Raw genomic sequence first — 57,671 nt, 5'->3', positions numbered from 1 at the left:
TCCTAGCCCCCTTCACCGCCCGCGACGGCGAGAACCTGGCCCTCTACGAGTGGCCGCTGGACGCCTGGGCCGACGAAATGGGCCCGCACGCGCCGCCGCCGCGCGCCGTCGTGCTGCTGGTGCACGGCCTGGGTGAACACGCCCTGCGCTACGACCATGTCGCGCGCCAATTGATGGAGTGGGGTTTTGCCGTGCGCGCTTACGACCAGCGCGGCCACGGCGAGTCCGGCGGCGCGCGCGGCGTGCTGCCCCAGGACAGCACCTTGCTCGACGACCTAGCCGAGGTGGTCGACGACACGCGGCTGCGCTGCATGCGCATGCTGCGGGAATCCGCGGCGCCGGAATCCGCCCAGCTTCCGATCGTCCTGCTGGGCCACAGCCTGGGCGGCCTGGTGGTCAGCCGCTTTGTCTCGCTGGGCATACGTCCCGTCGACGGCCTGGTGATGTCCTCGCCGGCACTGGATGCCGGCCTCGGCCCGCTGCAAAAACTGCTGCTGGCTTTCATGCCGAAACTGGCGCCCAACCTGTGCGTGGGCAACGGCCTGGATCCGAACTACCTCTCGCACGACCCGGAGGTGGTCAGGAAATACGTTGCCGACCGGCAGGTGCACAACAGGATTTCGCCGCGGCTGGGCAAGTTCATCGCGACGGCAGGTCCCGCGACCATAGCCGCCGCCGCCCGCTGGCGCACGCCCACGCTGCTGATGTACGCGGGTGCTGACAGCCTTGTCGACCCGGCGGGCAGCCGCGCTTTTGCAGAAAGCGCCACGAATTCACGGGACGTCATGCCCGGCACGGTGACCACGCGCTGTTTTGAGGGCCTCTACCACGAGATTTTCAACGAAACCGATTCGGTGCCGGTGTTCGACACGCTCAAAGCCTGGCTGGACGCGCGCTTCTAGCGCGCTCGCGGCCCGGCAAAGGACTCAGGCGCCCCGGCTCTTGCGCTGGGCCAGCGCAAGCCAGGCCAGCGCCGCGCCGGTCAGGCCCAGCGGCAGCAACGAACCGAGGTTCAGCAAGGTCCATCCCTGCGTGGTGACCAGCACCCCCGAGGCCAGCGAAGAAATCGCCAGCACCGCAAAAATACAGAAATTGAGCGCGCCCTGGGCCTTGTCTTTTTCTTCGGGGCGGTAGGCCGTGAGCGCCAGCGTGGTGCTGCCGGTGAACAGGAAATTCCAGCCCAGCCCCAGCACAAACAGCGCTACCAGGAACTGCTTCAGGTCCACGCCCGAGAGCGCGATCAGCACGCACAGCACGTTCAGCGCCACGCCCACCGCCATGATGGGCAGGGCGCCGAAGCGGCGGATCAGGTGGCCGGTGAAAAAGCCGGGGGCGAACATGCCGATCACATGCCACTCCAGCACCAGCGCAACGCTGGAAAACGGCAGGCCGCAGATCTGCATGGCGATCGGTGTGGCGGCCATCAGGAGGTTCATCACGCCAAAGCCCAGCGCGCCGGCGGCCGCGGCCACGATGAAGACCGGCTGCCGCATGATTTCAGACAGCGGCCGCCCTCCCCGCGACGCGTGCGCCTCGGGCGGCGGCGGAAACTGGATGAAGGCCAGCAGCGCCATGGACAGCAGCGCCACGCCCGCCAGCGCCAGGTAGGCGCCGGCAAAAGGCACGTCGGTCAGCTCCCGCGTGCGGGCCGCGAGATTGGGCCCGGCGACGGCACCCAGCAGGCCGCCGGCCATGACCAGCGAAATGGCTTTCTCGCGAAAGGCCGGCAGGGCCAGCTCGGCCGCGGCAAAGCGGTAAAGCTGCGCGTTGGCGCTGTAGTAGCCGGCCACCACCGTGGCCGCCACCAGCAGCCAGAAGTTCTTGCCGTAGGCCGCGTAGCAGCACAGCAAAGCCGAGGCCACGGCCACCAGCAAGCCGAGCTGGAAGGAGGTCTTGCGGCCGAAGCGCGCCTGCGTGCGCGCCACCACTGCGGTCGACAGCGCCCCGCCCACCACATAGCCCATGACGGGCAGGGTCGCCATCCAGCCCAGCGGCGCCAGGTTCAGCCCGACCAGGCCGTTGATGGCGATGAAGGTGACGTTGTTGGTCAGGAACAAGCCCTGGCAAACGGCCAGCAGCCAGAGGTTGCGGTTCATGCGGCAGCCCCCAGCGTCAACAGCGACAGGCAGGCCAGCGGCGCGGTTTCGGCCCGCAGCACGCGCGGGCCCAGCGTGACGGGGCTGAAGCCGCGGGCGATGGCGGCGGCTTCTTCGGCGGGGCTGAGGCCGCCCTCGGGGCCGCTTAAAAAGGTCAGCGCGCCGTTGCCCGGAACCGCCTGGGCCAGCGGCCGGCTGCCTTCGCGCAGCGACAGCAGCAGCCGGCTTCCGTCCGGGGCCGCGTCGCCGCTGCCCTTGAGCCAGTCGGCCAAGTTGGCGACGTCGTGGATCAGCGGCACGCGGCTGCGGCCGCACTGCTCACAGGCGGCGATGGCCACGCCGCGCCAGTGCGAGATTTTTTTGTCGGCGCGTTCGCCCTTGATGCGCAACACGCTGCGCTCGCTCATCAGGGGCTGGATGCTGGCTGCGCCGAGCTCGGCGGCTTTTTCGACCAGCCAGTCCATGCGCTCGTTGGCGGGCATGGCGACCGCCAGGTGGATAGCGCGGCCGGCCTCGCGCGCCGTGGGAGTGTAGGCGCCGATGATGACCTCGACCTCGCTGCGCCCCATGCGCGCGACCGTGGCTTCGAACTCCCCTTCGCTGCCGGGCTGGCCGTCACCCCTGCCGTTGAACAGCGAAAGCGCGTCCCCGGGCTGCAGCCGCAGGACCTGGACGTGGCGGGCGGTGGCCGGTGGCAACTGGACGGTCGTGCCCGGCACCAGCGCCATGTCGGCGTAGAAACGGGCGCTCACGCCACGGCCTTGGCTGTGGGGGCGCGGTGGAGGGGATGCTTCATGCGGTCAGAACGTGTAGCCCACGCGGGTTTCATTGCCTTCGATCTCGTCGAGCAGCACCATCAGCGGGCCCAGCTGGCGGTAGCGCGCGGCGGTGTTGCGGGCGTAGCGGATAAAGCGCGGCGTGTCGGCCAGGTACTTGGGCTTGCCGTCGCGCAGCGTGAGGCGCGCAAAAATACCCAGAATCTTGAGGTGGCGCTGCAGGCCCATCCATTCGACGGCGCGGTAGAACTCGCCGAAATCGTCGCCGACCGGCAGGCCCGCCTTGCGCGCCTTCTGCCAGTAGCGCACGGTGATGTCGAGCACAAAATCCTCTTCCCAGCTCAGGAATGCGTCGCGCATCAGGCTGGCGATGTCATAGCTGATGGGGCCGTAGACCGCATCCTGGAAATCAAGAACCCCCAGTGGTGGCGCATCTGTGAGAGGCGCCGGCGAGCCGCTTGGGATCATGAGATTGCGCGGCATGAAGTCGCGGTGCACGAACACGCGTGCACCGTCGAGCGAATTCAGGTTGCTGGCCTTGATCTGTTCGAAGAGAACGTTCAGCTTCTCCTGCAGGCCGTTGTCCAGCGGCAGCTTGCGGTGTTTGGCGACATACCAGTCGGGAAACAGCGAGAGTTCGCGCGACAGCAGCGCGTCGTCATAAGGGGGCAATACACCGGGTTTCGAGGCGAGCTGCCAGCGCACCAGGGCGTCCACCGCATGGGCATACAGCTCGTAGTGCGCCGATGCGGGGCTGGAAATTGCGTCAACCGCGGCGGGAGGCGCGATCACCTCCATCATGGTTTGCGCGCCCAGGTCGCTCAGCAGCATGAAGCCCAGGGGCTCGTCCCATGCCAGCACGCGGGGCGCGTTCAGGCCCGCGTCCGCCATCAGGCCGGCGATTTTGACGAAGGGTTTGCAATCTTCCTGCGCGGGCGGCGCATCCATGATGATGCAGCTGCCCTCGCCGGATGCGGCGTCGACCCTGAAATAGCGGCGAAAACTGGCGTCGGCCGATGCCGGCCTCAGCGTGCCGGCCTGCAAATCGTGCTGGCGGGCCATGTCGGCCAGCCACTTGTCGAAGGCGGCGGCGCGTGCCGGGTCGGCCCAGGCGATGGACGGCGCGGTCATGCCTGCGCGGCCTTCGCCGGGCTTGGCTTCTTTATTCTGGGGATGGGCTGGAGGGTCATGGATAATCGGGCCTGATTTTACAAACGGGTTTATCTCACATAAACGATGCGCCGCGCATCCCCCTCGCCTTTTATTCTCTCTCCGGTGGCTCTTGCTGTCTCCAGGCTGGTCGTGTTTTGCGCCACGCTGGGGATGACTGTTGCGGGGACGGCGCACGCCCAGTCGGTGCCTGAGGCGCCAGCGCCGGCGCGTGGCGCGTCGGCCCCCACGCCGGCTGAGATGGCGGAGACCGAGAGCGTCTTGAAGCTCAGGCCCACCCCCATGCTGGCCGAGGAAGTCTCCAGCGACCCGCAGGACCGGGGCCCGACCTTTATCTTCGGCGACCGCGTGTCGGGACGCCCGGACCTGGAGACCGTGATCGACGGGAATGCGGAACTGCGCCGCGGGGCGACCTCCATACGCGCCGACCGCATCGAGTATTACCAGCCCGACGACCAGCTCAAAAGCCGCGGCAATGTCCGCATCAACCGGGCCGGCAACCGCTTTGAAGGTCCCGAGCTGGAACTCAAGCTGGACCGGTTCGAGGGTTTTTTCACCACGCCTGATTACCGCTTCCTGAGCAACGGCGGCAACGGCCGGGCGCAGCGGGTCGATTTCCTCGACGAAAACCACCTGACGGCCCAGCGCGCGACCTACACCACCTGCGAGCGCGAAGACGAGGCGAGCTGGGAGCCCTCCTGGGTGTTGCGCGCCAGCAGTTTCGAGTTCGACCTGGAGACCGAGGTCGGCGTGGCCCGCAATGCCGTCGTCCGCTTCAAAAGCGTGCCCATCCTGGCTTTTCCCAAGGTCAGCTTTCCGCTGAGCGACAAGCGCAAGTCCGGCCTGCTGCCGCCCACCATCAGCATGGGGTCGACCAACGGCTTTGAATTTCGCCAGCCTTATTACTTCGACATCGCGCCCAACCGGGACGCGACCTTCTCCCCGGCGATCCTGAGCAAGCGCGGCATAGACCTCGCCGGCGAGTTCCGTTACCTGGAGCCCAGCTACCGGGGCGAATTGCGCGCCAATTACCTGCCCAGCGACAAGCTGCGCAACCGGGACCGCTGGTCCTACGGCTACCAGCACACCGGCATCATTGACACCGGCCTGGCTTCTGTCGGCAACCTCGGCCTCAACCTGAACATGAATCGTGTCAGCGACAACGATTACTGGAAGGATTTCCCGGCGCGGTTCGGCTCCACCACCCAGCGGCTGCTGTCCCAGGACGCCACCCTGTCCTGGAGCCGGGGCTTCTTCTCCAGCACCCTACGCACCCTGAAATGGCAGACGCTGCAGGACGTGACCTCGCCCATCGTCCCTCCCTACGACCGCCTTCCGCAACTGACGGCCGCCTACACCCGGGTGGATGCCCCCCTGTGGGGGCTGGGCAACGGCTTCGACTGGTCGATCGAGGGCGATTACACCCGCTTCTCCGCCGACCGGGTCCTGACGAACCAGCCCAACAGCAACCGGGCCTACACCAAGCTGCAGATCAGCCGTCCCTGGCTGTCGTCGGCCGGCTTCATCACGCCCAAGGTGCAGCTGCACGCCACCAGCTACCAGTTCGACGCGCCGCTGGTCGGCGGGGCGAGGACGGCCTCGCGTGTGGTTCCGACCTTCAGCCTGGACAGCGGCCTGCAGTTCGAGCGCGAGGCCAGCTTCCTGGGCCGCAGTTTCACCCAGACGCTGGAGCCGCGGGCTTTTTATGTCCGCACGCCCTACCGCGACCAGAGCCTGCTGCCCAACTATGACTCCGGCCTGAACGACTTCAACTTCGCGACCGTCTTCACCGAGAACGCTTTTGTCGGCAATGACCGTATTTCCGACGCCAACCTGCTGACGCTGGGCGTGACTTCCCGCCTGCTGGATCCCGCGACCGGCGCCGAGGCCGTGCGCGTCGGCATCGCGCAGCGCCTGCGTTTTGAAGACCAGCGGGTGACGCTGCCCGGCGCGCTGCCCGTCACCGACCGCATCAGCGACATCCTGGTCGGCGCGTCCGTCAACTGGGTGCCGCAGTGGTCCTTCGACAGCACGGTGCAGTACAACCCCAAGACCAAGCAGTCCGAGCGCGCCTCTTTCGGCGTGCGCTACAACCCGGGCAATTACCGCGTCATCAGCGCCGCATTCCGGCGCCAGCGCAACGTCAGCGAGCAGATCGACGTGGGCTGGCAGTGGCCCATCAACGACCTCTGGGGCGACAAGGGCAAAGACCTGGGCGCGGGGCAGGGCCTGGGGCCGGGGCGCTATTACGCGGTCGGCCGGCTGAACTACAGCGTGCTGGACAAGCGGCTGGTCGACTCCATCATCGGCGTCGAATACGACGGCTGCTGCTGGATAGGCCGCGTCGTGTTGCAGCGTTCGCAGACCGGCACCGGCACTACCGACACCCGGATCATGTTCCAGCTGGAGCTGGTGGGTTTCTCCCGCATCGGCGGGAACCCCCTGGAAACCCTCAAGTCAAATGTCCCGCGCTACCAGTACCTGCGTGAGAAAATCGACTCTCCAAGCCGCTTTACCACTTATGACTAATACCCGTTTCTCCCCTGACCTTTTCCCGAGCCTGCCGCGCGCCACCGCCCTTGCGCTGGCGCTTTCGGCCTTGCTGGCGGTTCAGGTGCAGGCCCAGGGGCTCAAGCCGTCCAATCCCCTGCGCCTGTCCGACCCGACGGCCGCCGCGCGGGCACCGGCCCAGGGCGGCGGGCAGCGCCAGGCCGATTTCATCGTCGCGGTGGTGAATTCCGAGCCGATCACCAACAGCGAGGTTCGCCTCAAACTGATCCGCACCGAGCAGCAGATCCTCCAGCAGGGCACGGCCCTGCCGCCGCGCAGTGAGCTGGTGCCGCAGATCCTGGAGCGCATGATCAGCGACAAGGCGCAACTGCAGCTGGCACGCAGCTCGGGGATCCGGATCGACGAAAACACCATCGAAAACGCGGTCCAGACCGTGGCCAGCCAGAACCAGATCTCGGTGGACCAGCTGCGCAGCCGCCTGAAGGCGGACGGCGTCGACTACACCCAGTTCCGCTCCGAAGTGCGCGATGAGCTCCTGGTGGGCCGGCTGCGCCAGCGTGAGCTGGAATCGCGCGCCACCGTGACCGAACAGGAGATAGACCAGTTCCTGCGCGACCAGGAAGGCGGCGGCGCCGAGGCTTCCGCCGTGACCCTCAACCTGGGCGAGATCCTGGTGGCGGTGCCCGAGAACGCCACGCCCGACCAGGTCGCGGCGCTGCAGGCCAGGGCCCAGCAGGTGGTTGATCGCGCCAAGGCCGGCGGCGATTTTGCGGCGCTGGCCGCGGAGTTCTCCGCATCCGCCACACGCACCACCGGCGGCCAGATGGGCCTGCGCGCCGCTGACCGCTATCCTCCCCTCTTTGTCGAGGCCACCAAAAACCTGCAGACCGGCGGACTGGCGGGCCCGGTGCGAAGCGGTGCGGGCTTTCACATCCTCAAGGTGATCGAAAAGCGCCAGGGCGGCATGCCCGGCGCCACCGTGACGCAGACCCATGCCCGGCACATCCTGCTGCGCCTGAACCCCAAACAGACGGAAGCCGCCGCGACGGAAAAACTCGCCGAGTTCAAGAAACGTGTCCAGGCGGGGCAGGCCGATTTTGCCGCCCTCGCCCGCGAGAACAGCGACGACGGCTCGGCCAAGGAAGGCGGCGATCTGGGTTGGGCCAGCCCCGGCATGTTTGTGCCCGAGTTCGAAAAAGTCATGAACAGCCTGGCGCCCAACCAGGTCTCCGATCCGCTGGTGTCCCGCTTTGGCGTGCACATCATCCAGGTGCTGGAGCGTCGCGACACGCAGCTCTCGCAGCGCGACCAGCGCGAAATCGCCCGCAACGTGCTGCGCGAGAAGAAACAGAACGAAGCCTACGCACTCTGGGCCCAGGAGGTCCGTGGCCGCGCGTATGTGGAGTATCGTGATCCTCCTCAATAATGTGGCCCCCACGGTCGCTCACTGCGTGTAGCCTGCGGCTTCTCCCTGCCCCTTTCATCACGAAAGGGGCCGCTGCGCCTGCGGCCCGGCGAAGCCGGTTCCGCGGCCCATGCTGATTTAAATGCGTAAGGCCGCTCCATCGTGAAACACATTCCCCGCAAACGCTTCGGCCAGCACTTCCTGACTGACCAGGGCATCATCGAAGGCATCGTCCAGGCGATCGCGCCTCGGCCTGGCCAGGCTGTGGTGGAGATTGGTCCCGGGCTTGCGGCCTTGACGCAGCCCCTGGTGGAACGCCTGGGTAACCTGACTGTGATCGAGCTGGACCGCGACCTGGCCCGGCAGCTGCGTCAGCATCCCCAGCTCAGCGTGGTCGAGTCGGACATCCTCAAGGTGGACATCCATGCGCTGGCGAGCACCGCCTGCGCGCCGGGGCAAAAGCTCCGGGTCGTCGGCAACCTGCCGTACAACATCTCCACGCCCATCCTGTTTCACCTGCTGGGCGCGGTCGACGTGATTGAAGACCAGCACTTCATGCTGCAAAAGGAAGTCATAGACCGCATGGTGGCCGCGCCGGCCACCAGCGACTACGGCCGGCTCAGCGTGATGCTGCAGTGGCGCTATGCCATGGAAAATGTGCTGTTCGTGCCGCCGCACAGCTTTGACCCGCCGCCGCGCGTGGACAGCGCGGTGGTGCGCATGGTGCCGCATGCCGCGCCGGCGGCGCTGGACGTCAAGCTGCTCAGCGAGCTGGTGCAGGTGGCCTTCAGCCAGCGCCGCAAGCTGCTGCGCCACACCCTGGGACAATGGCTGGCCGCGCGGGGCTTCGGCGGGACGTTTGACGTGCAGCGCCGTGCCGAGGAAGTGCCGGTGGCCGAGTACGTCGCGCTGGTGCAGGCGCTGTAAGCCGACCGGCAGTGTTCCGGCATAAAAAAAGCCCGTCAAGGACGGGCTTTTTTGCGGGCGCTTGCGGCGCCCACGATGTCGTTTTTGCTTTAAGCAGCGGCGAGCCAGTAACCCGCGTTAAACGGGCTGCTCATGCGCAACGCCAGAGGTGACACGTCTACCAGTTTGTCGGTAGGCATGACTTCTTCACCTTCTGCAACTGCTTGCTGGGCCTCATTCGCCCGATCCCCTTGGCCGATGTCTGGGGAGCGGGCTACAGAAAAGAATAGAAACATCTGAACGGTATCTTGCGATCCGCCCAGTAGTCCGAAGCATCCCGGAAGATGTCGAGCAGCTGCTCGCGCGCTTCCTTGTCGAATTTGGCGTTGGCCGGAATCTGCTCGAGCACGACGATGAAGCCGGGCTGCGGGCCTGATTTGTGGACCAGGTCCGTCATGCAGTCGTACAGCGCGTCGAAATTCTTGCCGAAGTGCGCAGGGAAGGTGTATTGCGCCGCAATCATGTCCAGCACGTCCTGCTTGCTCTGGGCGTTGCCCAGGTTGGCGTACAGGAAATGCTGGTTCAGCTGCGTTGCGGCGTCCTGCAGATCCTGCACCCGGAAGGCACGTATGGATTGAACGATGTTCTGCCGCACGCCGCGCAAGGGCGTTTCGCCGTCCTTGCGCACCGGCGTCTCGTTGTCCCGACGAAGTGGTGTATCCATCTCCGCTACTCTTTCTCTGAAGTCAAAAACTTGAAATAACAACCACAGTTCATTTACTGAACGATTCTGCGAAAACTCGCATAGTGGTCGTCGGTGTAATAACAGGCATCCGGAGCGGTGGGTTTCAAGCCGCCACAAACAATGCGCCGGGCTCCCCGGCTGCGTTCATTGGGCGTCCTGACGGTGTATTCGCGGTAGTAACCGCGACGGTTGGCCGGAAGAAGTCGCTCCCGGTTGCCAAACACCACGCCGTCCTTGTCATGCCTGAACGGCCCACCCTGGTAAATCAGCGTCATCATGTCGCGCCCTTGCGGGGGCAATTGGGCCGTTGCGATCGTGCCGGCCGATGCCGGTGTATCCGCACCCTTGGCCTGCACCACGCTGGGGATCAGCCCGCTCAGGCTGGTTGTCAAGACCAGCAGGCCGACCATTTTGGCCACCTGCCAACGTCCCCACCCATTGCGCAACATGAAAAAGAAGCCTTTCCTGGAACCTAAGGCCAGCCCGCCGATTTCGGGTTAACCCTTAAATTTCAAGAGAGGTAGTTTGCCGCATATGGCCAAAAAACGCAAGTGGCTGCTGAAAATTTAGGCAGTAAAGACCGGGGGTACTGCCTAAATAAGTTAGTACTGGCTATCTAATTTTGGCTTATCGCGCCGCATTCGCATCCGCGACCGTCAGGGCCGTCATGTTGACGATGCGGCGTACCGTGGCGGTCGCGGTCAGGATGTGCATGGGTTTGTTCGCGCCCAGCAGCACGGGGCCAATGGCGATGTTGCCGCCGGCCGCCGTTTTGAGCAGGTTGTACGAAATATTGGCCGCATCAATATTGGGCAGTACCAGCAGGTTGGCCTCGCCGGCCAGCGTGCTGTTGGGCATGATCAGTGCGCGCGCGTCGGCGTCCAGCGCCATGTCGCCGTGCATTTCACCGTCGACTTCCAACCAGGGCGCTTTTTCGCGCAGCAGCTCCAGCGTGCGGCGCATCTTCAACGCGCTGGGCAGGTTGGAAGAGCCGAAGTTCGAATGCGACAGCAGGGCCGCCTTGGGCTTGATGCCGAAGCGCATCATTTCCTCGGCCGCCATGGTGGTGATCTCGGCGAGCTGCTCGGCCGTCGGGTCGCAGTTGACGTGCGTGTCGAGCAGGAAGACCTGGCGGTTCGGCAGCAGCAGGCCGTTCATGCAGGCGTAGGTGTTGACGCCTTCGCGCTTGCCGATCACCTGGTCCAGGTAGTCCAGGTGGTGGGCGGTGGTGCCCCAGGTGCCGCAGATCAGGCCGTCGACGTCGCCCTTGTGCAGCAGCATGCCGGCGATCAGCGTGAGGCGGCGGCGCATCTCGATCTTGGCGATCTGCACCGTGACGCCGCGGCGCTCCATCATGCGGTGGTAGGTCTGCCAGAAGTCGCGGTAGCGGTGGTCCTGCTCGACGTTGACCACGTCGTAGTCGAGCTCTTCCTTCAGGCGCAGGCCGAATTTTTCGATGCGCTGGGCAATGATGGCGGGTCGGCCGATCAAGGTCGGCCGTGCCAGGCCTTCGTCCACCACGATCTGGCAGGCGCGCAGCACGCGTTCTTCCTCGCCCTCGGCGTAGGCCACGCGCTTGCGGCTGGCGGCCTTGGCGGCCGCGAAGATCGGCTTCATGACTGTGCCCGAGGCGTAGACGAAGCTCTGCAGCTTGTCGCGGTAGGCGTTCATGTCCTGGATGGGCCGCAGGGCCACGCCGCTGTCGGCCGCCGCCTGCGCCACCGCGGGCGCGATCTTCATCATGAGGCGCGGATCAAAAGGCTTGGGGATCAGGTACTCCGGGCCGAAAGCGAGCTTCTCGCCGACATAGGCGGCCGCTACCACTTCGCTCTGCTCGGCTTGCGCCAGCTCGGCAATCGCATGCACGGCCGCGATTTCCATCTCGATGGTGATGGTGGAGGCGCCGGCATCCAGTGCGCCGCGGAAGATGTAGGGAAAGCACAGGACGTTGTTGACCTGGTTGGGGTAGTCGGTGCGGCCGGTCGCCATGATGGCGTCGTCGCGCACGGACTTGACGTCCTCGGGCGTGATCTCCGGATTCGGATTGGCCAGCGCCAGGATGATGGGCTTGGCCGCCATCTTGGCGACCATGTCCTTCTTGAGCACACCGCCGGCCGACAGGCCCAGGAAGATGTCCGCGCCCGCGATGACTTCGCTCAGGGTGCGCGCGTCGGTCTTCTGCGCGAACTGGATCTTGTCCTCGTCCATCAGCTCGGTACGGCCTTCATAGACCACGCCGGCCAGATCGGTCACGAAGACGTTTTCGCGCTGTATGCCCAGCTTGAGCAGCAGGTTCAGGCAGGCCAGCGCCGCCGCACCCGCGCCGGAAGTCACCAGCTTGACCTGGCCGGGGCCCTTGCCCACCACCTTGAGCGCGTTCAGCACCGCCGCACCCACGGTGATGGCCGTGCCGTGCTGGTCGTCGTGGAACACCGGGATCTTCATGCGCTTGCGCAGCTCGCGCTCCACATAGAAGCAATCGGGCGCCTTGATGTCTTCGAGGTTGATGGCGCCGAAGGTCGGCTCCAGCGAGGCAATGATGTCGACCAGTTTGGCCGGGTCTTTTTCGTCGATCTCGATGTCGAACACGTCGACGCCGGCGAACTTCTTGAACAGCACGCCCTTGCCTTCCATGACCGGCTTGGAAGCCAGTGGGCCGATGTCGCCCAGGCCCAGCACCGCGGTGCCGTTGGTGATCACGGCCACCAGGTTGCCGCGGCTGGTGTACTTGAAGGCGTTGTTGGGGTCCTTGACGATCTCTTCGCAGGGCGCCGCGACGCCGGGGGAATAGGCCAGGGCCAGGTCGCGCTGGTTGGTGAGCTGCTTGGTCGCTGCGATGGCGACCTTGCCGGGGGTTGGAAACTCGTGGTATTCAAGGGCGGCGCGGCGCAGTTCGGCGCGTTTTTCTTCACGGTCAGTGGGCGTCGCGGCGGGTGGTGTCGGCATCAGCAAGGTCTCCAGCGGGAACGGTCGGTCGACCGTCAATTTCTTGTAAGGTCTGCGATTGTAGGCCGCCGGACGGGAAAACCCTAGTAAGTGAATCTACGCAAAAAGGTGGATCGCTTTTGACTTTTCGCCATGGAAAGCCGCTTCGCCGCGAAGCTTGTTCACGATAGCGGCGCGTAGCTGCTTTTTGAGCGCTTTAAACGCGAAATACAGAACCGGCCGCATCGACGGCCCGGCTCTTAACGCGCCACGCCCAGCAGTTGGTCCAGACGCTCGGGCTGCTCGCGCAGGGCCTGGGCCGTTCCCGTGTGCACCACCATGCCGCGGTCCAGCACCACGGCGCTGTCGGAAATCGCCAGGATGGCCTGCGGATGCTGCTCCACGATGATGGCGCTCAGGCCTTCTTCGCGCGTGATGCGGCGTATGGCGCGCAGCAGCTCCTCCACGATGATGGGCGCCAGGCCTTCCAGCGGTTCGTCGAGCAGCAACAGCTTCGGGTTCAGCACCAGCGCCCGCCCTACGGCCAGCATCTGCTGCTCGCCGCCCGACAGCTGCGTGCCCAGGTTGCCCTTGCGCTCGGCCAGGCGCGGGAACATCGCGTAAACGCTGTCGGGATTCCATTTGCCCCGGCGCGCCACCGCGGTGAGGTTCTCGTGCACCGTCAGCGACTTGAAGATGTTGCGCTCTTGCGGCACCCAGCCTATGCCGGCCGCCGCACGTTCGTGTGAGGGCAGCTGGTGCAGCGCGACCATGGCCGCGCCCGCGCCGAAGGAAATGGCGCCGCCATGCTGCCGCGTCGCGCCCGCCAGCGTGTTGATCAGTGTGGTCTTGCCGGTGCCGTTGCGGCCCAGCAGCGCGAGCGTCTGGCCTTCGCCGAGCGTGAACGACACCTCGTGCAGCACCACGGCCTCGCCGTAGCCGGCGCGCAGTTTGTCGACCTTGAGCAGCTCAGCCATGGGCCACCTCCTCCCCATGTTCCTCGCCATGGCCCAGGTACACCGCCTTGACCTGCGGGTCGGCCGCGATCTGTTCGGGCGTGCCCTCGGTCAGCAGCGTGCCGTTGACCAGCACCGTCATGGTGGTGGCGAAGCTGAACACCAAATCCATGTCGTGCTCGATCAGCAGCACCGACACGTCGGCCGGCAGCGCGGCCACGGTTTGCAGCAACTCCTCGCGCTCGCCGGCTGGCACGCCCGCCACGGGTTCGTCCAGCAGCAGCACGCGCGGCTCGCAGGCCAGCGCCACGGCAATCTCCAGCAGGCGCCGCTTGCCATAGGCCAGCACGCGGGTCGGCTGGTCCATCACCTCGGTGAGGTGAAACTGTTCCAGCAATTGTTCGCAACGTTCGGCCACGGCCCGGTTGCGGCCCAGCGGCTGCCACCATTTCGCGCCCAGGCCGGCCTGCTGCGACACCGTCAGTGCCAGCGTCTGCAGCGGCGTGAGCGAGTCGAACAGCTGGTTGATCTGGAAGGTGCGCACCATGCCGCGCTTGACGCGCTGGTGCGGCGCCAGCCGTGTGATGTCTTCGCCCTCGAGCAGGATGCGGCCCTCGGTCGGCTGCAGCACGCCCGTCAGCAGGTTGACCAGCGTGGTCTTGCCCGCGCCGTTGGGGCCTATCAAGGCGTGGCGCGCGCCGCGCCGCAGGTTCAGGCTCACGTTGTTGGTGGCGGTGATGCCGCCGAAGCGCATCACCAGGCCTTGCGCGGACAGCACCGCGTCGCCGTTCTGCGCCGCGCTCACGGCCGGCCTCCGTGCCGACGCTGCGGCAGCCAGGTCCAGGGCCGCACCAGCCGCTCGCGGCCCACCAGCACCAGCACCACCAGGAACAGGCCTATCCAGAAAGTCCAGTACTGCGGCGTGATGGACGAGAGCGCATCCTGCATCAGCTTGAACACAATCGCCCCGGCCACGCCGCCATACAGCCAGCCGACGCCGCCCACCACCAGGATCAGCAGCACGTCGGCCGAGCGGTGAAATTCAAATAAATCCAGCGAGGCGAAGCCGGTGGTCTGTGTCAGCAGCGCGCCCGCCGCACCGGCCACGCCGGCCGCCACCGTATAGACCACCGCCAGCCGCGACCCCACCGGGATGCCGATGGCCATGGCGCGCAGGCGGTTGTCGCGTATCGCTTTGAGCGTCGCGCCCAGCGGCGAATGCACCAGGCGACGCATCAGCACGAACATCACCAGCAGCACCGCCAGCGAATAGTAGGCAGCCGTGCGGCCCGCCAGGTCGAACTCGAAGCTGCCCAGCAGCGGCCCCATGACCACCCCCTGCAGGCCGTCGGCGCCGCCGGTCAGCCAGTCGAGTTTGTTGGCGAGTTCCAGCAGGATCAGCGCCACGCCCAGCGTCACCATGAGCCGCGTCAGGTCGCTGCCGCGTTGTATGGTGAGCGAGCACAGGGCACCCAGCAGCGTGGCGGTGGTGATGCCCACGGCCAGGCCCACCAGCGGGTCGGGCATGACCAGCTTGGCGAACAGCGCCGCCGCATAGCCGCCTATGCCGAAGAAAGCCGCATGGCCCAGCGAGACGATGCCGGTGTAGCCCAGCACCAGGTCCAGCGACACCGCGAACAGCGCGACGATGGCGATCTCGTTGATGAGGGACGCATGGCTGGGCATCAGCACCGGCGCGGCGAAGGCGAGGAGCCAGAGCACCGGCTCCCAGGGCTTCCAGCGGCTGCTCTTGAGCAGCGATGTCTGGGTGTTCATTTATTTGCCTCCCTTGCGCACGAAGAGGCCCTGCGGCCGCCAGATCAGGATCGCGATCATCAGGCTGTAGACGATGAAGGCGCCCAGCTTGGGGATGTAGTACTTGCCTGCCACGTCGGCGATGCCCAGCAGCAGGGCTGCCAGCAGCGGCCCGGTGATCGACGTGGTGCCGCCCACGGCCACCACGATCAGGAAATAAATCATGAACTTGAGCGGAAAGCTTGGGTCCAGGCCCAGCACCTCGGCGCCCAGCGCGCCGCCCAGGCCGGCCAGGCCCGAGCCCACGGCGAAGGTCGAGAGGAATACCAGGTTGACGTTGATGCCCAAGCCGGCCGCCACGCGCTGGTCGTCCACCGACGCGCGCAGCCGGCTGCCGAAGCGCGTGCGCGCCAGCAGGTACTGCAGGCCCACCGTCAGCGCCGCGCACACCGCGATGATGAACAGCCGGTAGTGGCCCATGCCCAGCATCCAGGCGCCGCTGCCGATCTCGGTGCGGCCCTTGAGCCATGGGGGCAGCTGCACGATCTGCTGCGTCGAGCCCACGAAATAATCGACGCTGGCCACCGCCATGAACACCAGGCCGATGGAAAACAGCACCTGGTCCAGGTGCGGCTTGTTGTAGAGCGGCCGGTACAGCGTGCGTTCCAGCACCGCGCCCAGCAGCGCCGAGCCGATGAAGGCCAGCGGCAGGCACAGCAAGAAGGGCACGCCGAAGTGCTGCATCAGCAGCACGGTGATGTAGCCGCCCGCCATCGCGAAAGCGCCATGCGCGAGGTTGATGAAATTCATCAAGCCCATGGTCACTGCCAGACCCACCGCCAGGATGAACAGCAGCATGCCGTAGGCGATACCGTCGAAGAGGATGGTGAGCATTTATCTTTGCAAGGAACGGCGCGGAACCGGCTTTGCCGGGCCGCAGAGGTTGCCCCCAGCAGGGGGGAGGCGACGCGAAGCGGCGCTTCGGGGGGTTACTTATTTTTGCCAGGATCTTTAACGTCCTTGATCACGTCAAATTCCACGTTGTAAAGCTGGCCGTCCTTCTTCTCGACCTTGCGCAGGTAGACGTCCTGCACGATGTCGCGCGTCTGCGCGTCGATGAAGATCTTGCCGCGCGGGCTTTCAAACAGCTGGCCCTTCATGGCCGCGAGCAACGCGTCGCCGCCGCCCTGGCCCTTGCTGGTTTTGAGCGCTTCGTAAATTACCCGCATGCCGTCATAGCCGCCCACGGCCATGAAGTTGGGGCGCAGGCCCTTGTTGGCCTTGGAAAAAGCTTCCACAAACTTCTTGTTCATGGCCGAGGGGTGCGCGGCCGAGTAGTGGTGCGAAGTCACCACGCCCAGCGCGCCGTCGCCCATGTCGTTGAGCTGGTCGTCGTCCGTCACGTCGCCGGTGGCGATCAGCCGTATGCCGGCCTTGTCCAGGCCGCGCTCGAGGAACTGCTTCATCACCGCCGCGCCCGCGCCCGAGGGCACAAAGACAAACAGCGCGTCGGGCTTGTTGTCCCGCACCTTTTGCAGGAAGGGCGCGAAGTCGGGGTTGCGCAGCGGCACGCGCAGCGCGTCGGTCACCTGGCCGCCGTTAAAGGTGAGGCGGTCCTTGAAGAATTTTTCGGCGTCGATGCCGGGGCCGTAGTCGGACACCAGCGTGACCACCGTCTTGATGCCGTTCTTGGGTGCCCAGTCGGCCAGCGCGACCGAAACCTGCGGCAGCGTGAAGCTGGTGCGCACGATGTAGGGCGAGGACTGCGTGATGCTGGACGTCGCCGCCGCCATCACCACCATCGGTGTCTTGGACTGCGTCGCGATGGGCGCGGTGGCCAGGGCCGAGGGCGTGATGCCGAAACCCGCCAGCACGTTGACCTTGTCATTGACCACCAGCTCCTGCGCCAGGCGGCGTGTGGTGTCCGGCAGCGAGGTGTCGTCCTTCACGATCAGCTGGATTTTCTTGCCCGCCACGGTGTCGCCGTTCTGCGCCATGTAAAGCCGCGCGGCCGCCTCGATCTGCCGGCCGGTGGTGGCCTGCTGGCCCGTCATCGGCAGGATCAAGCCTATCTTGAAGGTGTTGTCCTGGGCCTGTGCCGGGGCGGCTGAAGCCAGTGTGGCAACGGCAAGGGCTGCAGCGGTAAAGAGGCGTCTTTTCATGGTTTGTCTCCAGTGGTCGATTTTGAATTTATAGGGCCGGGATTGTTGGCGCTAGTTTACTGAGCGTTCGTATTTAGTACCAATGTTCTTTATACGAACTTCGCGGGCACCTGGCGGTGGCGCGCTGCGGGTGCTCAACAGTCAGGCCGGTAGGAAGAATCCAGCGTCACCGAGCCGACCACGCGCGAGACACAGGCGCACAGCCGTGTGTTTTGCTGCTTCTCATGTTCGCTCAGAAAGACGTCGCGGTGGTCGATCTCGCCGTCCACCGCCAGCACGTCCAGTGTGCACAGGCCGCATTCGCCGCGCTTGCAATCGGACACTGCTTCCACGCCTGCCTGCTCCAGCGCGTCCAGCAGGCTGCAGCCGGCCGGCACGGTGATGTCCAGCGCGTGGCGCGGAATCAGCACCCGGAAAGCCTGCGGCGCATACCGCCCGCTGTTGCCGAAGGTCTCGTAACGCAGGTCGGTCACCGGCCGGCCCGAGGCCTCCCAGGCGTGGCGCGCGGCGTCCAGCATGGGAACCGGGCCGCAGACATACATTTGCGCGCCGGGCGGCAATGCCGCGATCTCGGCGGCGAAATCGATGCGCGCGTCGATAGCCGCCTGCAGCCGCTCACCCAGGCAGGCCTGCAGCGTCTGGCCGTAAGCCAGTTCAGATTCACTGCGCACGCCATACAGCATGCGCAGCGAGCGGCCCGACTGCGCACAGCGGCCGGCCAGCGCCTGCGCCATGCCCAGCAGCGGCGTGATGCCTATGCCGCCGGCCACCAGCAGGTAGGCCGGCGCGTTGAAGTCCAGCGGGAAATGGTTGCGCGGCCCGCTGAGCTGCAAGCGATCGCCGGCGGCCAGCCGCCACATCGCGCGCGAACCGCCGCGGCCGTCGTCCAGTCGCTTCACTGCGATGCGATACGTTTGCCCGTCGGGTTCGCCGACCAGCGAATAGGAACGCAGTTCCGGCTTGCCGTCGACCAGGAGCTGCACCTGCAGGTGGCTGCCGGGTTCGTGGCGCTGCACGCTTTGCCCGCCGTCTGCGGGCCGGATGCGGAACTCGCGCACGGTGGGCGTGAGGTCCTCAAAAGATTCAATGACCGCATCGGTCCAGCTGGCGTTGGCTTTCATTACTTTTTCCGTATTAAACGCACACCCGGCATCTGGTCCAGGTTGTGGCTAGCCACGGCGGCGCGCAGGTTGCGCTGGGCCAGGCGTGAGTGCTCGCGCATGATGGCTTCGGCGCGCGAGCCTTCGCGCTGCTCTATGGCGTCCAGCACCTGGCGGTGCTGGTCCTGCGCCACGATCAGCATGTCGCGCGCGCGCGGCGAGTTGGCCTGCACCACCACAAAACCCGAGGCCGAGGCAAAGGGCAGGCTGGACACGCGGTCCAGTTCTTTTGCGATCACCTCGCTGCCCGCCATCTCGCTGAGCAGCGCGTGAAAGCGTTCGTTGAGCGCCACATAACTTGAGAACGCCTCGTCGTTAAGGGCCGGCTGGCTCAGCACTTCGTCGATGCGGTTCAGGCATTCGCGCGCTTCGCCGAGCACCACGGTGGGCGCGCCGCGCTCGGCCGCCAGCCGCGCCGACAGGCCTTCAATCGTGCCGCGCAACTCGATCGCCTCGGACACGTCGCGTTCCGAAAACGTGCGCACCGCAAAACCGCCGTTGGGCAGCGATTCGAGCAAGCCTTCTTGTTCCAGCCGCATCAGCGCCGCGCGTATCGGCGTGCGCGAAACGCCCAGTTTTTCGACGATGGAGAGTTCAGCGATGCGCGCGCCGCCGGGCAGCTCGCCGGCCAGGATCATTTCGCGCAGTTGCAGCTGCGCCCTCACCTGCGCGCTCTCCAGGCTGTTGGGGGCGGCGGCTGAAGGGTTTGTCGTGGCCATGGGGATGATTTTGGTCATGGGGTTCAGGCCGCGAGGCGAATCGGGATCACGGTCGCCGGCGGCGCTTCCTGCGCGATCAGCCGGTCTATCAGGCGCCGCGCCCACATGGAACCGGCGTCGATGTTGAGGTTGTAGAACTGGTGGTCGGGGTGTTCTTCGATGGCGACCTGCTGGGCCTCGAGCACGAGTTCGTCTTCGCGGAAGATGCCGGCCACGCCCTCGCGCAGCTGGTGCGTCAGGCGCTGCTCACCCAGGCAGTAATTGCGCGCGAAGGCCCAGAAGTAGTGGCAGCTGCCATCGGTCTCGGGTGTCACCGTGTTCAGCACAAAACCGTTGACGCCCTTGCTGCGGTCACCGGGCCGGCCGTCTCTGGGCGGCGCACCCGACCCGGCCTCGGCCACGCCGACGTCGATGTTCACGGTGCAGGGTGCTTCGAATCTGATGATCTGCCAGCGGTCCACCTTGCCGGTGTAGCCGCGCGCGTGGGCTATCTGCCCGGCCCAGAAGGGCGGTGCGTCGATGTTTTCCATCCAGCGCGTCACGGTGGCGGTACGGTCGCCATGCGTGGCGACGAAAGGCGCCTCGGCCACGGCGCGCTGGCCGATGCTGGAGCCGTGCACAAAGGTCTCGTGGGTCAGGTCCATCAGGTTGTCCACCACGAGGCGGTAATCGCACTTCACGGTGATGAGCTTGCCGTCGCCGGCCCAGGCCGCGTCGTCGTTCCAGTGCATGTCGGGCACCAGCGCCGGGTCCGCCTTGGCCGGGTCGCCGGGCCAGACCCAGATGAAGCGGTGCTTTTCGACCACCGGGAAGGCGCGCACGCAGGCCGAGGGGTTCAGCGTTTCCTGGCTGGGCATGTGGGTGCAGCGGCCCTGCGCGTTGTAGACCAGGCCGTGGTAGCCGCAGGTCACTTCGTCGCCTTCCAGCGTCCCCATGGACAGCGGCAGCAGCCGGTGCCAGCAGGCATCCTCCAGGACGGCAACCTGGCCGTCGGTGCGGCGGAACATCACGAGCTTTTGCTTGCACACCGTGCGCGCCAGCAGCTTGCGGCCGACTTCGACGTCATAGGCGGCGGCATACCAGGCGTTGAGCGGAAAAGAGGGTTTTTTGGCGTCCATGGATACGCAATGTATACATAAATCGTCAAAAATCCAAGAAATCACGGGAAATTCAGGATAAATACGGAGTTTCTGTATTCAATGAGGGTCTTTCTGGCTGGCATACCATGAGACCCTGTATCTGCAAACTATGGAGACTTTCCCATGAGCGCCAAATTACCCGCCCGCTACGACCACGTCGGCAGCTTTCTGCGTCCCCAGTACCTGCTCGAAGCCCGCGAGCAAAAAGCCAAGGGCCAGATCACGCCTGAACAATTGCGCAAGGTCGAAGACCAGGCCGTCACCGAGATAGTGAAGTTCCAGGAAGACGTGGGCCTTAAAAGCATCACCGACGGCGAGTTCCGCCGCACCTATTTCCACATCGATTTCCTCGAACAGATCGGCGGCGTGAAGACCGACATCCCGGTCACCATCCAGCGGCCCGACGGCACGATGGAACTGGCGCCGCCCGTGATGCGTGTGATCGACAAGGTGCGCCACGTCAAGGACATCCAGCTCGCCGACTTCCAGTACCTCAAAAGCCAGGTCAGCGCCGGCAACACGCCCAAGGTCACGATTCCCTCGCCCACCATGCTGCACTTTCGCGGCGGCCGCGCCGGCATCAGTAAAGAGGCTTATCCCGAACTCGACCCGGCCTTCTATGACGACGTGGCCAAGGCTTATGGCGACGAGCTGCGCAGCCTGGCCGCGGCCGGCTGCACCTACGTGCAGATGGACGACACCAACCTGGCCTACCTCTGCGATGAAAAAATGCGTGAAGCGGCGCGCCAGCGCGGCGACGACCCCAACGAGCTGCCGCACCGCTACGCCAAATTCATCAACAAGGTGGTGGCGCAAAAGCCCGCCGGCATGACGCTGGCCATGCACCTGTGCCGCGGCAACTTCAAGAGCACCCACGCCGCGGCCGGCAACTACGAACCGGTGGCCGAGGCGCTGCTCAAGGAAATGGACCTGGACGCCTATTTCCTCGAATACGACGACAGCCGCAGCGGCGACTTCCGGCCGCTGCGCTACCTGCCCAAGGGCAAGACCGTGGTGCTGGGCCTGGTCACCACCAAGTTCGGCGAAATGGAAAGCAAGGACGACCTGAAGCGCCGCATCGAAGACGCCGCGAAATACGCGCCGCTGGAGCAGCTCGCGCTGTCACCGCAGTGCGGCTTCAGCAGCACGGTGCACGGCAACAACATCGCCGTCGAAGCGCAGCGCAACAAGCTGCGCCTGGTGGTTGAGACGGCGCGCGAAGTCTGGGGCTCCTGAGCACTCACAAACCCCTCCTGGCGTTGTTGCGCAGGTCTTGCTCCCTCTCCCAGAGGGAGAGGGAGTTAAAACCAGGGACCGCTTCGCTGGCCTTGTGAGCGGCTCAGCTTCTGGCCGCTAGCGCAGCAGCGGGTCGGCCGCCCCAGCGCTGCCAGGCTTTTTCGTGGAAGAAAAAGGCAAAAGCCTGCACCGTCGGCTCGAGCAGGCTCAGCGTGATCGCCAGCAGGAAGTTGCCGGTCACCGCATAGGCCACCAGCGCCGCCACTGTCACGTGCACCACGTAATAGCTGGCGGTTTTCTTCAAGGTGGGCAGGTTGGCGCGTACCAGTTTGCTCATCGGCTTCTCCTTCAAAATAGCTAAAAGCGATTGATTCCTATCCAATGGTAGGGATTGCCTAGGCTTCAGACCAATTGATTTGGCCTAAATGATCCATAGGGCTGCGAGCCGTAAATAGCGCACAAAGCCATTTGCTTACAAGTTGCAACGTTTAAGGGTGACCTCTTACGCTTGTAGCGACTGGCATCAAAAAAGTGTGAAAAAACAAACAGATACGCGCTAAACCTGTGCCTCCGAGAGGGAAAGCGTTGGACAGAATGAGTGCAAAAGACTACAACCAGAAAGCAACATTTTGTTGCATTCTGGCTTGAAAGGTCTGCGCTTGTTCCGTCCCCCTGTTCTGGTGTTCCGGCCCCTCGTCTGGGCTGTGTTGGCTGCTTGCGCCGCCGGGTCCGCGCCTGTGTGGGCCCAAGTGCGGCCGGATGCCGGCACCTTGCTGGAGTCGCCGGGCCCGCTGCCCTTGCTGCCGCCCCGCGGCGGCCCGCCGGTGGAACTGCGCCAGCCCCTGCCGGCGGCACCCGCTGCCGGCACGGCCCGCATCACACCGGCCGCCTTCAGCTTTACCGGCAACACGGTGTTCTCCAGCGAGTTGCTGGCCGCCCTGCTGGCGTCCCGCCTGCAGCAGCCCACCAACCTCGCCGGCCTGACCGAAGCGGCCAATACCATCAGCGCCTACTACCGGCAAAAAGGCTACCTGCTCACGCAGGCCTACCTGCCCGAGCAAGCCTTTCCCGCCGAGGGCGGCACCGTCACCATCGCCGTGCTGGAAGCGCGGGTAGGCCGCGTCACGGTGCGGGTCGACGGCGCGGGCATCTCGCAAACCTTTGCCGAAGACCTGGTGGCCGGCCAGCTGAAGCCGGGCGACGCCGTCACCGATTACGCACTCGACAAACCCGTGCTGCTGCTGCGCGACCTGGCCGGCTACGATGCCGCCGCGACCGTCCAGCCCGGTGCGAACCCAGGCCAGGCCGACGTGCTGGTCACCGTGCAGGCCAAGGGCCCGCGCTTCGATGGCTCCGTGAGCGTGGACAACCACGGCGCGCGCGCCGCCGGTGCCGTGCGCGCCGCGCTCAACGCCAATGTCAACAACCTGCTGGGCCGCGGCGACGTGCTCGCCCTGAGCGCGCAGCAAAACGACCAGGCCGGCTCGGCCCTGTACCGCATCGGCTACACCGTGCCGGTGGGCACCCAGGGCACGCGGCTGGGCCTGAGCCTGGCGCGACTCGATTACGCGCTGGGCAAGCAGTTCCAGGCGCTGGGCGCCAGCGGCCGGGCGGACATCGCCGGCATCAGCGTGTCCCAGCCCCTGCTGCGCGGGCGCGGTACCAACCTCTACGGCTTCGTCAGCGCCGAGCAGAAAAAGCTGGTCGACGAGACCCGCACGCCGGCGCTCGCCAGCCAGCGCGACATCAGCGCCCTCAGGCTGGGCCTGGCGGGCAACTTCGTCGACGACGTGGCGGGCGGCAGCGGCCTGAACAGCTACGCCGTGAACCTCACTTTCGGCCGGCTCGCGCTCGCCGCGGCCGACCAGGCGCTGGACGACGGCCTGGGCGGCCTGCGCACCGCGGGCGGCTTCAGCAAGCTGAACCTGGAATTCCAGCGCTCCCAGTTCTTTGACGCGCCCTACAGCTTTCATCTCGCGGCGCAGGCCCAGCTCGCTTCGAAAAACCTCAGCTCGGCCGAAAAAATGGTGCTGGGCGGGCCCAACGGTGTGCGCGGCTACCCGGTGGGCGAAGGTGTGGGTGATGCCGGTTTCCTGCTGAACCTGGAATCGCGCTACCAGTTCCCGCAGGCGCCGTGGGGCGAGCCGCTGAGCTTGCTGGCCTTCTACGACTTCGGCCACGTGCGCTTCAACCAGAACGGCCCCACCGTGCCCAGCAATAGCAACACCTTGAGCCTGGGCTCCTTCGGCGTGGGCGCCACGCTGGGCCGGCCCGGCAAGTTCCTCATCAAAACCTACCTGGCCTGGCGCACCACGCCGGCACAGCCCTCCACCGGCGACCCGGACCGCGCGCCGCGCGCCTGGCTCTCGGCCCAGACCTGGTTCTAGTTAACCGTTAGCTCCGAATGCCCACCATGACCACCACCTCCCCTACCCACGCCGCCTACCGTCCCTGGTCCGTGCGCACGGTGGTGGTCCGCCTCTCGCGCAAGCTGTCGGCCACCTACCGCATCCGCAGCGGCCGCCGTTTGTCGCAACTGCTCGCGACGCTGCTGGCCGCTGTGTCGCCCTGGGCCACCGCCCTGCCCGAAGGTGCGCAGGTGGTGGCCGGCCAGGCCAGCGTCAGCACACCCTCGGCCAATGCCATGGTGGTCAACCAGGCCAGCGACAAGGCTGTGCTCAACTGGCAAAGCTTCAACATCGGCGCGGGCCAGTCCATGCAGTTCGTGCAGCCCGGCGCCGCGTCCGTCGCGCTGAACCGCGTCATCGGCAACGGTGCTTCTTCCATCTTCGGCTCGCTGAGCGCCAACGGCCAGGTGTTCCTGGTCAACCCTTCGGGTGTGATGTTCGCGCCCGGCGCACAGGTCAATGTGGGCGGCCTGGTCGCCTCCAGCCTGGACATCAGCAACGGCGACTTCATGGCCGGCCGTTACAACTTCAGCGGCAGCGGCACGGGCGCCGTCAGCAACCACGGCAGCATCACCGCCGCGCGCGGCGGCTACGTGTTGCTGGCCGCGCCCCAGGTCAGCAACACCGGCGCCATCAGCGCCGAAGCCGGCTCGGTCGGCCTGCTGGCGGGCTCGCGTGTGTCGGTCGACACCTCGGGTGTGGGCCTGGTGCGTTTCTCGGTCGACGCCGCGGCCGCGCAGGCAGCGATCGACAACAGCGGCAGCATCGCGGCCGCGGGCGGCCAGGTCGCCGTGCTGGCCAGCGCCATGGGCGACGCGATGGCCACCGTCATCAACCAGTCGGGCGTGATCCGCGCCAACTCGGCGGTGGAGCGCAACGGCACCATCGTTCTGAGCGGCGGCGCCACGGGCGTGGTTCATGTTTCCGGAACGCTGGACGCCAGCGGCACGGCGGCTGGCCGGAGCGGTGGCTCGGTGCAGGTGCTGGGCGACAAGGTAGCGCTGGATGCCGGCGCATCGATTGACGTGTCCGGCCCGGCCGGCGGCGGCACCGCACTGGTGGGCGGCGACTACCAGGGCGGCAATGCGGCCGTGCAGAATGCCTCGCGCACCTACGTCGCGGCGGGCGCCACGATACGCGCCGACGCCACCGACAGCGGCAAGGGCGGCAAGGTGGTGGTCTGGGCCGACGGCGACACGCGTTACAGCGGCGCCATCAGCGCGCGCGGCGGCGCCAACGGCGGCGACGGCGGTTTTGTCGAGGTCTCGGGCAAACAGCAACTTGATTTGCGCGGCGGTATCGACGTGGCCGCACCGGCCGGCATCGGCGGTAGGGTGCTGCTGGATCCGCAGGACATCCTGATCAACACCACCACCCAGACCTCACCGCCCAACAGTACCGACGGCACGCCCGACGTGGCCCTCTTTGATCCACCGACCCCGACGGGCACCTACATCATCCAGATCGCCGACGTCACAGGCTACAGCGAGCTGTACCTTCAGGCCTCGCGCAACATCACGCTGGCCAACGCGCTGGCCATGACCTCGGGCAACAAGGTTCGCTTCGAGGCCGGCAACACGATTGCCCTCAATGCCGCGCTGACGGCCTCCGGCGGTGTGAACCTCTCCGCGGTCAACATCACCAGCACTGCGGCCGGCACCATCACCACCACCGGCGCCGGCAATACCAACGCCGGCAACGTCACCCTCAACGCCAGCGGCACCGTTAACCTGGCGGGCAGCATCACCGCCAACGGCGGCGCGGCCACGGCCGGCAACCCGGGCCGCAGCGGCGGCGCCGTCAGCATCACGGGCGCGGGTGTCACGGTCGCCGCCATCACGGCCAGCGGCACTCCCGGATCCGGGGCCACGCAAACCGGCGGCGCCGGCGGCAACATCAGCATCACCTCCACCAACGGCATTGCCGCCACCGGCACCCTCGCGGCGAGCGGCGGCATTGCCGGCACAGGCGTCGCAGTGGGCGGCAACGCGGGCAGCATTACCCTGGCCAACAGCGGCGCCGGCAATATTGCGGTAGCCGGCTTGACGGCGAGCACCGGCAATGCGACGACCACGGGCGCCGGCGGCACGGCCGGCAGCATTTCAGTGACCAACAGCGCGGCGGGCGCCAGCCTGGGCACCGGCAACATCATCACCACGGGCGGCGCCAACGGCGACGGCGGCACCGTCACGCTCAACTCCGCCGGCGCGCTCAGCGCGGGCACCGTCACCAGCAGCGGCGGAGGGACGTTGGCCAACACCTCGGGCCGCAATGCCGGCGCGATCAACATCACGGCGGCCGGCGCCATCACCGCGCTGGGCGCCGTGACGGCCAACGGCACCGGCGCCAACACGGTTGGCAACGGCGGCAGCGCGGGTGCGGTTTCCATCAGCGCCGCAGGCGGCATCGCCGGCGCAGCCATCACCGCCAGCGGCGGGGTCGGTGCGGGCGCCAATGGCTCGGGCGGCAACGCGGGCGCCATCACGGTCACCAACAACACAAGCGGCAACTTGGTCACCGCCGCCCTGACGGCGCAAACCGGCGCGGCCACCGGCACCGGCGCCGCCGGCACCGCCGGCAGCATAACCATCACCAACAACGCGGCCGCCGGCAACCTCAACACCGGGGCCATCAACACCGCGGGCGGCGCGGGCGGTAGCGGCGGCGCGGTCACGCTGGCCTCGCAGGCCGGTGTCACCGTGACGGGCACCCTGGGCACCAGCGGCACGGTGCTGGCCGCGGGCACACGCGCCGGCAGCAACGCCGGCAACATCACCATCACGGGCGTGAACCGTTCCGTCACGGGCCTCATCACCGCCAGCGGCAGCACGGCCAACGGCACCAACCAGGCCGGCGGCAATGCCGGTGTGGTCAGCATCACGGGCAGCGGCACGCTGGCCACCACCAACATCACCGCCTCCACGGGCGCAGCCACCGGCACGGGCGCGGGCGGCACGGCAGGCGGCATCACCCTGAGCGGCACGGCCGTGACGACCGGCGCGCTGGCCGCCACAGGCACGGCCAACGGCCATGGCGGCAACATCAGCGCCACCTCGACGGCCGGTGTGCTGACGGCGGGCGCCATCAATGCCAGCGGCGGCGCGGCCAATGCGGGAACAGCCGGCCGCAACGCCGGCACGGTGAGCTTGCAAGCCACAGGTGGTTTGTTGACTGGTACCACCGTGACCGCCAGCGGCACCAACGGCACCCTCACGGGCGACCAGGCCGGCGGCAACGGCGCGGCGATCTCCATCACCGGTGACAGCGGCATCACGGTCACCAACCTCGCGGCCAGCGGCGGCGCGGGTGTGGGCAGCAACGCGGCCGGCGGCAATGCCGGCAGCATCACCCTCAACAACAGCGGCAGCGGCAACATCGCCACGGGTACCCTGGTCGCGCAGACCGGCAATGCGCTGGGCACGGGCGCTGGCGGCACGGCCGGCAGCATCAGCGCCACCAACACGGCCGCCGCGGGAACGCTGTCGACCGCGGCCATCACCACCACGGGCGGCACCAAGGGCAACGGCGGCAACGTCAGCCTCTCGGCCCTGGGCCAGATCGCCACCGCCAACAACAGCATCATCACCAGCGGCGGCGCCACTATCAACGGCCTGGCCGGCCGCAACGCCGGCAGCGTCACCCTCAGTGGCGGCGGCCTCAACATGGGCACCGGCACCATCACGGCCAATGGCGGCGCGGCGGCAGCCACCTCGAACCAGAAGGGCGGCAGCGGCGCGGCCGTCGGCATTACCACCACCGGTGCCGTGACCACAGGCGCCATCACCGCCAGCGGCGGTGCCGGCGGCACGACCAACGGCGACGGCGGCGACGCCGGCAGCATCAGCGTGCAGAACAACTCCACGACGGCCGGTGCGATCGCGCTGGGCGCGCTCACGGCGCGCACCGGCGCGGCGGTGGGCACGGGTGCGGGCGGCGCGGCCGGCAGCATCAGCGTGGGCAACAGCGCCGCAGGCGCCAACCTCAACACCGGCGCCATAGACAGCAGCGGTGCGGCCGGCGGCAACGGCGGCGCGGTCACACTGGCCTCGCAGGCCGGGGTCACGGTCACCGGCACGCTGAACACCAGCGGCACCGTGCTGGCCGGCGGCACCGGCGCCGGCCGCAATGCGGGCAACATCACGGTCACGGGCGTGAACCGCTCCGTCACCGGACTTGTCAGCGCCAGCGGCAGCGCGGGCCTGGGCAGCAACCAGGCCGGCGGCAGTGCCGGTGTGGTCAGCATCACCGGCAGCGGCACGCTGGGCGCCGCCGCGGGCATCACGGCCTCGACCGGCGCTGCGACCGGCACAGGCGCCGGCGGCACGGCCGGCAGCATCACATTGAGCGGCACGGCGGTCACGACCGGCGCGCTGACCGCCACCGGCGCTGCCAACGCCCATGGCGGCGCCATCAGCGCCACCTCGACGGCCGGCGTGCTGACGACGGGCGCGATCATCGCCAGCGGCGGCACGGCCAATGCCGGCACGAGCGGGCGCAATGCCGGCGCCGTCACGCTGCAGGCAACGGGTGGCCTGCTCACCGCCACCACCGTCACCGCCAGCGGCAGCAACGGCACGGCTACGGGCGACCAGGCCGGCGGCAACGGCGCGGCGATTTCCATCACCGGCAACAGCGGCATCACGGTCACCAACCTCGCGGCCAGCGGCGGTGCGGCGGCCGGCACCAACGCGGCCGGCGGCAATGCCGGCAGCATCGCGGTCAACAACAGCGGCAGCGGCAACATCGCCACCGGCACCCTGGTCGCGCAAACCGGCAATGCACTGGGCACCGGCGCGGGCGGCACGGCCGGCAGTGTCTCGGTGGCCAACACCGCGGCGGCGGGAACGCTTTCCACCGCGGCCATCACCACCACCGGCGGGACCAAGGGCAACGGCGGCAACGTCAGCCTCTCGGCCCTGGGCCAGATCGCCACTGCCAACAACAGCATCATCACCAGCGGCGGCGCCACGATCAACGGCCTGGCCGGCCGTGACGCGGGCAGCGTCACCATCAGCGGCGCCGGCCTCAACATGGGCACCGGCGGCATCACCGCCAGCGGCGGCGCGGCGGCCGCCACGTCGAACCAGAAGGGCGGCAGCGGCGCGGTCGTCGGCATTACCACCACGGGAACGGTCACCACGGCGGCCATCACCGCCAACGGCGGCGCGGGTGGCACGACCAACGGCGACGGCGGCAACGCCGGCAGCATCAGCGTGGCCAACACAGTGGCCGGCAATGTCACCACAACCGCGCTCACCGCGCAAAGCGGCAATGCGGCGGGCACAGGCGCCGGCGGCACGGCCGGCAGCATCAGCGTGAGCAATGCCGCAGGCAATCTCACGGCGACCACCGTTTCCACGCTGGGCGGCACTTCGGGCCATGGCGGCAATGTCACTCTCTCAGCCGCCGGCGGCACCGTGGCCGTGGGCGCCATCACCACCACCGGCGGCGCAGCCACCGGCACGGCCAACGGCCGCAATGCCGGCACTGTGGACGTCTCGGGGGCCGGTGTCACCACGGCCGCCATCTCGGCCAATGGCAGCAACGGCAGCGGCACGGGCACGGGCGGCAACGGCGCCGCGATCAGCGTGGGCTCCACGGCGGCCATCAGCAGCACCGGCACGCTCAGCGCGATCGGCGGCAACGGCGTGGGCGCCGGCCAGGCCGGCGGCCAGGGCGCGGCGGTGTCGCTGGTGTCCACCGGCGGCAATGTGTCGGCCGCCGCCATCACCACCACCGGCGGCAATGCCGGCGCTTCGGGCGTGGCAGCGGGCGGCAATGCGGGCGGCATCACACTCGACGCGGCGGGCGCCACGCCCACCATCACGCTGGCCGGCGGCCTCACGGCGCTGGGCGGCAACCAGGTCGGCGGCGCAGTCTCGGGCGCCGGCGGCGCGATCCGCATCAAGGACGATGCCCTGCTGAATGCGGCCAGCATCACGCTGGACTCGCGCGGCGGCAATGCCGGCGCCGGCGTCGGCGCCAATATCCAGTTCGACGGTACGGTCAACAGCCAGGCTTCGGGCCGCGCGCTGGTGCTGCAGGCGGGCAAGGGCGACGTCGCCATCACCGGCGCGACCGGCGCCAGCCTGGCCCTCTCGGCCCTGACGGTGACCGCCAACGACATCGCCGTGGGCGCCATAGGCGGCGCCTCGGCCGGCATCACCGGTGCCACCTCATTGACCGCCACCACCAACGGCGCCGACACCGGCGACATCAGCCTGAACGGCGCTCTCAACGTCAATGCACTGTCGCTGACGGCCGGAAGCGCCCTCACGCAGACCAGCGCCATCAAGGCGACCAGCGCCACCCTGGCGGCCGGCGCCGGCAACAACATCACGCTGAACAACGCGGGCAACGATTTCAGCGGCGCGGTGTCGGTGGTCTCGGGGCTCAACGTCAGCCTCGCGGACGCCAATGCGCTGGCGCTGGGCACCTCCACGGTCTCCGGCACGCTGGCCGTGAACACGGCCGGCGCCATCACACAAAGCGGCGCCCTCACCGTGACCGGCGCGACCACGCTGGCGGCCGGCGCGGCCAACGGCATCACGCTGGCCAACGCCGGCAACAATTTCTCCAGCGTCGCCGTGACCAGCGGCAACAACGTGTCGCTGCGCGACAGCAACGCCGTCGTATTGGGTGCTTCCACGGCCGCCACCAGCCTGACGGTCGTGGCCGGCGGCGCCATCACGCAGACCGGTGCCATCACCGCGCCCACGCTGGTGGCCAGGACGCAGCTCAACGCCGGCGCAGCGATCACATTAAACAACGCCGGCAACGAGGTCGCCAGCGTGGACCTGCGCGCGCGCAACGGCGCCGACACGGCCAACGCGGCCGGCGCCATCAGCTACCGCGACGCCACCGGCTTCGACGTGGCCGCCGTCAACACCACGGGCGCGCTGGCGCTGCAGTCCAACGGCAACATCACGCAGTCGGGCGCCGTCACGGCCGCCTCGCTGGCGGTGGCCGGCACCGGCGCCGGTTCGCTGAACTTCGGCACCCAGGTCAATGCCATCGCCGCCCTCAACGGCATCACGGCGGCCGGCGGCTTCGCGCTGAACAACGGCAACAACGGCGTGACGCTGACGGGCAACCTCGGCACCACCAACAGCGCGGTTTCCATAGACACCGGCACGGGCAGCTACACGCAGAACAACTTCGACGTGACCGCCGGAACCGGGCCCATCACGATTACAGCCGACACGGTCGCCATCGCCGCGAACACCGGCAACAACGCGCTGGCCACCAGCGGCGTGCTCACGCTCAAGGCCAAGACCGCGAGCCGCGCCATGTCGCTGGCGGGCGCCGCCGGCTTTGACCTCACGGCCGCGGAAATCACCGCCTTCGCCACGGGCGCCACCGGTCCCATCGTGATCGGCGACAGCGCCAGCACCGGCGTGATGACGATAGGCGGCCCGGTCTCCCTGGCCGGCAAGACATTGACACTCAATGCCGGCTCCATCACCGACACCGGTGTGCAGACCCTCACCGCGCAGAACGTCTCGCTCAACGCCAACGGCCAGATCGGCACGGACGCCAGCAACGGCATCGACGTCGCGGCGGCCAACCTCAGCATCAACACCACGGGCAATGCGAGCGCCTTTGTGCGCAGCACGGGCTCCGTCAACCTCGGCGTGGGCGGCACGGCCTCCAATGTGGGCAGCGGCACGCTGGACCTGGCGGCGCTGGGCGCGGTCACCCAGACGGCGGGCACGGGCAACATCACGGCCGGCACACTGAAGGTCAAAACGCTGGTCAATGCCGGCGCCGCCATCACGCTGAACAACAGCGGCAATGCCGGCACCACCGTCAAACTGCAGTCGCGCAATGCCGCGGACACGGCCAATGCGGCCGGTGCCATCCAGTACGGGAGCGCGGCCGGATTCGACGTGGCGGCGATTGCCACCACCGCCAACGCCACCTTGTCCGCCGGCGGCGCCGTCAGCCAGTCCGGCGCCATCGCGGCCTCAGGGCTTGCGCTGACGGGCACAGGCGCCTATACGCTCACCAACGCAGGCAACGCCGTCACCACGCTGGCTGCCAATGCCGGCGGCGTGGACTACAAACAGGCCGGCGCGCTGGCCGTGGGAACCGTCGGCGCCACCGCCGGTGTCACGGCGAGCGGCACGGTCAAGATCGAAACCACCGGCGCCGCCTCCAGCCTCACGCTGAACAACGCCGTGAGTTCTTCGGCCGCCGGCGATGCCGTGGTCCTCAAGGCCGGCAGCGCCAATACGGCCGGCGTCAGCACCGGCGGCCAGCTTATCAACAACGTGGGTGCGGGCGGCATCGTGGCCGCATCCGGGCGTTACCTGGTGTACAGCGGAGACCCCGGCGCCACGCTCGAAGGCGTGGCCGGCTACAGCAAGCGCTACAACAGCGATGCCAGCTATGTGCCGGCCGGCAGCGCCAACACTTTCCTCTACCGCATCGCCCCGACCCTGACCGTCACGGCCGACAACAAGACCAAGGTCTACGGCGACAGCAACCCGCTGCTGACCGGTGTGGTGAGCGGCCTGATCGACGGCGACACCGTCGCCGGCCTGGGCGTGAACTACACGACAACGGCTGTCGACCGGACCGCCGTGGCGGCCGGCCCCGTGGCCATCACTGCAGGCGTGGGGGCAAACAGCGAAAACTACACCCTGGCCCTGAGCAACGGCGCCTTGACCATCACCCAGCGTGCCCTGACCGTCGCGGCCACCGGCCAGAACCGGGTTTATGACGGCGGCACCACCGCCACTGTGACGCTGGCCGACAACCGGCTGGCCGGCGACGTGCTGACCACCAGCAACACGGCTGCCAGCTTCCTCGACAAGAACGTCGGCACCGGCAAGACGGTGAACGTCAGCGGCATCGCCATCACCGGCGCCGATGCCGGCAATTACAGCGCCAACACCACCGCCGCGACCACGGCCGACATCACCCAGCGCGCCCTCACGGTCAGCGCCACGGGAAGCAACAAGGTCTATGACGGCAACATGACGGCCGGCGTGACCCTGGCGGACAACCGCGTCGCGGGCGACGTGTTCACCGCCAGCAATACGGCCGCGAACTTCGCCGACAAGAATGTCGGCACCGGCAAAGCCGTCAGCGTGAGCGGCATTGCCCTTACCGGCACCGACGCCGGCAATTACAGCGTGAACACCACGGCCGCGACCACGGCCGACATCACCCAGCGCGCCCTCACGGTCAGCGCCACGGGAAGCAACAAGGTCTACGACGGCAACATGGCGGCCGGCGTGACCCTGGCGGACAACCGCGTCGCGGGTGACGTGCTCGCGGCCAGCAACACCTCGGCCACTTTTGCCGACAAGAATGTGGGCATCGCCAAGACCGTCAGCGTGGGCGGCATCAGTATCAGCGGCACCGACGCCGGCAATTACAGCGTCAACACCACGGCCGCCACCACGGCCGACATCACCCAGCGCGCGCTCACCGTGGGCGCCGCGGCGCAAAACAAGGTGTACGACGGCGGCACCGCCGCGACAGTGACGCTCAACGACAACCGGGTCGCCGGCGACGTGCTCACGGCCAGCAACACGGCCGCGAACTTCATCGACAAGAACGTGGGTGCCGGCAAGACGGTCAACGTGGGCGGCATAGGCATCACGGGCACCGATGCGGGCAACTACAGTGTTAACAGCACGACCGCCACCACGGCCAACATCACGCCGGCCTCCATCGCCAACGTCAGCGGCATCACCGCCGCCGACAAGGTGCAGGACGCCACCACGGCCGCCACGCTGGCGACCGGCGCCGCAGTCTTTACCGGCCGCATAGGCGCGGACGTGCTGACGGTGGGCGCCGCGACCGGCAATTTCGACACCCCCGCGGTCGGCAGCGGCAAACCCGTCAGCATCACCGGCATCACGCTGTCGGGCGCGGACGCCGGCAATTACGTGCTGCTCAACACCACGGCCGCGACCACGGCCAGCATCACGCCGGCACCGGCCAATATGGCCGAGCGGACCGGCGATTTGCGCGTCGTCAACGGCACCGCGCTGCCGGTGCTGGAAGCCGACGACCGGCGTGAACAGGCATTCCGCCGCGCGGCCGGCATACGGCGCACGCAGGAACTGGCCGGCACGGCGGACGAGCCGACCTTCCGCCTGGCGGGCTTTCCCGAGACGCCCAACGCCGCCAATCCGGCGCAGGGCGACTGCACCGTCGGGGCCGGCATCGTGAATTGCCTGGCCGGTGTGCCGCAGGCGGGCCAGGGACAGTAAGCGGCTAAGCGGCGCCATACGGCGCCGCCCTTGCCTGTCTGTGTTTACGGACAGCAGTCACCCGGCCGGATGTCGTTTTCGCCGGGTATCATGTGGCCGACAACCTATTCCATTTTCAAAGCAAGCGTGAACGCGAAGGTTCGCCGCAGACAGTGCTACGGCACGGCAAGGCGGGCCGACAAAGTGCACGTCTGGTTTGGAATTGGAATCACTTCAAAGGGGAGCACGCCATGGCATTAATGGACTTCATCAAGAAACAGTTCATCGACATCATCCAGTGGACCGAGGACGGCGACGGCACGTTGGCCTGGCGTTTCCCGATGGCCGACATGGAGATCCAGTACGGTGCTTCGCTGACCGTGCGCGAGTCGCAGATGGCGGTGTTTGTCAACGAAGGCAAGGTCGCCGACGTGTTCGGCCCCGGCATGCACAAGCTGACCACGCAGACCATCCCGGTCCTGACCTACCTCAAGAACTGGGACAAGCTGTTCGAATCGCCCTTCAAGAGCGACGTCTATTTCTTCAGCACGCGCCAGCAGATAGACCAGAAGTGGGGCACGCCCCAGCCCATCACGATCCGCGACAAGGACTTCGGCGCGGTGCGCCTGCGCGCCTTCGGCAACTACAACTTCCGTGTCGCCGACCCCAAGCTCTTCCATACGGAGATCTCCGGCACGCGCGACCGCTATACCGCCGACGAGCTTGATGGCCAGCTGCGCGGCCTGGTGCTGCAGAACATTTCCGCCGCCATCGCCTCCAGCAATATCGCCTTCCTGGACCTGGCCGCGAACCAGCTCGTGTTTGCGCAGGCGCTGGCGGCGCAACTCGTGCCCGAGTTTGCAAAAATAGGCTTGAAGCTCGAAGGCATGACGGTGCAGAACCTCTCGCTGCCCGAAGAGCTGCAGAAAATCCTCGACCAGAAAATCGGCATGGGCATGGTCGGCAACGACATGGGCAAGTTCATGCAGTACCAGACGGCGCAGGCGATCCCGAAGTTCGCCGAGGGCGCGGGCGGTGGCGGCGGCGGCATTGCCGGCGACGCCATGGGCCTGGGCGCCGGCGTGGCGCTGGGCCAGGTGCTGGCGCAAAACCTGCAGCAAGGCCTGCAGGGCAATCCGGCGCAGGCCGCGGCGGCGGCTGCCGCCGCAGTCAAGCCCGACGATGTCATGGCCACGCTCGAGAAGCTCGGCGAACTCAAGGCCAAGGGCATCCTCACGCAGGAAGAGTTCGACGCCAAGAAGGCCGAACTTCTGAAGAAGCTGGTCTGATGCCGGTTCCGCCGCGCATCGTTCACTGACCGCCCGCCTTGGCATCCGAGCCTCAGCAACGCGCCTACCGCGCGCCGTGTCCCGGCTGCGGCGCGCCCGTTGAATTTCGCAGCGCCCAGTCCACGCACGCCGTCTGCGGCTATTGCCAGAGCACGGTCGTGCGCGATGGCGACACGCTGTCGCGCATCGGCAAGATGGCCGAGCTGTTCAATGACTTCAGCCCCCTGCAGCTGCAGGCCTCCGGCGTCTGGCAGGGCCGCAACTTCACGCTGGTCGGCCGGCTGCAATACAAATACGCGCAAGGCACCTGGACCGAGTGGTACGCCGTGCTGGACGACGGCAAGCCGGCCTTCCTGAGCGAAGACAACGGCGCTTACGTTTTCAGCCTGCCCACCAGCCTGCAGCGCGAGGTGCCGCCGGCCCAGAATTTCCGCGTGGGCTCGACCACCGCCATCAACGCCAAACCCTTCAGCGTGGCCTCGAACGAGCGCGTGTCGCTGCTGTCGGCCCAGGGCGAGCTGCCGCGCCTGCCGGCGCTGGGCGCGCCCTTTGCGATGGTGGAGCTGCGCAGCGCCGACGGCGACGTGCTCAGCATCGACTACGGCACGGCGGCCGGCGGCGCTGCGCCCGCGCTGTCGCTGGGCCGGGCCGTGCTGCTGGACGAACTCAAGCTCAGCGGCCTGAAGGACGAATCGGCCAAGGACGAAAAAGGCAAGCAGTTCAGCTGTCCCAATTGCGGCGCGCCGGTCGAGGTCACGCTGGCCGGCAGCAAGAGCATCACCTGCCGTTCCTGCAACAGCATCATCGACCTCACGCAGGGCACGGGCGCCGCGTTGAAGCATGCGATCCAGGACGAACCCGTCAGCCCGCTGATCGCGTTGGGCACCATAGGCCAGCTGTCGGGCGCGCAGTGGCAGGTTGTGGGTTTCCAGCACCGCATGGGTTATGAAGCCGACGATCCGGACGAGCATTTCGGCTGGGACGAATACCTGCTCTACAACCGGAAGCGCGGTTTTACTTTTTTGGTCGATGCCGAAGACGGCTGGAGCCTGGTCAAACCGGTCACCGGCGCGCCTATCTTCAAGCCCGGCGAGAACAGCGCCGTTTACCTCAAGACCAACTACCCGCTGCAAAGCAGCTACCACGCCGAAACCAGCTATGTGGCGGGAGAGTTCTACTGGCAGGTCCAGCGCGGGCAAAAAACCTTTAACCGCGACTTCGCCAGCGGCAGCGCCCTGCTGTCGCAGGAAGAAGCGCCTAATGAGATCACCTGGTCCAGCGGCAGCAAGCTGGACGGCGACATGGTCGCCAAGGCCTTCAAGCTCGAGGGCAAGAAGGACTTGTTCAAGCGCGAAGACGCCAAACCGCTGAGCAGCGCATCGGGCATGGGCTGCGGCACCATCATCGTGGTGGTGCTGCTGATCCTGCTGTTCCTGTTTGTGATCGGCAGCTGCACGCGCTGCGACCCCAAGGTCGAAAATTGTTCCTCATCCGGCAGCGCGCGCAGTTCGGGCGGCTCCTTCGGCGGTTTCTCGGGCGGGGGCGGCCACAAATGACAGCCGCCTCTTTGTGCTTTTTCTTCCTCTTCTGTTCAACCTGGCAGACCTTTTCTGGAGACCATCATGGGACTTGAATGGCTTAAACCCGCCGCTTTCCTGGGCTCGATTTTGTTCGCGCTGATTGGCGTGATCATCTTCTGGCTGAGTTTTGTCATCATCGACAAGATGACGCCTTACGACCTGTGGCAGGAGATTGTCGAGAAGCAGAATATGGCGCTGGCCGTGGTTGTCGCAGCAATGGCACTAGGCATCTGCGTAATAGTAGCCGCCGCCATCCACGGGTAATCATTCCCGGCTACTGCGCGAACTGGGGGCGGCGTTGGCCGGTGCTCGGAATCCTCATGTACCCGCAGGTACATTCCGGTTCCTGTGCGCCGTCCGCCTTGCCCGCAGTTCGCTCGCTACGCCCTTGAGGCCGTTGTCGGTCCGGCTCGCTTCGCATCGCCTTAGCTGCTTCCTGCTATCACCCCATCTGTTTTGAACACTGAATCCTCCACCATCCCCACTCCGCGACCCCTTGAGGTCGCGTTGCTGGCCAGCGTCTTTGTGGTGGCCGCGTGTGGGCTGGTGTATGAGCTGGCGGCCGGGGCTTTGGCTTCCTACCTGCTCGGTGATTCGGTGCTGCAGTTCTCCACCATCATCGGCAGCTATCTGTTCGCCATGGGCATAGGCTCATGGCTGTCGCGGTTCTTCGAGCGGCAGCTGCCGGCCCATTTTTTGCGCATTGAGTTGATGGTGGCGCTGGTCGGCGGGGCCTTGCCGGCCGTGCTGTTTTTGGCCAATGCTTATGTCCCCGGCGCGTTCCGTTTTCTGCTGTACGCCATGGTGCTGCTGGTGGGCACGCTGGTGGGGCTGGAGATCCCGCTGGTCATGCGCATCCTGCGGCGTAACGTGGCGCTCAAGGAGCTGGTCTCGCAGGTGCTGACCTTCGACTACCTGGGCGCGCTGGCGGTGTCGCTGGCGTTTCCGCTGGTGCTGGTGCCGCAGCTGGGCCTGATACGCACCGGCCTGCTGTTCGGCCTGATGAACGCGGCGATCGCGGTGTGGGCGCTGTGGCTGTTCCGCCATGAGCTGCGGCACCTGAAGGCGCATGCCCTCGCCTGTCTTCTGGTTCTGGGGGCGCTGGGCGCCGGTTTTGTGGGCGCCAACCAGATCACCACGCTGGCCGAAGACCACTTCTACCAGGACCGCGTGGTCTTCACCGCCACCACGCCTTACCAGCGCATCGTGGTGACCAGCGGCCGTGGCGGCCACCGGCTGTTCCTCAACGGCAACCTGCAGTTCGCCGAGCGCGACGAATACCGTTACCACGAAGCGCTGGTGCACCCGGTGATGAGTGCGCACGGCGCGCCCAAAAAAGTCGCCGTGCTGGGCGGCGGCGACGGCATGGCGGTGCGCGAGATCCTCAAGTACCCCGGTGTGGAGAGTGTCACGCTGGTTGAGCTGGACCCGGCCATGACCAAGCTGTTCAGCCAGCAGCCCGCCTTGAGGCGGCTTAACGGCGACGCGCTGCTGTCGCCCAAGGTGAAGGTCGTGAACGCCGACGCCTTCCAGTGGCTGGACAAGAGTGCGGAGATGTTCGACGTCATTGTGGTCGACTTCCCCGATCCCACCAATTTTTCGATCGGCAAGCTGTACACCAACTCGTTTTACGCGCTGCTGGACCAGCACCTTTCGGCCAGCGGCTATGCGGTGATCCAGACCACCTCGCCGCTGGTGGCGCGCCGCAGCTACTGGACGGTGGTGAGCACGCTGGAGGCCGTGGGTTTGAAGACCGCGCCCTACCACGCCAATGTGCCCAGCTTCGGCGAATGGGGTTTTGTGGTCGCCAGCCGCCGGCCTTTCAGCCCCCCGACGCAAATCGGCGCACTGCCCTCCGGCCTGCGCTTCCTGGACCCGCAAACCCTGCCGCTGCTGTTTGACTTTCCGGTCGACATGGCGCGCGTGCCGGCACCCGTCAACCGGCTCTCCAACCAGGAACTGGTGCACAGCTACGAGCAGGAATGGGGCAAGGTGCTGCGTTGAAGCGCCGTGATTTTCTGGCAGCCTCCGCGCTTCCCCTGCTGGGCTGCAAAGAGACCCGGCACATCGAAGGCGGCTTTATCGGCGTGAACCATGAACGCGGCCACACGCTGCGACCGGCCGCCAATGGCGAAACCCGCGCCTGGCCCGCCCCGTCCATCACCCGGCGCACCCGTGTGCTGATTGCCGGCGGCGGCGTGGCCGGCCTCGCGGCGGCGCGCGCGCTGCGCCTGCGCGGCATGGACGATTTTGCGATGCTGGAGCTCGAGGACAGCGCCGGCGGCAACAGCCGCGGCGGCGTGGTCGGCGGCCTGCCCTGTCCGCTGGGCGCGCATTACCTGCCGGTGCCCGGCGACGGCGCACGCGAGGTGCAGGATTTTCTCGAAGAGTTGTCACTGCGCCGCCGCGTGGCCGGCCGCTGGACGTATGACGAGCGCCACCTGTGCCACAGTCCGCAGGAGCGCCTGTTCATCAACGGCGAGTGGCAGGAGGGACTGCTGCCGCTGCAGGACATGGACGTCGCGCTGCTGGCCGACTACCAGCGCTTTGCGCGGCTGGTGCGGCAGGCCGCCGAAGCCGCGCCGTTTTCGATCCCGCTCTCCGGCAGTGCGCCGGCGCCGCTGCACCGCGTGCTGGACGGCCTGAGCTTTGAAGCCTGGCTGGACCAGCAGCAGCTCACGCGTGCGCCGCTGCGCTGGTACCTCGATTACTGCTGCCGCGACGACTACGGCGCGGGCCTGGACACGGTGTCCGCCTGGGCCGGCATCCATTATTTTGCGAGCCGCCACGGCTTCCAGGCGCCCGGCGAGCCGCCTTCGGCCGAACGCGACGCCGGCGTGCTGACCTGGCCCGAAGGTAACGGCTGGCTGACCCGGCAACTGGCCGCGCCGCTGGGTGAACGCCTGCACACCGGCCGTGTGGTGATCCGTGTCGCCGCGGGCCGGCATGGCGTGGAGGTCGACGCCTTCAACGCGGCCACGCAGGCCGTGGAGCGCTGGCAGGCCGAGCATTGCATCCTCGCCCTCCCGTTGTTCATCGCCGCCCGCGTCGTGGAAAACCCGCCGCCCGCGCTGCGCGAAGCCGTCGGCCAGCTGCGTTACGCCCCCTGGCTGGTCGCCAACCTGCACATAGCCTCAGCCCTGCATGACCGCCCCGGCGCCGCGCCCAGCTGGGACAACGTGATCTACGGCGACAGCCCCGGCCTGGGATATGTCGACGCCACGCACCAGAGCCTGCAGGCCGTGCCCGGCGCCACGGTGCTCACGTATTACCGCGCCTTTGGCATTGGCGCGGCCGGGCGCAAGGCCTTGTATGAGCAGCCCTGGACGCATTGGCGCGACAGTGTGCTGGCGGAACTCTCGGTGCCGCATCCTGACCTGCCCGGCAAGGTTACGCGCATGGAAGTTATGCGGTACGGGCATGCTATGAGTACGCCCGTACCGGGGGTGCGGAGCAGTTCGGCACTGCTGGCCTTGCAAGGGGCTTTGCCTTTGCCCTGGCGGCGGCTGCATTTTGCGCACAGTGATTTATCGGGGTATTCGGTGTTTGAAGAGGCGTTTACTCAGGGGCACCGGCGGGGGGCGTCTTTGGGATTGGCTTGAGGGGTTTCCGACGGAGCGTGCTCTTCTAAGTTCCGTTGGCCGGGGGTTGCCCGGCAGCAAGTAACTTTCTTTTGCTTCGCCAAAAGAAAGTCACCAAAGAAAAGGCGACCCGCAGTCTGGGTCCCTCCGCTGCGCTTCGGGCAACCTGCGGTGCTCGACTACGGCGGGGTCTCGCGCAAACTCGCTTCGCTCAGACAAGCGCGATCCCTGATCCGCCTACGTCTGCGCTCCTCGGCCCAGCCAGGACGGGGCAATCGGGAGCGGGGACAAAAGACAAAGAAAACCAAATACAACAAGGACTCGCCACGGCGAGTCCTTGTTTCTTCAAGTATTCGGTATTGGTATTCGGCTGTTTGGTATTTCTTCTCCCCGCTCCCACCCTTGTGGATGCGCCGAGGAGCGGAGGTTCAGGCGGATCAGGGATCGCGTTGTTTGAGCCGAAGGCGAGTTTAGCGAGACCCCGCCTGAACCGAGCACCGCAGATTGCCCGTAGCGAAGCGAAGGGACGCAGCAACCAGGGTCGCCTTTTCTTTTGGCGAAGCAAAAGAAAAGTGAGTAGCTGCCGGGCTACCCCCGGCCAGCAGCTCTCAGCAGAGGAGGCCGCCGGCGGGTCAGCCTCAACCCGCCATCAAACGCTCAATCTCATCCCCATCGACGGGAACCCCGCGCGTCATCAACTCACACCCCTTGGCAGTAACCAAAGCATCATCCTCAATCCGTATCCCAATATTCCAGAACTCCTTGGGCACGTTCTTCCCAGGCCGCACATAGAGGCCGGGCTCTATGGTCAGCACCATGCCCGGCCGCAGGATGCGGGAGGGCTTGCGCATGATGGGCTGGCCCATGGCGTCCTTGTCGGGGCGGGGTTTGCTGCCGGGTTCGCTGTAGTCGCCGCAGTCGTGCACGTCCATGCCCATCCAGTGGCTGGTGCGGTGCATATAGAACTGGCGATACGCGCCGGACTCGAGCACGTCGTCGACCTTGCCGTGCTTGGACTTGGGCAGCAGGCCGGTGTCGAGCATGCCCTGGGCCAAAACGCGCAGCGCGGCGTCATGTGGGTCGTTGAAGCGCTTGCCGGGTTTGGTGGCTTTTACGGCGGCGTATTGGGATTCCACCACGATGTCATATAGCCTGCGCTGGGCTGGCGTGAATTTGCCGTCGGCCGGGAAGGTGCGCGTGATGTCGCTGGCATAACCGTCGAGTTCGCAGCCGGCGTCGATCAGGCACAGCTCGCCGGCCTTGAGTTCGGCATCGCCGGCGCGGTAGTGCAGCACGCAGGCGTTGGCGCCTGCGGCGACGATGCTGGTGTAGGCCGGGAACTGCGAGCCGTGGCGGCGGAACTCGTGCAGCAGTTCGGCTTCCAGGTGGTATTCGCGCAGGCCGCCCTTGGTGGGGCTGCGCAGCATGGCCGCCGAGGTTTGCATGGCCCGCACGTGCGCGCCTGCCGAAATTTTCCCGGCGCGGCGCAGGATGGCGATCTCGTGGCTGTCCTTGAAGAGGCGCATCTCGTCGAGCACAGTGCACAGGTCATGCTGGCTGGGCGGGGGTTCATCGCCCAGGCGCACGCGGGTGCGCACCTTGTCCAGCCAGCCATCGACACGCGCGCCCAGGCCCTCGTGCGTGGCAAACGGAAACGACACCGACTTCTGGTTGGCCAGCAGGGCCGGCATCTGCGTGTCCAGCGCCTCGGTGCTGAAGGCGGCATCCACGCCGAGCCGGGCCGGCGCGGCCTTGGGGCCCAGGCGTATGCCGTCCCAGATTTCACGCTCCAGGTCCTTGGGGCGGCAAAACAGCGTGGTCTTGCCGCTGGCTTCGATCGCCAGCCAGGCATCGGGCTCGTCAAAGCCGGTCAGGTAATAAAAATAACTGTCGTGCCGATACGGAAAGTCGCTGTCGCGGTTGCGCGGATACTCACGCGCGGTGGGCAGCAGGGCGACGCCTCCGCCGGCTGCTTTGAGTGCGCGGGCCACGGCGGCACGGCGTTTCTGGTAAATCGTGGTGGTGCTCATGGTGGCTGCGCTTTGGAATGGTTAGGTCGTGGTGGCTGCTGCCTGATTCAACTCGTCCAGCCGGGCCGGCGTGCCCACGTCGGTCCAGGGCCCGGTGTACAGCTCGGCGCTGACCCGGTCATTGTCCATCGCGGCGCGCAGCAGCGGGGCCAGCGGGGCTTTGAGGCCTTCGGGGTTGCCGAAGGGCATGCTGTTGAAGAATTCGCGGCGGTACAGGCCTATGGTGCTGTAAGTGAATTTGGGTTCAGCGCTGTCCTTGGCCAGGTTCAGCGCCAGGCCGTCCGGGTTAAGGCCGAAGTCGCCCTGCGGGTTGTGGGGCGGGTTGGCCACCAGCCAGAGGTGGGCCAGCTTGCCGCCGGCGGCAAAACGGTCCACGGCGGCCTGGCTGAATTCAAAGCCCGGCACAAACACATCGCCCGCCAATAGCCAGAACACCTCGCCCAGCAGCGGCAGCGCGCGTGCGATGCCACCGGCAGTTTCCAGTGCGCCGCCGAAATCGGTGCCTTCGTGTGAATAGGCGATGGAAAGCGGCGAGCGGGTCTGCTGGCTGAAGTGGCTTTCAATCTGCTCGCCGAGCCAGGCGGTGTTGATCACCAGCCCGGTGAAGCCGCCGCGCGCCAGCGCCTCGGCATGCCAGGCGATCAGCGGCTTGCCGCGCACCTTGAGCAGAGGCTTGGGCGTGCTGTCGGTCAGCGGACGCATGCGCTCGCCGCGGCCGGCGGCCATGATCATGGCTTTGATGGGTGCAGAGGGCATGGCGGCAGTTTAACGGGAGCCGCTCATGCAGAATGCAGGACGACTGAAACCCGAAGAAATCGAAAGCCCGACCATGATTCCTCCCGATATCCACGCTGAAATCATGCGCCGCCTCGCGGCAACTGAACGTGAGCACGGCGTGCGCATCCTGATGGCGATAGAGTCCGGCAGCCGGGCTTGGGGATTCGCTTCGCCGAACAGCGATTTCGACGTGCGTTTCATCTACGCGCGGCCGGCCGACGACTACCTGTCGCTCGACCTTGAGGACCGCCGCGACGTCATCGAATACCCCATCGTCGACGACATCGACCTCAACGGCTGGGACTTGCGCAAGGCCCTGCGCCTGTTCTGGAAGTCGAACCCGGGTTTTGTCGAGTGGATTCAGTCCCCGATCAAATACATCGAGAACGGTCTTTTCGCCGAAGAGGCGCGGCGTTTGTTGCCGCTGGTCTACTCGTGCGAGCGGGGCATCCACCATTACCGCAGTTCGGCCAAGGGCAACTACCGCGAACACCTGCAAGGCGAGCAGGTGCGGCTCAAGAAGTATTTTTATGTGCTGCGGCCCCTGCTTGCGGTGCGCTGGCTGGAGCGCTATGGCACGGCCGCGCCCATTGAGTTCGCCAGCCTGCTGCACCTGATCGAGGGGGAGACGGAGCTGCTCGCCGACATCGCCGAAATGCTGGAGAAAAAACGCGGCGCGCCTGAATTGGGCCTGTCGGCGCCGTATCCGCGGGTCAATGCCTTCATCGAGGCCGAACTCGCCAGGCTGGACGCTGCGGTTCCCCCGCCCGACGACCTGCGGCCGGCGCTGCCCTCGCTCAATACGCTGTTTCTGGCGGCCGCGCGCGAACAATGGTGAGCCGGCTCATTGCGTATCCCCGCGGTCCAGCGAGCGCTGCTCTGTCCATTCCGGGTTAAAGCGCCGTATCAGCGCATCCATCAGGCCGCGCGCCCGGTCCGAGTGGTCGGCACCGAAGTTGCAGACGTACACGTCCAGGGTCACGGCTTTTTGCTCGGGCCAGGTGTGAACGCACACATGCGATTCGGCCAGCAGCACGGTGGCCGTGATGCCGCCCGGGCCGTGCACGGTGTCGGGAAAGGTGTGGAACAACTGGTTGACGGCCTGCAGGCCGGCGGCCCGCACGGCTTCGACGCACCAGTCGCCCAGGCGGGCGGCATCGGTGAGCCAGGCCGGGTCGCAGCGGCATTTGTAAAGGTCGGCGGTCAGGTGTAGGCCTTGCATCCCCCGACTTTAGACGATGCGCGGCCCCGTCCTGGCCGTAACTTGGTTCCATATCCCGCCAAATTCCCGGGCCGGGGCCAGACGGTAAAATACCGGGTTACCCCTGATCTTTCCCCCTCCGGAGCAGCCTACATGGCAAACAAGCAAATGATGGCGAATGCGATACGCGCACTCGCAATGGACGCCGTACAACAAGCCAATTCCGGACACCCCGGCGCTCCCATGGGCATGGCCGACATGGCCGTCGCCCTCTGGGGCAGCCACCTCAAGCACAGCCCGCACAACCCCAACTGGTTCGACCGCGACCGTTTTGTGCTCTCCAACGGCCACGGCTCCATGCTGATTTACGCCGTGCTGCACCTGACCGGCTACAAACTGCCGATCGGCGAACTGAAAAACTTCCGCCAGCTGCACAGCAAAACCCCCGGCCACCCCGAATACGGCTACACCCCCGGCGTGGAAACCACCACCGGCCCGCTGGGCCAGGGCCTGACCAATGCCGTCGGCATGGCGCTGGCTGAAAAGCTGCTCGCCAAGGAATTCAACCGCGAAGGCCACACCGTCGTCGACCACAACACCTATGTGTTCATGGGCGACGGCTGCCTGATGGAAGGCATCAGCCACGAAGCCGCCGCGCTGGCCGGCGCCTGGAAGCTCAACAAGCTGGTCGCGCTGTATGACGACAACGGCATCTCCATCGACGGCCAGGTCGCGCCCTGGTTCATCGACAACACCGCCGTGCGTTTTGCGGCCTACGGCTGGAATGTGCTGGGCCCCATCGACGGCCACGACGCCGAGCTGGTCGCCAATTCCATCGAAGGCGCGAAGAAATCCAGCGACAAGCCCACGCTGATCATCTGCAAGACGCACATCGGCAAAGGTTCGCCGAACCGCGCCAACACCGCCAAGGCCCACGGCGAGCCGCTGGGCGCGGAAGAAATCAAGCTCACGCGCGAAGCCCTGAACTGGCCCCACGCGCCGTTTGAGGTGCCGAAAGAAACCTACGACGCCTGGGACGCCAAGGCCAAGGGCCTGGCCGCCGAGGCCGCCTGGGACGCGAAATTCGCCGCCTACAAGGCCGCGCACCCCGAACTCGCCGCCGAGCTGACGCGCCGCATGAAGGGCGAGCTGCCCAAGTCCTTCGCCCAGCTGGCCGTCGACACCGTGATCGGCGCGCACACCAAGTCGGAGACCGTCGCTTCGCGCAAGGCCTCGCAGCTCGCGCTGGAGGCCTTCACCGCCGGCCTGCCCGAAATGCTGGGCGGCTCGGCCGACCTGACCGGCTCCAACCTGACCAACACCAAGTCCACGCCCAGCCTGCGTTTCGACATGAACGGCGAAGTCGTGCTGACGGCCAACGCCGACGGCGTGAGCTCCATCGGCCGCCACATCAACTACGGCGTGCGTGAATTCGGCATGGCCGCCATCATGAACGGTATCGCGCTGCACGGCGGCTACATCCCCTACGGCGGCACCTTCCTGACTTTCAGCGACTACAGCCGCAACGCCATCCGCATGGCCGCGCTGATGAAGCTGCGCGTGGTGCACGTGTTCACCCACGACTCCATCGGCCTCGGCGAAGACGGCCCGACGCACCAGTCCATCGAGCACGCCGCCAGCCTGCGCCTGATCCCCAACCTGGACGTCTGGCGTCCGGGCGACACGGCCGAAACCGCCGTCGCCTGGGCCGTCGCACTTGAGAACAAGAACAAGCCGACGGCATTGCTGCTGAGCCGCCAGAACCTGCCCTACGCACCGAAGAAAGACCTCGGCAACATCAGCCGCGGCGCCTATGTGCTGGCTGAGCCCGCCGAAGTGGGCCTGAACAAGAAGGCCCAGGCCGTCATCATCGCCACCGGTTCCGAAGTGCAACTCGCGCTCAAGGCGCAGGAAATACTCGCTGCCCACAAGATTGCGGTGCGCGTGGTCTCCATGCCCAGCACCACAACCTTCGACAAACAGAAAACCGCCTACAAGAGCGAAGTCCTGCCCGAAGGCCTGCCCCGCATCGCAGTCGAGATGGGCGTGACCGACGGCTGGTGGAAATACGGCTGCGCCGCCGTGGTCGGCATCGACAGCTACGGCGAATCCGCCCCGGCACCCGTCCTGTTCAAACACTTCGGCTTCACGGCCGAGAACGTCGCCGACACCGTGCGCAAGGTGCTGCGCAAGTAAGCGTACGCAACATACACGGCCTGTCCAATCAACCAATTTCAACTTCCAGGAGCAACAGCAGATGACTATCAAACTTGGCATTAATGGTTTTGGCCGGATCGGCCGCAACGTGTTCCGCTCGGCGATCAAGAGCTTCGGCGACATTGAAATCGTCGGCATCAACGACCTGCTCGAGCCCGACTACCTGGCGTACATGCTGAAGTACGACTCGGTGCACGGCCGCTTCGAAGGCGACGTGTCCGTCGAGGGCAACACCCTCATCGTCAACGGCAAGAAGATCCGCCTCACGCAGGAGCGCGACCCCGCCAACCTCAAGTGGGGCGATATCGGCGCCACCGTGGTGCTCGAGTCGACCGGCCTGTTCCTGGACAAGGCCTCCGGCGAGAAGCACCTGGCCGCCGGCGCGAAGAAGGTCATCTTCTCGGCGCCGTCGAAAGACGACACCCCGATGTTCGTCTTCGGCGTCAACGACAAGACCTACAAGGGCGAGGCCATCATCTCCAACGCCAGCTGCACCACCAACTGCCTGGCGCCCGTCGCCAAGGTGCTCAACGACAAGTGGGGCATCAAGCGCGGCCTGATGACCACGGTGCACGCCGCCACCGCCACGCAGAAAACCGTGGACGGCCCGAGCAACAAGGACTGGCGCGGCGGCCGCGGCATCCTGGAAAACATCATTCCTTCCAGCACCGGCGCGGCCAAGGCCGTGGGCGTGGTGATTCCCGAGCTCAACAAGAAGCTGACCGGCATGTCCTTCCGCGTGCCGACTTCCGACGTCTCGGTGGTCGACCTGACCTGCGAACTCAACAAGGAAGCCACGCTGAAAGAAATCTGCGCCGAGATGAAGGCGCAGAGCGAAGGCGCGCTCAAGGGCATCCTGGGCTACACCGAAGACAAGGTGGTCGCCACCGACTTCCGCGGCGACGCCCGCATCTCGATTTTTGATGCCGACGCCAGCATCGCGCTGGACGGCACCTTCATCAAGGTGGTGGCCTGGTACGACAACGAATGGGGCTACTCCAACAAGTGCCTGGAAATGGTGCGCGTCGTTTCGAAATAAGCGATGCCCACTCAGAAAAAGCGCCTCCGGGCGCTTTTTTTTCGGCCGTCGCACATGAAAAGCCCGCAGGCGGTCAATGTCTGTTGACCCAAGGCCGGCCAGCCCGTAAGGTCGCCCGCATGCCGCGCCCATGTCGCGCGGCGCAAGGGAGGAAACATCATGGCGCAGCAGCCGTTTCGGGAGTGGCTCGTCCAGAAAAGCTGGGCACACGGGGTGTATTACGCCAAGGCGGTGGCCTGTCTTTTGCCGCCGGCCGCGCTGGCTGCGGACGCGCCGTATTTCGGCGTCGCGCCGCAACACTGGCCGCCGGGTGTCGCGGGCCTGCTGGCCTGGCAACTCACGGCGGAGCTGTTTTTCATCGGCGTCGTGCTGGCCGACCGATTCCTGCCGCGGCTTCGAAACAGCGAGGCGGCGCTGAATACGGCCTGTGTGGGCGCGATGCTGCTGGCCACCTGGGTCGGGGTGGTCCATGGCGGGATGTGGGGAGACCTGGCCATCTACGCCGCCGGTGCGACCTTTGTCGCAGCCGTGATGTGCACGCCCAGCCCGGTGCGCCGGCCCCTGTACGTGCTGAGTTTTGGGGTGCTGGGCCTGGCCGCCGGCTTGCGGGTGGGGGACGGCGTGGAGTTGCTGGCCGCGCTGGTCAACCCCTTCTGCGTGGTCGTGCTGTGCATCGAGCTCGACAGGTTCATGCTTGCGCGCAACGTCGAGCTTTACGCCGAGATGCAGCTCGCGGAGGCCGAACGCGCGCGCGCCGACAAGGTGCTGTACAACGTGCTGCCGGCCTCCATCGCCGATGAGCTCAAGCGCGATGACAAGGTCAACGCGGTGAAGTTCGACAACATGGGCGTGCTGTTCGCCGACATCGCCGGCTTCACGAGTTTTTCGCGCGCCCTGCCGCCCGACGCGCTGGTCCTGGTGCTGAACCAGATTTTCTCGGCCTTTGACGGGCTGGTCGAAAAATACGGCCTCGAAAAAATCAAGACCATAGGCGATGCCTACATGGTCGTCGCGCACCACCGGCTTGACGCCCTGGGCCGGCTGGCGCTCGACATGGGCGAGGCCATACGGCGCTACAACACCGGCAACGGCACGGAACTGGCCATGCGCATCGGCATCCACGCCGGGCCCGCGGTGGCTGGCGTGATCGGCGTCAAGCGCTTTCTCTACGACGTCTGGGGCGACACCGTCAACGTGGCCAGCCGCATGGAATCCAGCGGCGAGCCCGGCGCCGTCCACGTCAGCGAAGCGGTGTACCTGCAGACACGCCAGCATTTTTCATTTGCCGCGCGCGAGCCCATCGACATCAAGGGGCGGGGCCGCATGTCCACTTACTGGCTGCTGGGCCACGCGGCGCGGCTCGAGCCCGCCGCTACACCCTGAGCGGTGGCGATGGCGGTGCTTCAACGGCCGACATGGCCTGCGGCAAGGCCGCCGCCAGGTGGTCGATCAGGGCGCGCACCGTGACCGGGACGCGCCGCGTCGCCGGGTACAGCGCGTAGAGCGCGATTTCCGGGGACTCCTGCCACTGCGGCATCACCGGCACCAGGCGTCCCGCCGCGAGATGTTTCGCCGCCAGGAATTCGGGCTGCAGCACCAGGCCGGCGCCCGCGACGGCCGCCTCCACCAGCAGGTCGCCGTTGTTGGCGCACAGCGGTCCGCCGACGGCCACGTGCGCCGTTTCCCGCCCCTTGCCGAGGTGCCAGATATGCCCCTTGTTGGCATGCGCGTAGTTCAGGCAGCGATGCGCCTTGAGCGCCTTCGGCGTGCCGGGCGTGCCGTGCGCGTGAAGATAGGCTGGCGCGGCGTACATGGCGCGGCGCACGCTGCACAGGCGGCGCGCCGCCAGCGAAGAATCCGGCAGCTCGGCGATGCGCAGGGTCAGGTCAAAGCCCGTCTCATAGGGGTCGAGCATGCGGTCGTTGAGTTCCACACGCAGTTCGATCCGGGGATGCTGCCTTATGAATTCCGACAGCAGCGGCGCCAGCACCAGCTTGCCGAAGGACATGGGCGCATTGACGCGCAGCGGCCCGGCCACCGTGCCGCGTATGGCGGCCATGGATTCGCGGGCTTCGGCGGCGATGGCCAGCAGGTCCACGGCGTAGTCGTGCAGCGTCGCCCCGGCGCTGGTCAGAGCGATCGCGCGGGTGGAGCGCGCGAACAGCGCGCCGCCGTACTCCGCCTCCAGCGAGGCGATGAGCTTGCTGACCTGTGAGCGCGTCACGCCGAGCTCGCGCGCGGCGGCGGCAAAGCTGCCCAGCCGCGTCGACAGCACCAGGGCCTGGAGGGCGTCGAGTCTGTCCATGATTGGTTCCTTTGTGGATACGGTTTGGTTCTAAAGCTTGATCTAGTCAACTTATTGGCTGCAATTTAGCATCCAGGCTTGTCTGTCCACTATTTATTGCAAGGGAATTCACCATGGCTCAGGGAAAACTCGAACTTCTCACCCCGCAGAACTGCGCGCTGGTCCTGATCGACCACCAGCCGCAAATGACGTTTGGCGTGGCCAACATCGACCGGCAGCTGCTGAAGAACAACGTCATCGGCCTGGCCAAGGCAGCCAAGGTGTTCAATGTCCCCACGGTGCTGACCTCCGTCGAGACTGAATCCTTTTCGGGCAACATCTGGCCTGAACTGCTCGCGGTGCTGCCCGGCAACCGGATTTTTGAGCGCACCAGCATGAACACCTGGGACGACGCAGCCGTCAAGGCCGAACTGAAAAAGTTCGGCCGAAAAAAACTGGTGCTCGCGGCGCTGTGGACCGAGGTCTGCCTGAACTTCCCCGCGCTGGAGGCCATGGCCGACGGCTACGAGGTGTATTTTGTGGAGGATGCCTCCGGCGGCACCTCGGTGGCGGCGCACAACATGTCGGTGCAGCGCATGATCCAGGCCGGCGCCGTGCCCATCACCTGGCAGCAGTTCCTGCTCGAAATGCAGCGCGACTGGGCGCGCAAGGAGACCTATGCGGGCACGACGGGTATCGTGATGGAGCACTCCGGCGCCTACGGCTCCGGCGTCGACTACGCGATCACGCACGTGCACAAGATGCCCGCGCGCAAACTGGGCTGAAGCGCCATGAACAGCGCCGCGAGCAGCACGGCCGGGCCGGCCGGACCGTCCTCTGAAAGCGTCAGCCTGGTGGTGCGCCACCGCGTGCGCCCCGGTGCGCGCGCCGCGTACGACGCCTGGCTGGCGGAGACCATGCGGACCGCCTCGGGCTATCCGGGCCACCAGGGCGTGCATGTGGTCCGCCCGTCCGGCGGCGGCGCTGACTACCTCATCGTGGTCCGCTTCGCCACCTCTGAGCAACTGAACGGCTGGTACCAGTCCACCGAACGCGCGCGCCTGGTCGAGGCCGTACAGCCGCACCTGCAAGCCGGTGAACAGGTCAGCGTGGGCATCGGCATCGATTTCCTGTTTCCCCCTGAAGTGGCGGCCGGCGCGGAGGCGCCGGTAAAGCCCGCGGCGTGGAAACAGTGGTTGATCACCACTTCGGTCATCTGGCCGCTGACCATGGTCGTGCCCTGGGCTATGGGGCCGCTGTTCAAGGCCGTTCCCGTCCTGGGCGTGTACGGCGTGGAGCACGGCATACTGGCGGCCGTCATCGTGGCCCTGGTGGTCTGGGTGGTCATGCCGCCTTACACGCGGCTGCTGCACCCATGGCTGTTCGCGCGGCGCTGACACCCTTCAACATTTTCCGGAAGACCGCATGACCGACCCCGCCATCGCTGCCACCGCCGACGTCATTTTCATCAACGGCCGTTTCACCACCCTGGACCGGCAGAACCCGGTGGCCGCCGCGGTGGCCGTGGCCGGCGGCAAATTCATCGCCGTGGGCAGCCATGAAGACGCCATGCGCCACGCGGGCGCCAGGACACAAGTGATCGACCTGGCTGGCGCGGCCGCGCTGCCCGGCCTGCACGACAGCCACACGCACCTGATACGCGCCGGCCTCAACTACGCGATGGAGCTGCGCTGGGACGGCGTGCCTTCGCTGGCCGATGCGATGGCCATGCTCAAGGCGCAGGCGGCGCGCACGCCGGCGCCGCAGTGGGTGCGCGTGGTCGGCGGCTTCACCGAGCAGCAGTTCTCCGAAAGGCGCCTGCCCACGCTCGCGGAAATCAATGCGGCCGCGCCCGACACCCCGGTCTTCATCCTGCACTTGTACGACCGCGCCCTGCTCAACGGCGCCGCCCTGCGCGCCGTCGGCTACGGAAAGGACACGCCGAATCCGCCCGGCGGCGAGATCGTGCGCGACGCCCAGGGGAATCCCACGGGCCTGCTGCTCGCCAAACCCAACGCGATGATCCTCTACGCCACGCTGGCCAAAGGCCCCAAGCTGGACCCGGACGCGCAGGAGGCCTCGACCCGGCTTTTCATGCGCGAGCTGAACCGGCTCGGCATCACCTCGGTGATCGACGCCGGCGGCGGTTTCCAGAACTACCCCGACGACTACCGCGTGATCGAGAAGCTGCGCGACGCCGGCGAGCTCACGGTGCGCATAGGCTACAACCTGTTCACGCAGCGGCCCAAGCAGGAAGCCGAGGACTTCCGGCAGTGGACCGGCATGCTGGCGCCGCTGTCCGGCACCGACATGCTGCGCCACAACGGCGCCGGCGAAATGCTGGTGTTCTCCGCGGCCGATTTCGAGGACTTCCGCGAGCCCCGGCCCGAGCTGCCCGCGAGCATGGAGGATGAACTCGAGCGCGTGGTGCGGCTGTTGGTGGAGAAGCGCTGGCCTTTCCGCCTGCACGCGACGTATGACGAATCGATAGGGCGCGCGCTCGACACCTTCGAGAAGGTCAACCGCGAGATCCCTTTCAAGGGCCTGCACTGGTTTTTCGACCATGCCGAAACCATCAGCCCGCGCAACATCGATCGGGTCAAGGCGCTGGGCGGCGGCATCGCCGTGCAGCACCGCATGGCCTACCAGGGCGAATATTTCATCGAGCGCTATGGCGCCAGGGCCGCCGAACACTCGCCGCCGATCCGCCGCATGCTGGATGCCGGCCTGCCCGTGGGCGGCGGCACCGATGCGACCCGCGTCGCGAGTTACAACCCCTGGGTCTGCCTGTACTGGATGGTCACCGGCAAGACGCTGGGCGGCACCGCGCTGTACCGCCCCGACAACCTGCTGGACCGCGACACCGCGCTGCGGCTGTGGACCAGCGGCAGCGCCTGGTTCGCTAACGCCGAGGGGAAAAAAGGCCAGATCAAGGTGGGCCAGCTTGCCGACTTCATCGTGCCCTCGCGCGACTTCTTCGGTATCCCGGAGTCCGACATCAAGGACCTGGTGTCGCACCTGACGGTGGTGGGCGGGCGCATCGTGCATGGCGACGGCGGTTTCGCGGGCCTTGCGCCGCCCATGCCCAAAGCCGCCAACGACTGGGCGCCGACAAAGGCTTTCGGCGGCTACTGGCGCGAGCCCGCACCCGGCGCCAATCCGGCGGGCCGCGCCGCGCGCGCGATGCAACCCTTCGCCGACTGCTGCGCCAGGCCCTGCGCGGTGCACGGGCATGGCCACACCCAAAGCTGGCTGGGCAACGCGCCGGTGTCCGACGAAAAAAGTTTCTGGGGCGCGCTGGGTTGCGCGTGCTGGCTTTAATTTAATAGCCGATGAGGAAAGCCATGACCGTGCGCGAGACCCCATTTCTCATACCGGCTCTCTGGGCCGCCAGGCTGTTGCTGGCGGTCGCCTTCATCTACAGCGGCGTTTCCAAGCTGCTCAATTTCGACGCGGCCGTCGGCGAAGCCTCGCATTTCGGGCTGAACCCGGCGCCCCTGTTCGCCGCCGCGGTGCTCGTGACGCAACTGGGCGGCTCGGCGCTGATGCTGTCCGGCCGCGGTTGGTGGGCGGCGTTGGGCGCGCTCGGGCTGGCCGGGTTCACGGTGGTCGCCACGGTCATCGGCCACCCGTTCTGGGCCATGAGCGGCATGGAGCAATTCCACAACCGCAATTCATTCCTCGAGCACCTGGGCTTGGTCGGCGGCCTGGTGCTGGTGGCCGCGCTGTCCTGGGACCACCGCGCCGCGCGCTGACGCGCGCCGGTTGCAACTGCCGGGTTGGGAAACTCAGCTTCCCAGCAGCTCGGCCGGTAGCGCCAGGCCGGGCCGCTCGTCGTCCCAGGCCATGGCGCTCATCTTCCAGCCCTCGGGTGCCTTGATGAACTGCGTCGAGATCACGCCGCGCGCCTCGAAATCCTTGCCGTCCTGCGTGCCGGCCTTGCCGTAGGCGCTGTAGCGGTGCGCGATGTTGCCGAAGATCTGCGTCGTCTCCGACAGCTCCCACTCTTTGAAGCGCGTCAGCGCGCCGCTGTCCACCAGGGCCTGGCGCGGCGCGATGAACTGGGCGACGCTCGAAATCTCGGGCGTGGATGCGGTGTTCTTGATCAGCAGGCCGGCCGCGATGAACAGGCCGTGGATGTTCTGGTAAGGCGGTGCGCCGCCGGCCTCGAAGGAGACGGCTTCAAAAAAAGCCGACGCCAGGGCGTCGAGTTCGCGTTTCACGGCTTCGTGTGCGATGTCTGCTGTCATGAGAGGTCCTTGAAGGAGGTGCCGGCCCCCGCTTCCGCCGGCTTCTCTTCACGCCCGCCCGGGTAGCGCGCAAAACGCGCGGGCTCGCGGCCGTGCACCGGCGCGTCATCCGCGAAAGACCAGCCGCCGAACTGCGTGCGCTGGTAGTCGGCCAGCGTCTGCGCAATCTCGGCCTGTGTGTTCATCACGAAAGGGCCGTACTGCACCACCGGCTCGCCGATCGGCTTGCCTTGCAGCAGCAGGAATTCGGCTTCGTCGCCGCCGCTGTTGGCCAGCTCCACCGCCGCATCGGCCCGCAGCGTCATGGCCGCGTGGCCGTTGATGGCCTGGCCGGCCACGCTGACCGACGTGCCTTTGAAAAAGTAGAGCTGGCGCTGCGTGCCGCTGCCTGTGGCGGCGGGCAATGTCCAGCGCGCGCCGGGCGCCATGCGAACCGTCCAGATCGCAACGTCGGCATCGGCCTGCGCGGCCCAGGAGTCGGGCGGCGGCGCGAGCGGGTCGGCTTCGGTATCGCCCAGGCGCCCGGCGATGACGGCAACTTCGGTCGTGCAGCCGGCATCGTCCGTCACCACCTGGCGTGGAATGTCCTGCGACCAGAACATGGTGAAGTGCGGGTCCGCCATCTTGCCGGCCGCCGGCAGGTTCAGCCAGATCTGGAACAGCTCCAGCGGGTTGGGGTTCTTCGCGTCCAGCAGCGGGAACATCTCGGAATGCACCACGCCCTTGCCGGCCGTGAGCCACTGCACGTCGCCGCGCCCGAAGCGCGCCGTGGCGCCCAGTGAATCGGAGTGGTCGACCAGGCCCTTGCGCACAATCGTCACGGTTTCAAAGCCGCGGTGCGGATGCGCCGGAAAGCCCGGCACCGTGCTGCCGTGGTACATGCTCCAGCCGTCCTTGCGCTCGAAGTCCTGGCCGATGTTGCGTCCCGCCAGCGAGGTGTCCGGCCCCATCTGCGCATTGGCCCGGGGGTAGGCGTCGTCGTGGTAAACGCAAAAGAGGAAGGGGTCCAGCGTCGCCCACGGAAAGCCGAGCGGCTTGACCTGCAGGATCGGGTGGGTGGCGGAGTCGGTGGCGGAAGTTGTGGCGGGCGTGGCAGGCATGAAGAGGCCTTTCTGGCTGGGACGTTCAAAAAAAACATATGCGGCCGGCCGCCGATGCTTCAAGCGGCGCCGCCGGACCGCCCACGGGGCCTGGCCCGGCCTTCTTCAGCTCTTGAGCTTCCAGCCCGTGCGGAAGATCCACCACACCACGGCGAGGCACAGCGCGAGGAAGCCCAGGATGGCCAGCACGCTGAGGCCCACGTTGACGTCGGCCACGCCGTAAAAGCTCCAGCGGAAGCCGCTGATCAGGTAGACCACCGGATTGAACAGGGCGATTTTTTGCCACAGCGGCGGCAGCATGTTGATGGAATAAAAGGCGCCGCCCAGGAAGGTCAGCGGCGTCACCACCATCAGCGGCACCACCTGCAGCTTCTGGAAGTTGTCGGCCCAGAGCCCGATGATGAAACCGAACAGGCTGAAAGTCAGCGCGGTCAGCAGCAGGAAGCACAGCATCCAGAAAGGGTGCGCGATGCTGTAGGGCACGAAGAGGCGCGCCGTCACCAGGATCAGGAGGCCCAGCATGACGGACTTGCTCGCCGCGGCGCCCACATAACCTATCACCACCTCCATCGACGACACCGGCGCCGACAGCAGCTCGTAGATCGTTCCCGACCACTTCGGCATGTAGATGCCGAAGGCGGCGTTCGAGATGCTCTCATTGAGCAGCGACAGCATGACCAGGCCCGGGATGATGAAGGCGCCATAGCCGATGCCGTCGATGTCCCCCATGCGCGAGCCGATGGCGGCGCCGAACACCACGAAGTAGAGCGAGGTGGAGATCACCGGCGAGGCGATGGACTGCATCAGCGTGCGGAAGGTGCGCGCCATTTCAAAGCGGTAGATCGCGCGGATGGCGTGCCAGTTCATGCGGCCTCCTGGATGTTGGCGGCGGGTTGGTCGGCATGCACCAGGCTCACGAAGATGTCTTCGAGTGAGCTCTCGCTCGAGTGCAGGTCCTTGAAGTCGATGCCGAGTTCGGCCAGCTGTTTGAGCAAGGCCGCGATGCCGGTCTCCTCGGTCTGCGTGTCGAAGGTGTAGACCAGGGTGTGGCCTTCCTTCGTCAGCTCCAGCGGCAGGCCGGCCAGCGCGGCCGGAATGCTTTGCAGCGGCGTTTGCAGCTGCAGGCTCAGCTGCTTCTTGCCGAGCTTGCGCATCAGCACGGTTTTGTCCTCGACCAGGATCAGCTCGCCCTTGTTGATCACGCCGATGCGGTCGGCCATCTCCTCTGCTTCCTCGATGTAGTGGGTGGTCAGGATGATGGTGACGCCGCCGTCGCGCAGCTCCCGCACCATTTGCCACATGCCCTTGCGCAGCTCGACGTCGACGCCCGCGCTGGGCTCGTCCAGGAACAGGATGGTCGGCTCGTGCGACAGCGCCTTGGCGATCAGCACCCGGCGCTTCATGCCGCCCGAAAGCGCCATGATCTTGCTGTCCTTCTTGTCCCACAGCGACAGGTCGCGCAGCACCTTCTCGATATAGGCCGGGTTCGGCGGCTTGCCGTACAGGCCGCGGCTGAAGCTCACGGTGGACCAGACGGTTTCGAAGGCATCGGTCGACAGCTCCTGCGGCACCAGGCCGATCTTGGAGCGCGCGGCGCGGTAGTCGCGGACGATGTCGTGCCCGTCGGCCGTCACCGTGCCCGAGCTGAGGTTGACGATGCCGCAGACGATGCTGATCAAGGTGGTCTTGCCCGCGCCGTTGGGGCCCAGCAGGGCGAAGATCTCGCCGCGCCGGATGTCCAGGTCCACCGACTTGAGCGCATGAAAGCCCGAAGCGTAGGTTTTGCTGAGTTGCTGTATGGAAATAATGGGATTGGCTTGCACGCGGCATCCTGGTGTGAAGGTGGTGCTCGAAGAGAGGCCCGGGCCATTCTATAGAGCGCGGGTGAAAAAAGCCGGGACAAGGGTTTTCAGGACACTGCGGCTTCCTGCGCACGGGACTTGCACGGTGCGCGGCCGTTCGTGAGGACGTGTTGCTGCCGATTCGGGACACGCCCTCGTGGGGCCGTCCTACAGCCTGCGAGGTCTTCGCTGGGTAACTTGATCA

At 66.6% G+C, this 57,671-nt stretch carries 43 protein-coding genes and 1 other RNA gene (1 of these 44 cut by a window edge); 21 read left to right on the top strand and 23 right to left on the bottom strand.

Features of this window, described 5'->3' with window-relative positions; genetic code table 11:
- Positions 1-902, top strand: partial view of a lysophospholipase gene (locus tag ACSQ27_RS10905; RefSeq protein WP_436155526.1) — the 3' portion only. The gene continues 13 nt to the left of window position 1, outside the view; only the last 902 of its 915 coding nucleotides appear in the window; its start codon lies beyond the left edge, outside the window; it ends in the stop codon at positions 900-902.
- Between the two features lie 24 nt (positions 903-926).
- On the opposite strand, the gene ACSQ27_RS10900 is transcribed toward ACSQ27_RS10905, so the two are convergent.
- Genes ACSQ27_RS10900 through ACSQ27_RS10890 form a run of 3 tightly spaced genes read right to left on the bottom strand, consistent with a single transcriptional unit; the run spans position 927 to position 4,003 of the window.
- Positions 927-2,096, bottom strand: a complete 1,170-nt coding sequence (locus ACSQ27_RS10900; protein ID WP_436155525.1) for an MFS transporter — start codon at positions 2,094-2,096, stop codon at positions 927-929.
- Positions 2,093-2,848, bottom strand: coding sequence for a 16S rRNA (uracil(1498)-N(3))-methyltransferase (locus ACSQ27_RS10895; RefSeq protein WP_436155524.1), 756 nt, complete (start codon positions 2,846-2,848; stop codon positions 2,093-2,095). The genes ACSQ27_RS10900 and ACSQ27_RS10895 overlap by 4 nt, the downstream gene beginning before the upstream one ends.
- 48 nt (positions 2,849-2,896) lie before the next feature.
- Positions 2,897-4,003: an aminoglycoside phosphotransferase family protein gene (locus ACSQ27_RS10890; protein WP_436155523.1), complete on the bottom strand. Its 1,107-nt coding sequence runs from the start codon at positions 4,001-4,003 to the stop codon at positions 2,897-2,899.
- 105 nt (positions 4,004-4,108) lie between these two features.
- Between ACSQ27_RS10890 and ACSQ27_RS10885 the strand changes: the two genes are divergently transcribed.
- From ACSQ27_RS10885 to rsmA, 3 genes are all read left to right on the top strand, one after another.
- Positions 4,109-6,571 (top strand): LPS-assembly protein LptD, encoded by a 2,463-nt coding sequence (locus tag ACSQ27_RS10885; protein WP_436155522.1) that lies wholly within the window; start codon positions 4,109-4,111, stop codon positions 6,569-6,571.
- Entirely contained in the window at positions 6,564-7,979 is a 1,416-nt protein-coding gene (locus ACSQ27_RS10880; RefSeq protein WP_436155521.1) for a peptidylprolyl isomerase, read from the top strand. The genes ACSQ27_RS10885 and ACSQ27_RS10880 overlap by 8 nt, the downstream gene beginning before the upstream one ends.
- A gap of 141 nt (positions 7,980-8,120) precedes the next feature.
- Complete coding sequence (gene rsmA / locus ACSQ27_RS10875) at positions 8,121-8,885, top strand: 16S rRNA (adenine(1518)-N(6)/adenine(1519)-N(6))-dimethyltransferase RsmA (RefSeq protein ID WP_436155520.1); 765 nt, start codon at positions 8,121-8,123, stop codon at positions 8,883-8,885.
- Positions 8,886-9,138: 253 nt separating this feature from the next.
- Here the strand turns inward: rsmA and ACSQ27_RS10870 are convergent, their stop codons facing one another.
- From ACSQ27_RS10870 to ACSQ27_RS10820, 11 genes are all read right to left on the bottom strand, one after another.
- Positions 9,139-9,588: a barstar family protein gene (locus tag ACSQ27_RS10870; RefSeq protein ID WP_436155519.1), complete on the bottom strand. Its 450-nt coding sequence runs from the start codon at positions 9,586-9,588 to the stop codon at positions 9,139-9,141.
- 53 nt (positions 9,589-9,641) lie between these two features.
- Positions 9,642-10,019 carry a ribonuclease domain-containing protein gene (locus ACSQ27_RS10865; protein WP_436155518.1) on the bottom strand — a complete coding sequence of 126 codons (378 nt, stop codon included), beginning with the start codon at positions 10,017-10,019 and terminating at the stop codon, positions 9,642-9,644.
- A 217-nt stretch (positions 10,020-10,236) separates the two neighbouring features.
- Entirely contained in the window at positions 10,237-12,555 is a 2,319-nt protein-coding gene (locus ACSQ27_RS10860; RefSeq protein WP_436155517.1) for an NADP-dependent malic enzyme, read from the bottom strand.
- A 239-nt stretch (positions 12,556-12,794) separates the two neighbouring features.
- Positions 12,795-13,511 (bottom strand): ABC transporter ATP-binding protein, encoded by a 717-nt coding sequence (locus ACSQ27_RS10855; RefSeq protein WP_436155516.1) that lies wholly within the window; start codon positions 13,509-13,511, stop codon positions 12,795-12,797.
- A complete protein-coding gene (locus ACSQ27_RS10850) occupies positions 13,504-14,244 on the bottom strand; it encodes an ABC transporter ATP-binding protein (protein WP_436156224.1) in 741 nt (246 codons plus the stop codon). The genes ACSQ27_RS10855 and ACSQ27_RS10850 overlap by 8 nt, the downstream gene beginning before the upstream one ends.
- 47 nt (positions 14,245-14,291) lie before the next feature.
- The gene (locus ACSQ27_RS10845; RefSeq protein ID WP_436155515.1) at positions 14,292-15,266 is read right to left on the bottom strand and encodes a branched-chain amino acid ABC transporter permease; all 975 of its coding nucleotides are present in this window, start codon (positions 15,264-15,266) and stop codon (positions 14,292-14,294) included.
- Complete coding sequence (locus ACSQ27_RS10840) at positions 15,267-16,139, bottom strand: branched-chain amino acid ABC transporter permease (protein WP_436155514.1); 873 nt, start codon at positions 16,137-16,139, stop codon at positions 15,267-15,269.
- A 95-nt stretch (positions 16,140-16,234) separates the two neighbouring features.
- Positions 16,235-17,407 carry an ABC transporter substrate-binding protein gene (locus ACSQ27_RS10835; RefSeq protein WP_436155513.1) on the bottom strand — a complete coding sequence of 391 codons (1,173 nt, stop codon included), beginning with the start codon at positions 17,405-17,407 and terminating at the stop codon, positions 16,235-16,237.
- A gap of 134 nt (positions 17,408-17,541) precedes the next feature.
- Complete coding sequence (locus ACSQ27_RS10830) at positions 17,542-18,528, bottom strand: PDR/VanB family oxidoreductase (RefSeq protein WP_436155512.1); 987 nt, start codon at positions 18,526-18,528, stop codon at positions 17,542-17,544.
- Positions 18,528-19,286: a GntR family transcriptional regulator gene (locus ACSQ27_RS10825; RefSeq protein ID WP_436156223.1), complete on the bottom strand. Its 759-nt coding sequence runs from the start codon at positions 19,284-19,286 to the stop codon at positions 18,528-18,530. Before ACSQ27_RS10825 ends, ACSQ27_RS10830 begins: the two co-directional genes overlap by 1 nt.
- Positions 19,287-19,309: 23 nt before the next feature.
- Complete coding sequence (locus ACSQ27_RS10820) at positions 19,310-20,404, bottom strand: aromatic ring-hydroxylating dioxygenase subunit alpha (RefSeq protein WP_436155511.1); 1,095 nt, start codon at positions 20,402-20,404, stop codon at positions 19,310-19,312.
- A 144-nt stretch (positions 20,405-20,548) separates the two neighbouring features.
- Between ACSQ27_RS10820 and ACSQ27_RS10815 the strand changes: the two genes are divergently transcribed.
- Positions 20,549-21,661: a 5-methyltetrahydropteroyltriglutamate--homocysteine S-methyltransferase gene (locus ACSQ27_RS10815; protein ID WP_436155510.1), complete on the top strand. Its 1,113-nt coding sequence runs from the start codon at positions 20,549-20,551 to the stop codon at positions 21,659-21,661.
- A gap of 103 nt (positions 21,662-21,764) precedes the next feature.
- Here the strand turns inward: ACSQ27_RS10815 and ACSQ27_RS10810 are convergent, their stop codons facing one another.
- Positions 21,765-21,998, bottom strand: a complete 234-nt coding sequence (locus ACSQ27_RS10810) for a DUF2061 domain-containing protein (RefSeq protein WP_436155509.1) — start codon at positions 21,996-21,998, stop codon at positions 21,765-21,767.
- A 400-nt stretch (positions 21,999-22,398) separates the two neighbouring features.
- On the opposite strand from ACSQ27_RS10810, the gene ACSQ27_RS10805 reads away from it, so the two are divergent.
- The 8 genes from ACSQ27_RS10805 (at position 22,399) to ACSQ27_RS10770 (ending at position 40,748) form a co-directional block, all read left to right on the top strand.
- Positions 22,399-24,048, top strand: a complete 1,650-nt coding sequence (locus ACSQ27_RS10805; RefSeq protein ID WP_436155508.1) for a ShlB/FhaC/HecB family hemolysin secretion/activation protein — start codon at positions 22,399-22,401, stop codon at positions 24,046-24,048.
- A 26-nt stretch (positions 24,049-24,074) separates the two neighbouring features.
- Positions 24,075-34,298: a YDG domain-containing protein gene (locus ACSQ27_RS10800; protein WP_436155507.1), complete on the top strand. Its 10,224-nt coding sequence runs from the start codon at positions 24,075-24,077 to the stop codon at positions 34,296-34,298.
- Positions 34,299-34,528: 230 nt separating this feature from the next.
- Positions 34,529-35,566, top strand: coding sequence for an SPFH domain-containing protein (locus ACSQ27_RS10795; protein WP_436155506.1), 1,038 nt, complete (start codon positions 34,529-34,531; stop codon positions 35,564-35,566).
- A gap of 38 nt (positions 35,567-35,604) precedes the next feature.
- Positions 35,605-37,122, top strand: coding sequence for a DUF4178 domain-containing protein (locus ACSQ27_RS10790; RefSeq protein ID WP_436155505.1), 1,518 nt, complete (start codon positions 35,605-35,607; stop codon positions 37,120-37,122).
- 66 nt (positions 37,123-37,188) lie between these two features.
- Entirely contained in the window at positions 37,189-37,410 is a 222-nt protein-coding gene (locus tag ACSQ27_RS10785) for a DUF350 domain-containing protein (protein WP_411880148.1), read from the top strand.
- Positions 37,411-37,466: 56 nt separating this feature from the next.
- A non-coding RNA gene (locus ACSQ27_RS10780) (sX9 sRNA) lies at positions 37,467-37,542 on the top strand.
- A 60-nt stretch (positions 37,543-37,602) separates the two neighbouring features.
- A complete protein-coding gene (locus ACSQ27_RS10775; protein ID WP_436155504.1) occupies positions 37,603-39,150 on the top strand; it encodes a polyamine aminopropyltransferase in 1,548 nt (515 codons plus the stop codon).
- Positions 39,129-40,748: an FAD-dependent oxidoreductase gene (locus tag ACSQ27_RS10770; RefSeq protein ID WP_436155503.1), complete on the top strand. Its 1,620-nt coding sequence runs from the start codon at positions 39,129-39,131 to the stop codon at positions 40,746-40,748. The genes ACSQ27_RS10775 and ACSQ27_RS10770 overlap by 22 nt, the downstream gene beginning before the upstream one ends.
- Before the next feature lie 617 nt (positions 40,749-41,365).
- Here the strand turns inward: ACSQ27_RS10770 and ACSQ27_RS10765 are convergent.
- Both ACSQ27_RS10765 and murU read right to left on the bottom strand, forming a co-directional pair.
- Positions 41,366-42,757: an aminopeptidase P N-terminal domain-containing protein gene (locus tag ACSQ27_RS10765; protein ID WP_436155502.1), complete on the bottom strand. Its 1,392-nt coding sequence runs from the start codon at positions 42,755-42,757 to the stop codon at positions 41,366-41,368.
- 21 nt (positions 42,758-42,778) lie between these two features.
- Positions 42,779-43,513 (bottom strand): N-acetylmuramate alpha-1-phosphate uridylyltransferase MurU, encoded by a 735-nt coding sequence (murU, locus tag ACSQ27_RS10760; RefSeq protein WP_436155501.1) that lies wholly within the window; start codon positions 43,511-43,513, stop codon positions 42,779-42,781.
- 25 nt (positions 43,514-43,538) lie between these two features.
- Between murU and ACSQ27_RS10755 the strand changes: the two genes are divergently transcribed.
- Positions 43,539-44,372, top strand: coding sequence for a nucleotidyltransferase domain-containing protein (locus ACSQ27_RS10755; protein ID WP_436155500.1), 834 nt, complete (start codon positions 43,539-43,541; stop codon positions 44,370-44,372).
- A gap of 6 nt (positions 44,373-44,378) precedes the next feature.
- Here ACSQ27_RS10755 and speD read toward each other — a convergent pair whose 3' ends face one another.
- On the bottom strand, positions 44,379-44,756 hold the full coding sequence (speD, locus tag ACSQ27_RS10750; RefSeq protein ID WP_436155499.1) for an adenosylmethionine decarboxylase: 378 nt from the start codon (positions 44,754-44,756) through the stop codon (positions 44,379-44,381).
- A gap of 132 nt (positions 44,757-44,888) precedes the next feature.
- Between speD and tkt the strand changes: the two genes are divergently transcribed.
- The 3 genes from tkt (at position 44,889) to ACSQ27_RS10735 (ending at position 49,374) form a co-directional block, all read left to right on the top strand.
- Positions 44,889-46,931, top strand: a complete 2,043-nt coding sequence (gene tkt / locus ACSQ27_RS10745; protein ID WP_436155498.1) for a transketolase — start codon at positions 44,889-44,891, stop codon at positions 46,929-46,931.
- A gap of 61 nt (positions 46,932-46,992) precedes the next feature.
- Complete coding sequence (gene gap / locus ACSQ27_RS10740) at positions 46,993-47,991, top strand: type I glyceraldehyde-3-phosphate dehydrogenase (protein WP_436155497.1); 999 nt, start codon at positions 46,993-46,995, stop codon at positions 47,989-47,991.
- 159 nt (positions 47,992-48,150) lie between these two features.
- Positions 48,151-49,374, top strand: a complete 1,224-nt coding sequence (locus ACSQ27_RS10735; protein WP_436155496.1) for an adenylate/guanylate cyclase domain-containing protein — start codon at positions 48,151-48,153, stop codon at positions 49,372-49,374.
- Here the strand turns inward: ACSQ27_RS10735 and ACSQ27_RS10730 are convergent.
- On the bottom strand, positions 49,364-50,296 hold the full coding sequence (locus ACSQ27_RS10730; protein ID WP_436155495.1) for a LysR substrate-binding domain-containing protein: 933 nt from the start codon (positions 50,294-50,296) through the stop codon (positions 49,364-49,366). The genes ACSQ27_RS10735 and ACSQ27_RS10730 overlap by 11 nt on opposite strands.
- Positions 50,297-50,409: 113 nt before the next feature.
- Between ACSQ27_RS10730 and ACSQ27_RS10725 the strand changes: the two genes are divergently transcribed.
- Genes ACSQ27_RS10725 through ACSQ27_RS10710 form a run of 4 tightly spaced genes read left to right on the top strand, consistent with a single transcriptional unit; the run spans position 50,410 to position 54,030 of the window.
- Positions 50,410-51,060: a hydrolase gene (locus ACSQ27_RS10725; RefSeq protein WP_436155494.1), complete on the top strand. Its 651-nt coding sequence runs from the start codon at positions 50,410-50,412 to the stop codon at positions 51,058-51,060.
- Between the two features lie 6 nt (positions 51,061-51,066).
- Positions 51,067-51,672 (top strand): antibiotic biosynthesis monooxygenase, encoded by a 606-nt coding sequence (locus ACSQ27_RS10720; protein WP_436155493.1) that lies wholly within the window; start codon positions 51,067-51,069, stop codon positions 51,670-51,672.
- A gap of 28 nt (positions 51,673-51,700) precedes the next feature.
- Complete coding sequence (locus ACSQ27_RS10715; RefSeq protein WP_436155492.1) at positions 51,701-53,596, top strand: amidohydrolase; 1,896 nt, start codon at positions 51,701-51,703, stop codon at positions 53,594-53,596.
- Between the two features lie 23 nt (positions 53,597-53,619).
- On the top strand, positions 53,620-54,030 hold the full coding sequence (locus tag ACSQ27_RS10710; RefSeq protein WP_436155491.1) for a DoxX family protein: 411 nt from the start codon (positions 53,620-53,622) through the stop codon (positions 54,028-54,030).
- Between the two features lie 33 nt (positions 54,031-54,063).
- Here the strand turns inward: ACSQ27_RS10710 and ACSQ27_RS10705 are convergent, their stop codons facing one another.
- From ACSQ27_RS10705 to ACSQ27_RS10690, 4 genes are all read right to left on the bottom strand, one after another.
- On the bottom strand, positions 54,064-54,525 hold the full coding sequence (locus ACSQ27_RS10705) for a hypothetical protein (RefSeq protein ID WP_436155490.1): 462 nt from the start codon (positions 54,523-54,525) through the stop codon (positions 54,064-54,066).
- Complete coding sequence (locus tag ACSQ27_RS10700) at positions 54,522-55,625, bottom strand: pirin family protein (RefSeq protein ID WP_436155489.1); 1,104 nt, start codon at positions 55,623-55,625, stop codon at positions 54,522-54,524. Before ACSQ27_RS10700 ends, ACSQ27_RS10705 begins: the two co-directional genes overlap by 4 nt.
- Before the next feature lie 105 nt (positions 55,626-55,730).
- Positions 55,731-56,492, bottom strand: a complete 762-nt coding sequence (locus ACSQ27_RS10695; protein WP_436155488.1) for an ABC transporter permease — start codon at positions 56,490-56,492, stop codon at positions 55,731-55,733.
- The gene (locus ACSQ27_RS10690; RefSeq protein WP_436155487.1) at positions 56,489-57,448 is read right to left on the bottom strand and encodes an ABC transporter ATP-binding protein; all 960 of its coding nucleotides are present in this window, start codon (positions 57,446-57,448) and stop codon (positions 56,489-56,491) included. Before ACSQ27_RS10690 ends, ACSQ27_RS10695 begins: the two co-directional genes overlap by 4 nt.
- Between the last annotated feature and the right edge of the window lie 223 nt (positions 57,449-57,671).

It is taken from the genome of Polaromonas sp. LjRoot131 (assembly GCF_964252805.1).
GTDB lineage: Bacteria > Pseudomonadota > Gammaproteobacteria > Burkholderiales > Burkholderiaceae_C > Polaromonas.
This window is presented reverse-complemented; position numbering and strand designations above follow the sequence as displayed.

What these genes read in the sequence shown, in the direction of transcription:
- ACSQ27_RS10900 (WP_436155525.1), bottom strand. Translation starts at nt 2,096, where the DNA reads ATGAACCGCAACCTCTGGCTGCTGGCCGTTTGCCAGGGCTTGTTCCTG.
- ACSQ27_RS10890 (WP_436155523.1), bottom strand. Translation starts at nt 4,003, where the DNA reads ATGACCGCGCCGTCCATCGCCTGGGCCGACCCGGCACGCGCCGCCGCC.
- ACSQ27_RS10885 (WP_436155522.1), top strand. Translation starts at nt 4,109, where the DNA reads ATGCGCCGCGCATCCCCCTCGCCTTTTATTCTCTCTCCGGTGGCTCTT.
- ACSQ27_RS10880 (WP_436155521.1), top strand. Translation starts at nt 6,564, where the DNA reads ATGACTAATACCCGTTTCTCCCCTGACCTTTTCCCGAGCCTGCCGCGC.
- ACSQ27_RS10870 (WP_436155519.1), bottom strand. Translation starts at nt 9,588, where the DNA reads ATGGATACACCACTTCGTCGGGACAACGAGACGCCGGTGCGCAAGGAC.
- ACSQ27_RS10865 (WP_436155518.1), bottom strand. Translation starts at nt 10,019, where the DNA reads ATGGTCGGCCTGCTGGTCTTGACAACCAGCCTGAGCGGGCTGATCCCC.
- ACSQ27_RS10860 (WP_436155517.1), bottom strand. Translation starts at nt 12,555, where the DNA reads ATGCCGACACCACCCGCCGCGACGCCCACTGACCGTGAAGAAAAACGC.
- ACSQ27_RS10855 (WP_436155516.1), bottom strand. Translation starts at nt 13,511, where the DNA reads ATGGCTGAGCTGCTCAAGGTCGACAAACTGCGCGCCGGCTACGGCGAG.
- ACSQ27_RS10850 (WP_436156224.1), bottom strand. Translation starts at nt 14,244, where the DNA reads ATGCGCTTCGGCGGCATCACCGCCACCAACAACGTGAGCCTGAACCTG.
- ACSQ27_RS10845 (WP_436155515.1), bottom strand. Translation starts at nt 15,266, where the DNA reads ATGAACACCCAGACATCGCTGCTCAAGAGCAGCCGCTGGAAGCCCTGG.
- ACSQ27_RS10840 (WP_436155514.1), bottom strand. Translation starts at nt 16,139, where the DNA reads ATGCTCACCATCCTCTTCGACGGTATCGCCTACGGCATGCTGCTGTTC.
- ACSQ27_RS10835 (WP_436155513.1), bottom strand. Translation starts at nt 17,407, where the DNA reads ATGAAAAGACGCCTCTTTACCGCTGCAGCCCTTGCCGTTGCCACACTG.
- ACSQ27_RS10830 (WP_436155512.1), bottom strand. Translation starts at nt 18,528, where the DNA reads ATGAAAGCCAACGCCAGCTGGACCGATGCGGTCATTGAATCTTTTGAG.
- ACSQ27_RS10825 (WP_436156223.1), bottom strand. Translation starts at nt 19,286, where the DNA reads ATGGCCACGACAAACCCTTCAGCCGCCGCCCCCAACAGCCTGGAGAGC.
- ACSQ27_RS10820 (WP_436155511.1), bottom strand. Translation starts at nt 20,404, where the DNA reads ATGGACGCCAAAAAACCCTCTTTTCCGCTCAACGCCTGGTATGCCGCC.
- ACSQ27_RS10815 (WP_436155510.1), top strand. Translation starts at nt 20,549, where the DNA reads ATGAGCGCCAAATTACCCGCCCGCTACGACCACGTCGGCAGCTTTCTG.
- ACSQ27_RS10810 (WP_436155509.1), bottom strand. Translation starts at nt 21,998, where the DNA reads ATGAGCAAACTGGTACGCGCCAACCTGCCCACCTTGAAGAAAACCGCC.
- ACSQ27_RS10800 (WP_436155507.1), top strand. Translation starts at nt 24,075, where the DNA reads ATGACCACCACCTCCCCTACCCACGCCGCCTACCGTCCCTGGTCCGTG.
- ACSQ27_RS10795 (WP_436155506.1), top strand. Translation starts at nt 34,529, where the DNA reads ATGGCATTAATGGACTTCATCAAGAAACAGTTCATCGACATCATCCAG.
- ACSQ27_RS10785 (WP_411880148.1), top strand. Translation starts at nt 37,189, where the DNA reads ATGGGACTTGAATGGCTTAAACCCGCCGCTTTCCTGGGCTCGATTTTG.
- ACSQ27_RS10770 (WP_436155503.1), top strand. Translation starts at nt 39,129, where the DNA reads ATGGGGCAAGGTGCTGCGTTGAAGCGCCGTGATTTTCTGGCAGCCTCC.
- ACSQ27_RS10765 (WP_436155502.1), bottom strand. Translation starts at nt 42,757, where the DNA reads ATGAGCACCACCACGATTTACCAGAAACGCCGTGCCGCCGTGGCCCGC.
- murU (WP_436155501.1), bottom strand. Translation starts at nt 43,513, where the DNA reads ATGCCCTCTGCACCCATCAAAGCCATGATCATGGCCGCCGGCCGCGGC.
- ACSQ27_RS10755 (WP_436155500.1), top strand. Translation starts at nt 43,539, where the DNA reads ATGCAGAATGCAGGACGACTGAAACCCGAAGAAATCGAAAGCCCGACC.
- speD (WP_436155499.1), bottom strand. Translation starts at nt 44,756, where the DNA reads ATGCAAGGCCTACACCTGACCGCCGACCTTTACAAATGCCGCTGCGAC.
- tkt (WP_436155498.1), top strand. Translation starts at nt 44,889, where the DNA reads ATGGCAAACAAGCAAATGATGGCGAATGCGATACGCGCACTCGCAATG.
- gap (WP_436155497.1), top strand. Translation starts at nt 46,993, where the DNA reads ATGACTATCAAACTTGGCATTAATGGTTTTGGCCGGATCGGCCGCAAC.
- ACSQ27_RS10735 (WP_436155496.1), top strand. Translation starts at nt 48,151, where the DNA reads ATGGCGCAGCAGCCGTTTCGGGAGTGGCTCGTCCAGAAAAGCTGGGCA.
- ACSQ27_RS10730 (WP_436155495.1), bottom strand. Translation starts at nt 50,296, where the DNA reads ATGGACAGACTCGACGCCCTCCAGGCCCTGGTGCTGTCGACGCGGCTG.
- ACSQ27_RS10725 (WP_436155494.1), top strand. Translation starts at nt 50,410, where the DNA reads ATGGCTCAGGGAAAACTCGAACTTCTCACCCCGCAGAACTGCGCGCTG.
- ACSQ27_RS10720 (WP_436155493.1), top strand. Translation starts at nt 51,067, where the DNA reads ATGAACAGCGCCGCGAGCAGCACGGCCGGGCCGGCCGGACCGTCCTCT.
- ACSQ27_RS10715 (WP_436155492.1), top strand. Translation starts at nt 51,701, where the DNA reads ATGACCGACCCCGCCATCGCTGCCACCGCCGACGTCATTTTCATCAAC.
- ACSQ27_RS10710 (WP_436155491.1), top strand. Translation starts at nt 53,620, where the DNA reads ATGACCGTGCGCGAGACCCCATTTCTCATACCGGCTCTCTGGGCCGCC.
- ACSQ27_RS10705 (WP_436155490.1), bottom strand. Translation starts at nt 54,525, where the DNA reads ATGACAGCAGACATCGCACACGAAGCCGTGAAACGCGAACTCGACGCC.
- ACSQ27_RS10700 (WP_436155489.1), bottom strand. Translation starts at nt 55,625, where the DNA reads ATGCCTGCCACGCCCGCCACAACTTCCGCCACCGACTCCGCCACCCAC.
- ACSQ27_RS10695 (WP_436155488.1), bottom strand. Translation starts at nt 56,492, where the DNA reads ATGAACTGGCACGCCATCCGCGCGATCTACCGCTTTGAAATGGCGCGC.